This is a genomic window from Streptomyces sp. So13.3 (assembly GCF_005860785.2).
Classification (GTDB): domain Bacteria; phylum Actinomycetota; class Actinomycetes; order Streptomycetales; family Streptomycetaceae; genus Actinacidiphila; species Actinacidiphila fildesensis.
Window position 1 is genome coordinate 6,706,906 of the sequence record NZ_CP048835.1, and the last position, 56,164, is coordinate 6,763,069.

Consider the following 56,164-nt stretch of genomic DNA (forward strand, 5'->3'; position numbering starts at 1 on the left):
TACGTCTCCCACTACGAGGCCGCCTGGGCCCTGTTCCCGGACGCCTCGCCCGCCGTGGCGGCGCTGGCGCCCGGCTACCGGCAGGGAGTTCTGTCGAACTCCAGCACCGTCCACCAGGAGCGCAAGCTGCGCACGCTCGGGCTGCGGGACCGTTTCGAGGTGCTGCTGTGCGCGGCGGAGCTGGGGGTGAGCAAGCCCGCCGCCGGGGCGTTCCTGGCGGGGTGCGCGGCGCTGGGCCTGCCGCCCGCCGAGGTGGCGTACGTCGGCGACCAGCCCGAGATCGATGCCCGTGGTGCGGACGAGGCGGGTCTGTTCGGCATCTGGCTGGACCGCCGGGGCACCGCCGCGGGACCGGATATCCCGTCGGGCCTGCGAAGGATCATCGGACTGGCTGAGCTGCCCGCGCTGCTGGCTGCGAATACCGGTTTTGGAGCCCCGTCCCCCATCGGGTAATGTTCTTCCTGCGCCGCCCAACCGGGCCGAAAGGCCAGGCCGGAAGCGCAACATCAAACAAACCCCCGGCCAGGGGGTTGTGTTTTGGTGGGGTATGGTGTAATTGGCAACACGAGGGTTTCTGGTTCCCTTATTCTAGGTTCGAGTCCTGGTACCCCAGCGCAGTACAAAGCAAGTGCGAGCCCCCGTTGTGTAGCGGCCTAGCACGCTGCCCTCTCACGGCAGTAGCGCCGGTTCGAATCCGGTCGGGGGTACAGATCCTTCTCTCCGTCACCTTCGGGTCGCACCTGACCGTGACGATGCAGGATCGCTAGGGCCCCCGTTGTGTAGCGGCCTAGCACGCTGCCCTCTCACGGCAGTAGCGCCGGTTCGAATCCGGTCGGGGGTACTTGACACACCATGGGGTATGGTGTAATTGGCAGCACGAGGGTTTCTGGTTCCCTTAGTCTAGGTTCGAGTCCTGGTACCCCAGCGCAGTACCGCGTATGTTGAAGCAAGTGCGAGCCCCCGTTGTGTAGCGGCCTAGCACGCTGCCCTCTCACGGCAGTAGCGCCGGTTCGAATCCGGTCGGGGGTACGTATCGAAGAGGCCCTCCGCCACGGCGGAGGGCCTCTTTGCTGTGTCCCCGCACCCCGCCGGGCCGGCGCTCAATCTCCGGTGCCGAAACGGCGGTTGGACTCCTCGGCCTCCGCGAGTCGGCGCAGACTCAGCAGGACCGGCTCGTAGAGCACGGTGAGCGCGACCGCCGCCTCGACCTGTTCGAGGGGGGTGCTGAACCCCTCGACAAGGTCCAGGTCGGTAACGGCCAGTTGGGCCGCGGCCCGGGCGTACGGCGCCAAGTCGTCGGCGTCACAGGGATATCCGAGCCGGACCAGTGCCGACACCGCCACCACGAGCGTCGCCCAGGCCGGGGCCTCCTCGCCGGCGTCCAGGCATTCCTGCCAGGCGAGCCGCCGCATGAGCAGCTCCACCTCGCGCCGGGCGACCGCGGTCGCCGGATCGTCCTCGACCGGCTTCGGGCCCTGCGGCAGCGCCCAGACGGCGGCACCCAGCCGCGTGTTCTGGTCCAGCGACTCGTCCTCGACCGCCGCCAGCACCTGGCGCGCGGTGGCCACCGGCATCCTCCCGACCTGGATCAGGGCCCGGACGAGGCGCAGCCGGCGCAGATGGTCGTCGCCGTACTCCGCCTGGGTGGCGGTGATCCGGCGGCCGGGGGGCAGCAGTTGCTCCCGCAGGTAGTACTTGATCGTGGCGGCCGGGAGTCCGCTGCGTTCACTCAGTTCCGCGAGCTTCATCCTCTTGCGCCCTTCCTTGGATAGCTTCACTATCCAACCATGGATAGTGAAGCTATCCAATACATCGACACCGGGGAGCCACCATGAGCGCCGAACTGTTCGAGGGCCGGACCACCGCCGCCGTGGAGGGTGAGGTGATCGTCTTTCTCATCGGAATGCGGATCAACAACTTCTGGGCCCTGCGCAGCTGGTGGCCGGTGATGAGGGCGATGCCGCGCATGCTCAAGGAGCTGTCGCGGGAGAAGGAGAGAGGACTGCTGGGCTTCCGGCTCCACTTGGGCATGCCGCGGGTCTTCGAGGTGACCCAGTACTGGGAGTCGCGTGAGCAGCTGATCGCCTACGCCTCGGCGCAGGACGGCGAGCACCGCCCGGCGTGGGCGGCCTTCAGCCGGCGGGTGCGGGCGGGGAAGAACAAGGTCGGCTTCTTCCACGAGACCTACGCGGTGCCCGCGGGCAGCTACGAGCAGGTCTACATCAACATGCCGGCGTTCGGCCTGGGCGAGGCCACCGGGGTCATTCCGGTCGGCCGCCGCGGCGAGAGCGCCAAGGAGCGCCTGGCGTACCGGGCGGGCTGACGCACCGGGCGGGCTGCCGTCCGGGGACGGGAAACAGGTGCGCGCCGGTGCCGGGGGCTTGGACGGAGCCCCCGGCACCGGCGCGCTCGATACGGGTGGTGATGGGAAAGCGCGGTCTCAGCCGTTGCGGCGCAGGGCCTCGGAGAGCCGTCCCGCGGCGTCGATGACGGCCTGGGCGTGCATCCGGCCCGGGTGCCGGGTCAGCCGCTCGATCGGTCCGGAGACCGAGACGGCGGCGACCACCCGGTTCGAGGGCCCGCGCACCGGCGCGGAGACGGAGGCGACGCCCGGCTCCCGCTCGCCGATGGACTGGGCCCAGCCCCGGCGGCGTACGCCGGAGAGCGCGGTGGCCGTGAATCGGGCACCCTGGAGACCACGGTGCAGCCGCTCCGGCTCTTCCCATGCCATCAGGACCTGGGCGGCGGACCCGGCCTTCATCGGCAGCGTCGAGCCGACCGGCACGGTGTCCCGCAGCCCGGACAGCCGTTCCGCGGCGGCCACACAGATCCGCATGTCGCCCTGGCGCCGGTAGAGCTGGGCGCTCTCGCCGGTCACGTCCCGCAGGTGGGTGAGGACCGGTCCCGCCGTGGCCAGCAGCCGGTCCTCGCCCGCCGCGGCGGCGAGCTCGGAGAGCCGGGGGCCCAGGATGAAGCGGCCCTGCATGTCACGGGCGACCAGCCGGTGATGTTCGAGCGCGACCGCGAGGCGGTGCGCGGTGGGGCGGGCGAGGCCCGTGGCGCCGACAAGCCCGGCCAGGGTGGCCGGTCCGGACTCCAGCGCGCTGAGCACCAGAGCCGCCTTGTCGAGAACGCCGACGCCGCTAGAGTTGTCCATGCAACGATATTCGCGTCTCACACTGTGAAACGCAAGTTCAATTTTCCAGCGAAAGCGTCAGGCTGGGGAGCACGGCAGGGACGCCGACCGGAACCAGGGGACCGGACGGAGTCCACATCAGACGAGTTGGCCGGCAGCGACGCCGGTCGGAGGGACAGCGATGGGTAGGACACTCGCGGAAAAGGTCTGGGACGACCATGTCGTCCGGCGCGCCGAGGGCGAGCCCGACCTTCTCTACATCGATCTGCACCTGCTGCACGAGGTGACCAGCCCCCAGGCCTTCGACGGTCTGCGGTTGAACGGGCGCCAGGTGCGGCGGACCGATCTCACCATCGCCACGGAGGACCACAACACTCCGACCCTCGACATCGACAAGCCGATCGCCGACCCGGTCTCCCGTACCCAGCTGGAGACGCTGCGTAAGAACTGCGCGGAGTTCGGTGTCCGTCTGCACCCGCTGGGTGACGTCGAGCAGGGCGTCGTCCACGTGGTGGGACCGCAGCTGGGCCTGACCCAGCCCGGCACCACCGTGGTGTGCGGCGACAGCCACACCTCCACGCACGGCGCCTTCGGCGCGCTCGCGTTCGGCATCGGCACCAGCCAGGTCGAGCACGTTCTGGCCACCCAGACCCTGCCGCTGGCCCGCCCCAAGACCATGGCGATCACCGTCGGTGGCGAACTGCCCGCCGATGTCACCGCCAAGGACCTGATCCTCGCCATCATCGCGAAGATCGGCACCGGCGGCGGCCAGGGCTATGTCATCGAGTACCGCGGCCCGGCCATCGAGAAGCTGTCGATGGAAGCCCGGATGACCGTCTGCAACATGTCGATCGAGGCGGGCGCGCGGGCCGGCATGATCGCCCCCGACCGCACCACGTTCGACTATCTGCAGGGCCGTGACCACGCCCCCACGGGCGCGGACTGGGACGCCGCCGTCGAGTACTGGCAGACCCTGCGCACCGACGACGACGCGGTCTTCGACCACGAGGTCTACATCGACGGTGCCTCACTGGCCCCGTTCGTCACCTGGGGCACCAACCCCGCCCAGGGCGCCCCGCTGAGCGCCTCGGTGCCGGACCCGGCGTCGTTCGACGACCCCAGCGACCGCCAGGCCGCCGAGAAGGCCCTGGAGTACATGGGACTTCACGCGGGCCAGCCGTTGCGCGAGGTCAAGGTCGACACCGTCTTCGTCGGCTCCTGCACCAACGGCCGGATCGAGGATCTGCGGGCCGCGGCGTCCATCGTCGAGGGCCGACAGGTGGCCGACGGCGTCCGCATGCTGGTCGTCCCCGGCTCGGTCCGGGTCGCCCTGCAGGCCGTCGCCGAGGGCCTGGACAAGGTCTTCACCGCTTCCGGCGCCGAATGGCGGCACGCCGGTTGCTCGATGTGCCTGGGCATGAACCCCGACCAACTCGCCCCTGGTGAGCGCTCCGCGTCCACCTCCAACCGCAACTTCGAGGGACGGCAGGGCAAGGGCGGCCGTACGCACCTGGTATCGCCGCAGGTCGCCGCCGCCACGGCGGTACTCGGGCACCTCGCTTCGCCCGCGGACCTGACCGACTCCGACGCCCGTACCGCTGTGGAGGCCTGATACCGATGGAAGCGTTCACCACACACACCGGCCGGGCCGTCCCGCTGCGCCGCAGCAACGTCGACACCGACCAGATCATCCCGGCGCACTGGCTGAAGAAGGTCACCCGCAACGGCTTCGAGGACGGGCTCTTCGAGGCCTGGCGCAAGGACGAGAAATTCGTTCTCAACCTGCCCGAGCGCGCGGGGGCGACCGTGTTGGTCGCCGGCTTCGACTTCGGCACCGGCTCGTCCCGCGAGCACGCGGTGTGGGCGCTGCAGAACTACGGCTTCAAAGCCGTGATCTCGTCCCGCTTCGCGGACATCTTCCGGGGCAACTCGCTCAAGAACGGCCTGCTCACGGTCGTGCTGCCGCAGGAGACCGTCGAGCGGCTGTGGAAGCTGACCGAGGCCGACCCGACCGCCGAGGTCACGGTCGACCTGGTGGCAAGGGAAGTGCGCGCCGAGGGCATCACCGCGGCGTTCGAGCTGGACGACAACGCCCGCTGGCGCCTGCTGGAAGGGCTGGACGACATCAGCCTGACCCTCGCCAACGAGGCGGACATCACCACCTATGAGCGCTCCCGCCCGGCGCACAAGCCGAGCACCGTGCAGGTCTGACCGTCCCTGCGAGGGGATCCGGCCGGATTTCGAAGCGCCTTCCGCGGTCCGCGGGGGGCGCTTCGGCATGCCCGGACCACCGTATTGGCCCTGTCGCACGAGACATTGGTCCTGTCGTGCGCGACAACTCACCGCAGATGGCACAATCGGTACATGGAACGCGATGGCCAACTCGAGCTCTACGGGGTCCTCGCCGCCCGGCTGAAGGAGGCGCACGCGCGCGTCGCGAATCTCCAAGTACCCGATGACGTAAGGCTGGAGTTGAACCGGAAACTCCTCGTCGTGACTGCTGCGGCCAAGCATGATCTCGCCGGTGCGGCACGGCGTCTGGACGTCTTCCTGCGGGAGCTCGACCAGGGCAGATTTCTTGATCAAGGAACTGTCTGAGAGCCGAGTTCGTTGCGGCACAAGGGTGATTCGCCCGTTTCGTATTTGATTTGCGGTATATATCCGCCTAACGTGCGAAAAAGCCCGTACTCATTCGCCGGGCAAAGTTTCCGAAGGGGAAGACGTGAACAAGGCGCAGCTCGTAGAAGCGATTGCCGACAAGGTAGGTGGCCGCCAGGCCGCCGCGGACGCGGTTGACGCGGTTCTCGACGCGATCGTCCGCGCGGTCGTCTCCGGCGACCGGGTCTCGGTCACCGGATTCGGTTCGTTCGAGAAGGTCGACCGTCCCGCCCGCTATGCCCGCAACCCCCAGACCGGGGAGCGGGTCCGGGTCAAGAAGACCTCGGTGCCGCGCTTCCGCGCGGGTCAGGGCTTCAAGGACCTGGTCAGCGGGGCCAAGAAGCTCCCGAAGAACGATGTCGCGGTCAAGAAGGCGCCCAAGGGCAGCCTGAGTGGCGGGGCTTCCACCCGTACCACCGCCAAGGCCGCGGCCAAGAAGGCCACCGCCAAGAAGGCCACCGCGGCGAAGAAGGCCGTGACCGCCAAGAAGGCGGCTCCCGCGAAGAAGACGGTGACCGCCAAGAAGACCACGGCGAAGAAGACCACCGCCGCGGCGAAGAAGGCGACCCCGGCCAAGAAGGCCGCCACCGCCAAGAAGGCCGCCGCCAAGAAGTCCGCCCCGGCCAAGAAGGCCACGGCGAAGAAGGCCCCGGCCAAGAAGAGTGCCGCCCGCAAGACCGCTGTGAAGCGGACTGCGAAGAAGTAGTCACCACCTGCAGGCCGCGACGGGCCGGGCTCCCCACCAGGGAGCCCGGCCCGCGCCGTTCTCCGGCAGGTCCGGCGGCTCCCGGCCCGCCGCTACGCCTTGGGCGCCTGGGGATCCGCGAAGGTCTGCAGCGTCAGGAAGACCACCCGGCGGTCGTCGCCGTCCCCCTCGGTGCGGATCCGCACCCGCTGGCCCGGCCGCAGCAGCCGCAGGCCCCCCGCGTCGAAGGCCGCCGCGTCGAACGGCAGCGGAGTCCCGTCGTCGAGCAGCACGCTGCCGGCACGTGTCCCGGGGTCGTATGTGTACGCGGTCGCCTGCATGACCGGAAGCCTAGTGAATGCGCCCACCGCCGCGACACCGCGTGCGGCCTCCCGTGGGGACAGGTGCCGCGCCGGTCAGTCGGTGATGAGCAGCCCGGCGGCGACGTCCGCGGTCCGCGGGCCGACCCCCAGGGCCAGCGCCACCCGCAGGTCGGCGGGGGTGTCGACGTCCTGGCGCACGGAGTCCACACCGCGCAGCGTGATCTCCCGGGCGCCGGAGGCCCGGTGCCGGGCCCGGGAGGCACCGCCGAACGCCGGCGCCAGGTCATGACCCGGCGGCGCGGTGAGCAACGTGGTGCCGATCGCCGCCGCATCGGCCAGAAATGCCCTCCCTGAGGCTCTCGTGGCGCTGTTGAGCACTGCGGACAGCTCCAGCGGGCGCAGGGCCGGGAGATCGGCGTTCAGGGCCGCCACGGCCGCATCGGGAGTGGCGGACCGGATGAGGTGCCCGCCGTACGCGAGAGCCGCGTTGAGTCCGGCCGCCGGAGCGTCCGGCACGATCCGGGCCCCCAGGGCGGCCAGTTCCGCCGCCGCCAGCGGATCGTCGGTGACGACGGTGACGCTCCACACCTGTGCGCAGGCCAGCGCGGCGGCCACGGTGTCCTGGGCGAACGCCAGCGCCAGCCCCGGCCGCACCGTCCCCGCGGCCGGCGCCAGCCGGCTCTTGGCCACGGCGAGCGGCTTCAGCGGTACGACGAGGGACCACATCACGGATACGGGCACCGAACCATTGTGCGGTGACCCACCCGCCCGACGGCCACGGACCCACCCCTTGTTCCTTGGCCCGATTCCCCGCCAGGGGACTCCCGCAGGCACCGGCGACGCAGCTTCCCCGGGGGCGCGCCCCTCGCCCCGCCCGCCCTGGCGTTACGGTGTGCGTACCGGCGACACTTGTGCGGCTGCACTGGTGCAGCCTCGTGCAATGAGGAGGAAGTTCTGGTGTCCCGCCGCAGAATCGGCTTCTGGTACCGGCTCGCAGCCGCCATCGCGAAACCGCCGCTTCTTGTCCTCTTCAAGCGGGATTGGCGCGGAATGGAGCACATTCCGGCCGGCGGTGGATTCATCACGGCCGTCAACCACAACTCATTCCTCGACCCGCTGTCGTACGGCCATTTCCAGTACAACACCGGACGGGTTCCGCGCCTGCTCGCGAAGGCCGGGCTCTTCAAGATCTTCTTTGTCGGCATGATGCTGCGCGGAACAGGTCAGATTCCGGTCTACCGGGAGTCCACGGACGCCGCCAACGCGTTCCGCGCCGCCGTCGCCGCGATCAACTCCGGCGAATGCGTCGCGTTCTATCCGGAGGGCACGCTCACCCGTGATCCCGACCAGTGGCCGATGACCGGCAAGACCGGCGCCGCACGGGTCGCGCTGCTCACCAAGGCGCCGGTGATCCCGGTCGCGCAATGGGGCGCCAACGAGGCGATGCCGCCGTACGCCAAGGGAAAGAAGTTCTTCCTCTTTCCCCGGAAGACCCTGCGGGTGATCGCCGGCCCGCCCGTCGACCTGTCGCGGTTCTACGGCGAGGAGCCCACCGCGGAGGTGCTGCGCGAGGTCACCGAGGTGATCATGGTGGAGATCACCGAGCTGCTCGCCGTGCTGCGCGGGGAGCCCGCGCCCGCCGCGCTCTACGACCCGCGCCAGGCGGCTCGTGCCCGCCGGGCGGACAAGGCGGAACGGGCCGCGAAGACCGGCGGCACCACGCGGAAGCCCGCACCGGAGCCCGTGCCGCGGCCCGCACCGGAACCCGAGCCCGTACGGCAGCCCGTGAAGAACCCGACGGATCAGCAGGAGGAGTCGTAAGTGTCAACGCGCTGCGCGGTGTACGGAACCGGCTCCTGGGGCACCGCGTTCGCGATGGTGCTCGCCGACGCCGGATGTGACGTCTCGCTGTGGGGACGCCGGCCCGAGCTGGTCGAGGCGGTCAACGCCACCCACATGAACCCCGACTACCTGCCGGGAATCGCGCTCCCCGAGGCCGTACGGGCCACCACCGACCCGGCCGAGGCCGCCAGGGACGCCGAATTCGTCGTCCTGGCCGTCCCGTCGCAGACGCTGCGCGGCAACCTCGCCGAGTGGGCGCCCCTGCTGCGCCCCGACGCCGTCCTGGTCAGCCTGATGAAGGGTGTCGAACTCGGCACCGCCAAGCTGATGAGCGAGGTCATCGAAGAGGTGGCCAAGGCCGGCCCCGAGCGGGTCGCGGTGCTCTCCGGCCCCAACCTGGCCAAGGAGATCGCCGCCCGGCAGCCCGCCGCCTCCGTGGTCGCCTGCCGCGACGAGTCGGTGGCCCAGCGGTTCCAGGCCGCGTGCCACACCGCCTACTTCCGCCCGTACACCAACGCCGACGTGGTCGGCTGCGAACTCGGCGGAGCGGTCAAGAACGTCATCGCGCTCGCCGTCGGCATCGCCGACGGCATGGGGCTCGGCGACAACACCAAGGCCTCGCTGATCACCCGCGGGCTGGCCGAGACGACGCGGCTGGGCCTGGCGATGGGGGCCGACGCGCACACCTTCGCGGGGCTGGCCGGCATGGGCGACCTGGTCGCCACCTGCTCGTCGCCGCTGTCCCGCAACCACACCTTCGGCACCAACCTCGGCCGCGGCATGTCGCTCGCGGAGACCATCGCGGTCACCCGGCAGACTGCCGAGGGCGTGAAGTCCTGCGAGTCGGTGGCCGATCTGGCACGCCGGCACGGTGTCGACATGCCGATCACGGACACCGTCGTGGACATCGTGCACAACGGGAAGCCGCCGGTCGTGGCCGTCAAGGAGCTGATGTCCCGCTCCGCGAAATCCGAGCGGTAGGGTCAACGAACCATGAGCAATCTGCCTTCTTCCCAGACTCCCGACCAACCGCAGCGCAAGCCTCGGGTAGCGCTCGTCTTCGGCGGACGCAGCTCCGAGCACGGGGTGTCGGTGGTCACCGCGGCCAGCGTGCTGCGGGCCATCGACCGGTCGAAGTACGACGTCCTTCCCATCGGGATCACGACGGACGGCCGCTGGGCGCTGACCAGCGACGACCCGGACCGGATGGGGATCACCGACCGCCGGATGCCGACCGTGGAACAGGTCACCGACCACGAGGGCACCGTCGTGCTCCCGGTCGACCCGGCCAACCGCGAGGTCGTCTACAGCGAGCCCGGAGTGGTGCCCAAGGCCCTCGGCGACGTCGATGTCGTCTTCCCCGTGCTGCACGGCCCCTACGGCGAGGACGGCACCCTGCAGGGCCTGCTGGAGCTGTCCGGCGTGCCCTACGTGGGTGCGGGCGTCCTCGCCTCGGCCGTCGGCATGGACAAGGAGTACATGAAGCGGGTCTTCATCTCCTTCGGCCTGCCGGTCGGGCCGTATCTGGTGATCCGGCCGCGTGACTGGGAGAACGACCAGGAGACCGCCCGCCGGAGCATCGTGGAGTTCGCCGCGGACCACGGCTGGCCGCTCTTCGTGAAGCCCGCCCGCGCGGGCTCGTCCATGGGCATCAGCAAGGTCGAGGACGCGTCCGGTCTCGACGAGGCGATCGAGGAGGCCCGGCGGCACGACCCGAAGGTCATCGTCGAGTCGCTGCTGCGCGGCCGTGAGATCGAGTGCGGCGTCCTGGAGTTCGAGGACGGCCCGCGCGCCAGCCTTCCGGCGGAGATCCCGCCGGTCACCGCCCACGACTTCTACGACTTCGAGGCCAAGTACATCGACTCGGCCGAGGGCATCGTGCCGGCGCCGCTCACCCCCGAGCAGACCGCGGAGGTGCAGCGGCTCGCCGTCGCGGCCTTCGACTCGGTCTCCTGCGAGGGCCTGGTGCGCGCGGACTTCTTCCTGCTCGACAGCGGAGAGTTCGTCATCAACGAGATCAACACGATGCCCGGCTTCACGCCCATCTCCATGTACCCGCGGATGTGGCAGGAGAGCGGCGTGGAGTACCCGGAGCTGGTGGACCGGCTGATCCAGGCCGCACTGCGCCGCCGGACCGGGCTGCGCTAGAACACGGCTCGCTCCAGGCCGCCGCCCGCGCCAGGGCGCGGCCCAGGGCGTGTTGCGAAAGTCCCGCCTGGCCCACGACGCCTGGCACGCGCCCTCGCTGCGTTGTCGGGCTCGTCCACGTACGGTCCAGTACGAGGACGACCCTCCGCCTTGCGAGCGCACGCACCAGACGCCGTGGGCCACGCCCTCCGGGCGAACGGCGCTCCTTTCGAAACACGCCCTAGAGTTCGTTCGGGATCGTCTTCTTGACGGCGCCGGCGAGGTCGGTGAGGGGACCGACGTCGCCGGCGTACTTCTTGGGGAGGGTGACCTCGACGTACGCCTTGCGCAGCGTCGTGGTGAGCTTGAAGCTGCCGTCGCCCTGGGCCTGGATCAGCCAGCCGACGCCGTCCACCTCCACCGAGTCCGCGCTGGAATCGTTCATCGCCTGCGGCCTCGGCACCCCGCAGCGCAGCACGATCGCCGGATTTCCCCACCCGGCGGTGAAGTCGGACGCGGGCCTGAGATCATGCACGCCGAGTCCATTGACGGAGTGCGGCAGATCCCGGTGCAGCGCACGGCAGTAGACGGCGGCCCGCGCGTCCGGAGCCGGAACGGGCGTCTCATCGGCCGGACCGGCTGCGGAAACGAAGACCGCCGCCGCGGACAAGCACGCGACGGCGGCAACGGAAATCAGCGCGAACCGGCGAAAAGCTATCACCGGACGAGCATAGTCGGGGGCTACAGATGGACGACGGGACAGGTCAGAGTACGGGTGATCCCGTCCACCTGCTGTACCTTCGCGACCACCATGCGGCCCAGGTCGTCGACCGTGTCTGCCTGGGCCCGGACGATGACGTCGTAGGGACCGGTGACATCTTCGGCCTGAATGACGCCGGAGATCTTCGCAATCGTCTCCGCTACTGCCGAGGCCTTCCCAACCTCGGTCTGGATCAAGATGTACGCCTGTACCACGGAACCTCCAGGGCGGCTTCGAGGATCATGTGGGAGGGGGGACGCCACGTTATCGCGTCGCCGCACGGCGCGGGGAGACCCGCGCGGTACCGAGCACTCGCTTTGAGCGGAATCTCCAGGGGAATGACGACGTGAAAGGGACAAACAGATGAAGGGGACCGTGGGCGAGTTGGGGGAGTTCGGGTTGATCAGGGAGTTGACCTCCCGGCTCACGACCACTCCCAATGTACGCCTGGGGCCTGGGGACGACGCGGCGGTGGTGGCCGCGCCGGACCGCCGGGTGGTCGCCACCACCGATGTGCTGCTCGAAGGCCGGCACTTCCGGCGTGACTGGTCGACCGCCTACGACGTCGGCCGCAAGGCCGCGGCACAGAATCTCGCGGACATCGCCGCGATGGGCGCGGTGCCCACCGCGGTCCTGCTGGCGCTGGTCGTCCCGGCAGAGCTGCCGGCCACCTGGCCGATCGAGCTGATGGACGGCATCCGCGACGAGTGCCAGGTGGCGGGTGCCGCCGTGGTCGGCGGCGACGTGGTGCGCGGCGACACGATCACGGTCGCGATCACCGCCCTCGGCGACCTGCGCAACCGCGAGCCCGTCACCCGGTCCGGCGCCCGGCCCGGCGACGTCATCGCGGTGACCGGCTGGCTGGGCTGGTCGGCGGCCGGCCTCGCGGTGCTCTCCCGCGGCTTCCGCTCGCCGCGCGCCTTCGTCGAGGCGCACCGGCGGCCCGAGCCGCCGTACCACGCGGGCCCCGCGGCGGCCGAGCTCGGCGCCACCGCGATGACGGACGTCAGCGACGGACTGGTGGCCGACCTCGGGCACATCGCGACGGCCAGCGGGGTGCTGATCAACCTGAAGTCCGCGGACATCGACGTACCCGCGCAGATGTCCGACATCGGGCAGGCGGTCGGCGTGGACCCGCTGCACTGGGTGCTGACCGGGGGAGAGGACCACGCGATCGTCGCGGCCTTCCCGCCCGACGTGAAGCTCCCGGCCCGCTGGCGGGTGATCGGCGAGGTGCTCAAGGCCCCCGGCACCCCGCACGTCACCGTGGACGGCGCCGCCTGGGACAAGGCCGGCGGCTGGGACCACTTCGGCGACACCACGGCGCAGGGCGCCGGGGACTAGGTTCACGGGTATGCGACTGTCCCCGCCCAGGGTGCTCACCGTCGCCGGATCCGATTCCGGCGGCGGTGCGGGCATCCAGGCCGACCTGAAGACGATGCTGGCGCTCGGCGTGCACGGCATGAGCGTGCTGACCGCGGTCACCGCGCAGAACTCGCTGGGCGTCCAGGGGGCCTGGGAGCTGCCGGTGGCGGCCGTTCGCGCGCAGTTCCGCGCCGTGGTCGACGACATCGGCGTGCAGGCCGTCAAGACCGGCATGCTCTCCTCGGCCGCGATCGCCTCCGAGGTGGCCGCTCTGCTGGCGGACGTGGGCGCCCCCGTGGTCGTCGACCCGGTCGGCATCTCCAAGCACGGGGACTCCCTGCTGACGGCCGGGGCGCTGGAGGTCGTCCGCACCGAGCTGCTGCCCGTGGCCACCGTCGCCACCCCGAACCTCGACGAGGTCACCCAGCTGACGGGTGTCGTGGTGGACGGCGAGGCGGCGATGGGCGAGGCCGCGGAAGCGGTACTGGCGCTCGGGCCGCGCTGGGTCCTGATCAAGGGCGGCCATCTCGACGGCGACGCCGTGGACCTGCTCTCCGACGGTTCGCGGGAGCACTGGTTCCGCGCCGTCCGGTACGACAACCGGCACACCCACGGCACCGGCTGCACGCTGGCCAGCGCCATCGCCTCGTACCTGGCGCTGGGCCTGGAGGTGCCGGCGGCGGTCGGCGCCGCCAAGGACTACGTCACGGGCGCCATCGCGGCCGGCTTCCGGCTGGGCGGCGGCATCGGCCCGGTGGACCACGCCTGGCGGCAGCGCCGGGAGCTCTGAGCGCCGAGCTGCTGGTGACGTCAGCGCCCGGCGACCGGCCCTGAGCGCAGGAAAACCGGCCCCGAACGCAGGAAAGCCGGCCCTGAACGCAAGAAAACCGGCCCACCCTGAGGTGGACCGGCTTCGAGTAGCCGCAAGGCTGCGCTGCTACGACGTGTACGCGTCAGCGCGAGACCTTGCCGGCCTTGATGCACGAGGTGCAGACATTGAGGCGCTTCGGCGTCCGACCGACCACAGCACGCACCCGCTGAATGTTGGGATTCCAACGGCGGGGAGTACGGCGGTGCGAGTGGGAAATAGCGTTGCCGAAGCCCGGCCCCTTGCCGCAGACGTCGCAGTTGGCAGCCACGGGTCACTCCAAAGACTTCGAGATGCACTTACAGTGAAAAGCCCGGGAGATTCCCGGACAACCGGAGCAGCATACAACGGCCACTCCCGCACAACGAAATTACCACGGTCGCGGGGTCCGCCGCCCCGGCCGACTGCCGCCGTGACCGGTGTCACGGATACCCTCACCTGCAGCAGTCTCCGCTTCAGGTGTCCGCAGGAGGACTTGGTGCCGCACACGCTCGACGCTTCCGCGGTGCGCGCGTGGTGCCGACTGGCCCTCCAGGCGCTGGGCCGGGCCCGCGAGGAGATCGACGCGATCAACGTGTATCCGGTCGCCGACGGGGACACCGGCACCAATCTGTACCTGACGATGGAATCAGCCGCCCAGTCCGTCGACGCCGTCTTCGACGGTCATGCCGCCTCCGGACACACCCCCGACCTCGCCCAGGCCTTCCGCGCGATGTCCCACGGCGCCCTGATAGGCGCCCGCGGCAACTCCGGCACGATCCTCGCCCAGCTGCTGCGCGGCATGACGGAAGCGCTCACGGACGATCCTGCGACGGGAAACGTGGCGTCGAAGGCGGCGGGCAACGGAGCCGTTGGGGGTGCCGCCGCGGCCGGTGATCAGGACACCGCCGAACTGCTGCGCCGGGCGCTGCGCCGGGCCGCCGGGTCCGCGTACCTGGCGGTCGCCCACCCCGTCGAGGGGACCATGCTCACCGTCGCCACCGAGGCGGCCACCGCCGCGGAGCGGGACGGCGGCGGTCCGGTCTCCGTCGCGAGAGCCGCCCACCAGGGCGCGCGCACCGCACTCGCCGCCACCACCGGCCAGCTCGCCGTACTCGGCCGGGCAGGCGTCGTGGACGCGGGTGGACGCGGCCTGGTGGCCGTGCTGGGCGCCCTCGCCGACGCGCTGGCCGGTGAGGTGCCGATGGGACCGCTGGCCGATCACGCGCCGCCCGTCCCGTACGGCTGCCGCGACGAGGACGGCTCGGACCCGCACGTCGTGCCCGGCGGGCCCGCCTTCGAGGTCATCTACCTGCTGGAGGCGTCCGACACCGCCCTGCCCGCGCTGCGCGGGCGGCTGGACGCCCTCGGGGACTCCCTGGTGGTCGTCGGCGGCGACGGCCTGTGGAACGTCCATGTCCACGTGGACGATGCGGGAGCCGCCATCGAGGCCGGTATCGAGGCCGGTCGCCCCTACCGGATCCGCGTCACCCACTTCGGCGACCAGGTCCGTGAGCGGCCCGACACGGACACCGACACCCCCGTGGTGCCCGATGCGGTTTCCCGGCACCACGAGGGTGCCGGGGACAGCGGGCGGCCACCGGAGCGGGTGCGGCGCGCCGTCGTCGCCGTCGTACGGGGTGACGGGCTGGCCGACCTCTGCGCCCAGGCCGGTGCGACCGTCGTCGCCGTCCGCCCCGGCGACCCGCCCGCCAGCGGCGAGATCGCGGCCGCGATCCGCCGTGCCAACGCCCGCGAAGTGGTGCTCCTCCCGAACGACGTGGAACTGCGGCACGCCGCCGGCGCCGCCGCCGACCGGGCCCGCGCCGACGGCGTCCGGGTCGCCCTGATCCCCACCCGCTCCCCGGTGCAGGGCATCGCCGCGCTCGCCGTCCACGAGCCCGCACGGCGCTTCGACGAGGACGTCGTCGCCATGACCTCGGCGGCCGGCGCCACCCGCTACGCGGAACTGGCCGTCGCCGAGCACCAGTCCTGGACCATGGCCGGCATCTGCCAGGCCGGCGACGTCCTCGGGCTGATCGACGGCGATGTCGCGGTCATCGGCGGGAACCTGGTCGAGACCGGCACGATCGTCCTCGACCGCATGCTGGCCGCGGGCGGCGAGATGGTCACCCTCGTCCTCGGCGCCGGCGCCCCGCCCGACCTCGCGGACCGCATCGAGGCCCACGTCCAGGCCGGCCACATCGCGGTGGACACCGTCGTCTACCAGGGCGGCCAGCAGACCTGCCCGCTCCTCATCGGCGTCGAATAACCGCTCGCCGCAGGCCGCACCCGCTTTGTCACTGCCGTGCGCAAAGATGGACCCGATGTCTGCCCTGGACGAACCCCTGAAGAAGTCGGTCGGCGGCCGCACGGCAAAAGTGCTCGCCGACCACCTCGACCTGCACACCGTCGGCGACCTGCTGCACCACTACCCGCGCCGGTACGCCGAGCGCGGCGAGCTGACGCGGCTGGCCGACCTCCCGCTCGACGAGCACGTCACCGTCGTCGCGGAGATCGCCAAGGCCGACAAGAGGACGTACAACGGCGGCACGGGCGTCCGCCTGGAGGTCGTCGTCACCGACGGCAGCGGTTCGCTGACCCTGGTGTTCTTCAGCAAGGCGGCGCACGCGCACGCCCACCGGCTGATCCCCGGCCGCCGCGGGATGTTCTCCGGCAAGGTCTCGGTCTTCAACCGCACCCGCCAGCTCGCCCACCCCGACTACCAGTTGCTGGACGCGGAGGACGCCAAGGGCGGGGAGTCGGACGTGGCGGCCGCGTTCGCCAACCAGCAGATCCCGCTCTACCCCGCGTGCAAGCAGATCAGCTCCTGGCAGATCGCGCAGTCCGTGCAGACGGTCCTCGACTCGATGCGGGGCACCAGCTGGGCGGGCGTCGGCGAACCGCTGCCGGCCGCGCTGCGCGAGGCGCGCGGCCTGGCGCCGCTCTCCGAGGCGCTGGAGAAGATCCACCGGCCGCGTACCAAGGCCGACATCGCCGAGGCGCGGGACCGGCTGAAATGGGACGAGGCGTACGTCCTGCAGGTGGCCCTGGCGCGCCGCAGGGCCGCGGACTCCGCGCTGCCCGCCACCCCGCGCGTGCCGCACGCCGACGGGCTGATGACCACGTTCGACACCCGGCTGCCGTTCACCCTCACCGAAGGCCAGCAGAAGGTCTCCGCCGAGATCTTCGCCGACCTGGCGACCGAACACCCCATGCACCGGCTCCTCCAGGGCGAGGTCGGCTCCGGCAAGACGCTGGTCGCGCTGCGCGCCATGCTCGCCGTCGTCGACTCCGGCGGCCAGGCCGCGATGCTGGCGCCCACCGAGGTGCTCGCCCAGCAGCACCACCGGTCGATCACCGAGATGATGGGCGACCTCGCCGGCGGGGGCATGCTCGGTGGCGCGGAGAACGCCACCAAGATCGTGCTGCTCACCGGCTCCATGGGGGTGCCCGCCCGCCGTCAGGCCCTGCTGGACCTCATCAGCGGTGACGCCGGGATCGTGATCGGCACGCACGCCCTGATCGAGGACAAGGTCCAGTTCCACGATCTGGGCCTGGTCGTGGTCGACGAGCAGCACCGCTTCGGCGTCGAGCAGCGCGACGCGCTGCGCGCCAAGGCCGCCAAACCGCCGCACCTGCTGGTGATGACCGCGACCCCGATCCCGCGCACGGTCGCCATGACCGTCTTCGGCGACCTGGAGACGTCCGTCCTGGACCAGCTGCCGGCCGGCCGTTCGCCGATCGCCACCCATGTCGTCCCGGCCAAGGACAAGCCGCACTTCCTGTCCCGCGCCTGGGAGCGGGTGCGGGAGGAGGTGTCGAAGGGCCACCAGGCGTACGTGGTCTGCCCCCGCATCGGCGACGAGGAGGACGCGAAGAAGAAGCCGGACGACGCGGAGCGCCGCCCGCCGCTGGCCGTCCTGGACATCGCCGAGCAGCTCGCCGCGGGCCCGCTGGCCGGGCTGCGGGTCGAGGTGCTGCACGGCAGGATGCAGCCGGACGCCAAGGACGACGTGATGCGCCGGTTCGCCGCCGGCCAGGTGGACGTCCTGGTGGCGACCACCGTCATCGAGGTCGGGGTGAACGTCCCGAACTCCACCGTCATGGTGATCATGGACGCCGACCGCTTCGGCGTCTCCCAGCTCCACCAGCTGCGCGGCCGCGTCGGCCGGGGTTCCGCTCCAGGGCTCTGCCTGCTCGTCTCCGAGGCGCACGAGGCGAGCCCCGCCCGGCAGCGCCTCTCCGCCGTCGCGGCGACCCTGGACGGCTTCGAGCTGTCCCGTATCGACCTGGAGCAGCGCCGCGAGGGCGACGTCCTCGGCCAGGCCCAGTCCGGCACCCGTTCGTCGCTGCGCATGCTGACCGTGATCGACGACGAGGAGGTCATCGCCGCCGCCCGCGACGAGGCCACCGCACTGGTCGCCGCGGACCCCGAACTGGCCGACCACCCGGACCTGCGCAGCGCCCTGGAGAGCCTGGTCGACGCGGACCGCGAGGAGTACCTCGACAAGGGCTGAACCGGGCCGCTGAACAGGGCTGAACTGCCGTGCTGAGCAGGGCGATTGTCAGACCCCCCTGAGAGAATGGACGTAGTCCAAGTCGATGGACCTTTGGGGGCAAAAGCATGTCGTTCCGTCATCTCAACGAACTGCCGCTCGGCGACAAGGTCTTCCGGATCGAGCTCGCCAGCGACGACGACACCAACGTCACTCTCACCCTCTCCGGATGGAGTGAGGACGACCCCGACACCCTTCTCGCGTCCGGCGATCTGCGGCTGCCCATGGCGGACGTACCGTCCCTGCGGATCGCTCTCAACCGCGCGCTGCGCGCCCTCGCGCTCGTAGCCGACGTGTCCGAGCCCATCCCCGACCGTGACGTGCTCCGGGAGCTGTTCCCCGGCCACGGCGCCCCCTGGGTGCCGCAGCACGAGGAGGAGCTGCTGCGGCGGTTCCACGACAGCGAGACCATCGCCCGGATAGCCGCCCGCTTCGGGCGGACCCCGGACTCGGTCCGCACCAAGCTGCGTGAGCTGGGGCACGACCCGCGCCGCCCGGAGTTCTGCCCGCCCGACGGCTGCCTGTCCTGGTCCCGCTACGCGTCCACCGCGCTGGTGGGGGCGGTGGAGGAGCCCGGCAGGGAGTGACTCCGTATCGTGGGGGAGCGGCCGCGAACAGCGCCGTTCCCCCACGATGTCGAGGACGTGAAGGACGAGATGACCCGCGTGATCGCCGGAGCCGCCGGTGGCCGCCGCCTGGCCGTGCCCCCGGGCAATGGGACCCGCCCCACCTCGGACCGCGCCAAGGAGGGGATGTTCTCCACCTGGGAGTCGCTGCGCGGCACGCTGAACGGTGCCAGGGTGCTGGATCTGTACGGCGGCTCGGGGGCGATCGGGCTGGAGGCGCTCTCGCGCGGCGCCGAGCACGTCCTGCTGGTCGAGTCCGACCCGGCAGCGGCCCGCACCATCCGGGAGAACGTGCAGATGATCGGGCTGCCCGGCGCCGAGGTGCGGGCCGGCCGGGCCGAGCAGGTCATCGCCGGCCCGGCGCCCGCGACCCCGTTCGACATGGCGTTCCTGGACCCGCCCTACGACATGGGCGACGACGAACTGCGGGAGATCCTGCTCACACTCCGCATTCAGGGGTGGCTGGATGACGACGCGATCGTCACCGTGGAACGGCGCACCCGTGGCGGAGTCTCCCCCTGGCCCGACGGCTTCGAGGCAGTGAGGGCCCGCCGTTACGGCGAGGCGACACTTTGGTACGGTCGCGCCGCCGAAGTTACCGCCGGGTCATGAACGGCCCGGAGAGCGAGGAGTCTCAGTTGCGTCGCGCAGTCTGTCCGGGGTCTTTCGACCCGATCACCAATGGACATCTCGACATCATCGCCCGCGCTTCCCGGCTCTACGACACCGTGTACGTCGCGGTGATGATCAACCAGTCCAAGCAGGGTCTGTTCTCGGTCGAGGAGCGCATCGCCCTCATCCAGGAAGTCACCGCGGAATTCGGGAACGTGCAGGTCGAGTCGTTCCACGGGCTGCTCGTCGACTTCTGCAAGCAGCGCGACATCCCGGCCATCGTCAAGGGTCTGCGCGCGGTCAGCGACTTCGACTACGAGCTGCAGATGGCGCAGATGAACATCGGGCTGTCCGGGGTCGAGACGCTCTTCGTGCCGACCAACCCCACCTACAGCTTCCTCTCCTCCAGTCTCGTCAAGGAGGTGGCCCAATGGGGCGGTGACATCTCCCACTTGGTGCCGCCGACGATCCTGGCGGCTCTCAACGACCGGCTCGGGCAGCGCTAGAGTCTGCATGTCCCGTCCGGACCCGGCCGGGCCCCGCTGAGGAAAGACTGACGCCCGTGGACGTGCAGAAGAAGCTCGACGAGATCGTCGCGGCCATCGAAGGCGCGCGGTCCATGCCGATGTCCGCCTCGTGCGTGGTCAACCGTGCCGAGCTGCTGAGCAGGCTCGAAGAGGTGCGCTCCGCGCTCCCCGACTCGCTGTCGCAGGCCGAGGCGCTGCTGGGCGGCCGCGAGCAGATGGTCGAGGAGGCCCGCCTCGAGGCGAACCGGATCATCGAGTCGGCGCACGCCGAGCGCGACTCGATGATCTCGGACACCCAGGTCGCCCGCCAGTCCCAGGACGAGGCGGAGCGCATCGTGGCCGAGGCCCGCCGCGAGGCGGAGGAGATCCGCGCCGAGGCCGACGACTACGTGGACAGCAAGCTCGCCAACTTCGAGGTCGTGCTCACCAAGACCATCGGCTCCGTCGACCGCGGCCGCGAGAAGCTGCTCGGCCAGGGCCCCGGTCTGGACGAGCAGGGCTACGAGGACGCGGACGCCCCCGAGCGCAGCGCCGACCCGGAGACGCTGCGGCGCCGGGCCGACGACTACGTGGACGCCAAGCTGGGCGCCTTCGAGGCGGTGCTCTCCAAGACCCTGGAGGCCGTCGGCCGCGGCCGGCTCAAGCTGACCGGCCACAGCGTCGCCGACGAGCTGGGCGCCCACATGGCGGCCCAGGACGCCGCGGACGCGGCGGGCGGCCACCAGACCGACGCCGAGTTCATGGCGGGCCTGGCGGCCCCGGTCCCCGCACAGACCCAGCAGACGGACTACTCGTACGACGCGACGCCGGCCACGCCGGACTACGGGTACCAGCAGGACTACGGCCAGCAGGCCGCCTACTCCGACCCGTACGCGGCCCAGCAGCAGCAGGGATACCCGGAGCAGGCCGGCTACGGCGGCTACCAGCCGGACTACGGGCAGCAGACCTACGCCGACCCGCAGGGCCAGTACCAGCAGCAGCCGTACGACCAGCAGCCGCAGCACCAGCCCCAGCACCAGGCCGCGGCGCTGGACGAGACCAGCCTCTTCGACACCGGCATGATCGATCTGAACCGGCTGCGGGAGCTGGAACAGGGGCGCTGAACGCGCTGGTCACGTGGGGGGTCAGAGGGGGTCAGGGGAGAAAAAGCGGGGCGGCGCGAAGCGTCTCGTCGCAAGGGTGGTGGTGGGTGACGGGTGAAAAATCGGGGCGGCGCGAAGCGTCTCGTCGCAAGGGTGGTGGTTGGTGACGGGTGGGCGAGTTGGGTCCTGCCCGGACGTCCAGTATCCTGACCTTTCCAGCCGTGTGAATCGCCGGCTCTTTGGGCTGCCCACCCTCCGGGGTGAGGGCAAGCCGCACCGATGAAAGAGGAAGCCCTGAAAACCCCCCGTCTCGACCACCGCGAGCCTCTCGTGTTCGACACGCACGAGCTGGGTCGTCGTCCTGGTTCGATGCGGAAGGTCTCCCGTTCGGTGCCGGCACCCAAGGATCTCGGTATCGAGGTCATCGGGGTGCCCGAGGGCACGGCAGTACAGCTGGAGCTCCGACTGGAGTCGGTCATGGAGGGGGTACTTGTCACAGGTACCGTCCGTGCGCCGCTCTCGGGAGAGTGCGTAAGGTGTCTGGAGCCGTTCGAGCGCAAGCTCGATGCGGACTTCCAAGAGATGTACTCCTACCCCGACGCCGACACCCGGACCGCCCGCAAGGACGAAGCCGGTGACGACGCGGAGGAGGAGGACGTTCTCTTCCTCGAGGACGACCTGTTCGATCTCGAACCCGCGCTGCGGGACGCGGTGGTGCTCGCACTGCCGCTGCAGCCGGTGTGCCAGGAAGACTGCCCGGGACTGTGCTCCGATTGCGGAGAGCGGCTCGCGGACGACCCGGACCACCACCATGAGGTCGCCGACATTCGGTGGGCGGCCCTGCAGGAATTTAAGAAGAGCGGTGCCGACCAGGGCGCCGACGAGAACCAGGAGAAGTAGCCGTGGCTGTTCCGAAGCGGAAGATGTCGCGCAGCAACACGCGCCACCGCCGTGCGCAGTGGAAGGCTGTTGCCGTGAGCCTGGTGGCGTGCGAGAGCTGCCACCAGCCGAAGCAGAGCCACATCGCGTGCCCGAGCTGCGGCACGTACAACCGTCGTCAGGTCCTCGAGGTCTGATCGGCGGGTGACAGGCTTCATGTCAGACGCCAAATCGCCGAAGCAGGCGCCGGCGGACACAGCCTGGCCTCACACGCTTCTGGAAGGGCGGCTCGGGTACACACTCGAGCCCGCCCTTCTGGTGCGTGCGCTGACCCATCGTTCGTTCGCGTACGAGAACGGCGGTCTGCCCACCAACGAGCGGCTGGAGTTCCTCGGGGACTCCGTGCTCGGCCTGGTGGTCACGGACACGCTGTACCGCACCCACCCCGACCTGCCCGAAGGCCAGCTGGCCAAGTTGCGGGCCGCGGTGGTCAACTCTCGTGCGCTGGCGGAAGTGAGTCGCGAACTCGACCTGGGCGGATTCATCCGGCTGGGACGGGGCGAGGAAGGCACGGGCGGCCGGGACAAGGCATCGATCCTCGCGGACACCCTCGAGGCGGTCATCGGCGCGGTCTATCTGGACCAGGGTCTGGATGCCGCGTCCGAGTTCGTGCACCGCCTCTTCGATCCGCTGATCGAGAAGTCGTCCAACCTCGGGGCCGGCCTGGACTGGAAGACCAGTCTCCAGGAGCTGACCGCGAGCGAGGGCCTCGGTGTTCCCGAATACGTGGTCACCGAGTCGGGTCCCGACCATGAGAAGACCTTCACGGCTGCCGCCCGCGTCGGTGGTGTCGAGTACGGCGCCGGCACCGGCCGCAGCAAGAAGGAAGCAGAACAGCAGGCGGCCGAGGCCGCCTGGCGTGCGATCCGCGAATCCGCCTCAGCGGCGAGCTGATCGCACACCCGTCAGAACGAGCCCACCGACGATCAGTCGGTGGGCTCGACGCGTACCCGGAGGAGGGGCGTTGCCCGAGCTGCCTGAGGTCGAAGTGGTCCGCATCGGGCTGGAGCGCTGGGTCACCGGGCGCACCGTCGCGGACGCGGAGGTGCTGCACCCGCGCGCCGTCCGCCGCCACCTCGCGGGCGCCGGGGACTTCACGGACCGGCTCGCCGGCGCGCTGATCGGCCCGGCCCGCCGCCGGGGCAAATACCTGTGGCTGCCGCTGGACGGGACGACCGCGCTGCTCGGGCACCTCGGGATGAGCGGCCAGCTGCTGATCCAGCCGCACGCGGCCCCTGACGAGACCCATCTGCGGGTCCGGATCCGGTTCGACGACGAGCTCGGCACCGAGCTGCGCTTCGTCGACCAGCGCACCTTCGGCGGTCTGTCGCTCCATGACGTCGTGCCGGGCAGTCCGCTGGCGCTGCCCGTACCGCTCGCGCACATCGCGCCGGACCCGCTGGAGGACGCCTTCGACGAGGAGGCGTTCCACGCCGCGCTGCGCCGCCGCCGGACCACCATCAAGCGCGCCCTGCTCGACCAGTCGCTGATCAGCGGGGTCGGCAACATCTACGCCGACGAGGCGCTGTGGCGCTCCCGGCTGCACTACGAGCGGCCCACCGCGACGATGACCCGGCCCAGGACGGCCGAGCTGGTGACACACATCCGCGAGGTGATGAGCGACGCGCTGGCGGCCGGCGGCACGAGCTTCGACAGCCTGTACGTCAACGTGAACGGCGAATCCGGGTACTTCGACCGGTCGCTGGACGCGTACGGGCGCGAGGACGAGCCCTGCCGCCGCTGCGGTACCGCGATCCGCCGCCGTCCGTGGATGAACCGCTCCAGCTACTTCTGCCCGCGCTGCCAGCGCCCGCCGGTTGCCGGCCGCGATCCCCAGTAGCGGGCTCAGGGTTCAGGGCGCACGGCTCTGGGGCTGACGGCTCAGGACTTACGCGCTCGCCTTCGGGGCGTTCCGGGCGGCGTGCGCCGCGTCGTAGGTCTCCCGGGCGGCCAGCACCTCGGGCATCCGGCCCTCGACCAGCTGGATCAGGTCGAGCAGCCTGCGGGTGGTCTCCCGGCCCAGCTCGGTGAGCCGGTACTCGACGCGCGGCGGATTGGTCGTCTGCGCCTCGCGGTGCACCAGCCCGTCGCGCTCCAGGGCGTGCAGCGTCTGGGAGAGCATCTTCTCGCTCACGCCGTCGACCCGGCGGCGCAGCTCGTTGAAGCGCACGGTGTCCTCACCGAGCGCGCCGAGCGTCAGACTGCCCCAGCGGCCGGTGACGTGCTCCAGCGTGCCGCGGGAGGGGCAGTCGCGCTCGAAGACGCTGAACGGGAGCCCGTCGCGCCCGGAGTCGCTCCTGCAGGTGTCCATGGCATGAGCGTACTCCTGGGTTGCGCTGACCCCGGGCTTGCGCTTTCGAAAAGTTAGCCCTTGGTCTCCCTCTCCCGCTCTCCCGCGGGCTCTCCTAGAAGCCGAAGTCCTGCGTCCACCAGGGGCCGCCCGGCGCGTAGTGGACGCCGACGCCGAGGGTCTTGTAGTCGCAGTTCAGGATGTTGGCGCGGTGCCCCGCGCTGTTCATCCAGGCGGTCATCACGGCCTCCGCGTCGGCCTGGCCGCGGGCGATGTTCTCCCCGCCGAGGTTGGTGACGCCGACCGACTTGGCCCGGTCCCAGGGGGTGTCGCCGTCCGGGTCCGTGTGGTCGAAGAAGTCCCGGATCGCCATGTCCTCGCTGAAGGCCTGGGCGAGCTTGGCCAGCGACGGGTCCGCGGTCACGGGGGAGCAGCCGACCTTGACGCGTTCGGCGTTCACCAGCTTCAGCACCGCGGCCTGGGCGGTGACGGCGGTTCCGTCCTGGGTCGGCGTCGGTATCGGCGTCGCGGTGCGGGTCGGCGTCGGGGACGGGGTGGTGGGCCGCGGAGTGACCGGCTTCCGGGTGGGCGTGACCTTGGGGGCCGGGGTGGTGCTGGGCGCGGCGGCCGAGGTCGGCGGTGTCGTCGGCGCCGCCGTTGACGGATTGCCGCCGCGTGTCGTGGTCGGACTGCTCGGCACGTTCGTGCGGCCGGTGGTGCTCGGGGAGGGGGAGCCGGTCTCCGGCAGCGACGGGCCGGACGAGCCGTCCGGCTGGGTGCGCGTCCCGCCGGGGCTGCCCTGGGCGGTGATGCCCCCCGGTCCTCCGTTCAGCGACGACAACAGTCCTGACGACATCGCGACGGCGCCCACGGCCAGAGCGGCGGACGACGCCAGCAGCCCGGTGCGAACGGCGCTGTGCCGTCGCCGAGGGCCCCGGTGGCCCCGACGGCTCCGGGTCGGCGCGACGGCCTCGGTGGCATTGCGACTGTGGCGGCCCATTAATGCTGTCCTCACGGTCTCGGATTAACCCGAACGGGTGAGTCCTGTTGCGGGCCGACTGTAGCGAATGACGCACGGGACCGGAGTGAAGCCTGTGCAACTGACGGGATAGCGTGCACGCATGAACGAAAATGTCCGGCTTACGGCCTGGGTGCGCGGGCGCGTCCAGGGCGTCGGCTTCCGCTGGTGGACCCGGGCCAACGCGATGCGGATCGGCGGTCTGGACGGTTACGCCGGCAACCTCGCCGACGGCCGGGTGCAGGTGGTGGCCGAGGGGGACCGCACACGGTGCGAACAGCTGCTCGACTGGCTGGCCACCGGGGACACGCCCGGCCGTGTCGACGGCGTCACCGAGATCTGGGGCCGGCCGCGCGGCGGGTACGACGGGTTCGAGATCCGCTGAGTGTCACGCCCCGCGTACATGCGGTAGGCAATCGCCTACGGCAAGGCTGCCCGGGACAGTTGCCATATCCGGAGTGTCGTGCAAGGCTGCCGACATCGAGGATGATCTCGACGCCCCACGGGCAGCCGCCGGCGCTCTTTCGCCGTGTTTTCTGAGGCTGACCCGATCGCTGGGCTGTGATCGTGTTGACCGTCCAACTATTTGGTGAGACGCTGGAAGCCCCGCGCATCGTAGCCGTAATGCAATCAAAGCGGCGGCTTCGGCGCACCGCGCGGGTGCACATACCCCTCACCCACGACCCTACCGCTCCCGGTCGGTCACTCAGCGTGGAGGACCATCAATCATGGCAAAGGCGCTTCTCGGTTACGTCGGCGGCCCCGACCCGCGACTCCTCGCCGAGATGCGAAGGCTTCAGCAGCGCGTTCAGGATCTGGAGTCCGAGCTTGTTCGGATGCAGACCGAGAACGACGCACTGACTGTGGCGTCGCACGAAGAGTCGCTGCTCAGCAGCATCGATGTATCTCGCGCGGAGCCCGTACCCGCCTGATCCGGACGCATCACCGGACGGGTGCCACGGCACCGCTAGAGTTTTTTGCAAGGGACGCCTCGGCGTCCCTTCGTCGTTCCGTCTTCACCCGCAGGCCCCCCGACGATCACTGTTGTCATCGTCTGATGTGCCCTGCACCTTCCCTGGCGAAACCGAACACGGAAGGTAGAGTCCGACGGCGTGCATCTCAAGAGCCTCACGCTGCGCGGATTCAAATCCTTCGCCTCCGCCACGACGCTGCGCTTCGAGCCCGGCATCACGTGCGTCGTAGGCCCCAACGGGTCCGGTAAGTCCAATGTGGTGGACGCGCTCTCCTGGGTCATGGGGGAGCAGGGGGCCAAGTCGCTGCGCGGCGGCAAAATGGAGGACGTCATCTTCGCCGGCACCACGGGGCGCCCGCCGCTGGGCCGCGCCGAGGTGTCGCTGACGATCGACAACTCCGACGGTGTGCTGCCCATCGAGTACGCCGAGGTCACCATCACGCGGATCATGTTCCGCAACGGCGGCAGCGAGTACCAGATCAACGGCGACACCTGCCGGCTGCTCGACATCCAGGAGTTGCTCTCCGACTCCGGCATCGGCCGCGAGATGCACGTCATCGTCGGCCAGGGCCAGCTCGACTCCGTGCTCCACGCCGACCCGATGGGCCGCCGCGCCTTCATCGAGGAGGCGGCCGGTGTGCTCAAGCACCGCAAGCGCAAGGAGAAGGCGCTGCGGAAGCTCGACGCGATGCAGGCCAATCTCGCGCGCGTCCAGGACCTGACGAACGAACTGCGGCGGCAGCTCAAGCCGCTGGGACGGCAGGCACAGGTCGCCCGGCGGGCCGCCGTCATCCAGGCCGATCTGCGCGACGCCCGGCTGCGGCTGCTCGCCGACGATCTGGTCACCCTGCGCGAAGCGCTGAGCGCCGAGGTCGCCGACGAGGCGTCGCTCAAGGAGCGGCGGGACGCGGTGGAACGGGACCTGGCCGCCGCGCTGCGGCGCGAGACCGCTCTGGAGGAGCAGGTCAGGGCGCTCGCACCGCGGCTGGCCGACGCACAGGCCACCTGGTACGGCCTCTCCCAGCTCGCCGAACGGGTACGCGGCACCATCGGCCTCGCCGAACAGCGGGTGCGGCACGCCACCGGCCAGCCCGCCGAGGAGCGGCGCGGCCGGGAGCCGGAGGACATGGAACGTGAGGCGGCCCGGATCCGCGAGCAGGAGGCGGAACTGACGGAGGCTCTCGACGCGGCGCGGCGGGCACTGGACGACACCGTCGGCCACCGCGCCGCCCTGGAACAGGAGCTCGCGGCCGAGGAGCAGCGGCTGCGGTCCGTGGCGCGGGCGATCGCGGACCGCCGGGAGGGGCTGGCGCGGCTGCAGGGCCAGGTCAACGCGGCGCGCGGCCGGGCCGGTTCCGCGGAGGCGGAGATCGGCCGGCTCGCCACGGCCCGCGACGAGGCACGGGACCGCGCCGAATCCGCGCAGGAGGAGTACGAGGAGCTCAAGGAGCGGGTGGACGGCCTGGAGGCGGACGACTCCGAACTGGAGGAGCGCCTGGCGGCCGCGACGGAGGAGCAGGCGGCGGCCGAGGAGGCGTTCTCGGCCGTCCGCGACGCGGCCACCGCGGCCGAGCGCGAGCGGGCCGCCCTCACCGCCCGGCGCGACGCGCTGGCGCTGGGCCTGCGCCGCAAGGACGGCACCGGCGCGCTGCTCGCCGCGGGCGACCGGCTCACCGGCCTGCTCGGTCCCGCCGCCGAACTGCTCACCGTGGCGCCCGGCTTCGAGATCCCCGTCGCCGCCGCCCTCGGTGCGGCGGCCGACGCCATCGCCGTATCGGGCCCCGCGGCCGCCGCCGACGCGCTGCGGCTGCTGCGCAAGGACGACGCCGGCCGTGCGGCCCTGCTGCTGGCGGACGGCACGTCGTCCGAGGTGTGGCCCGGTGTTCCCGGCGCCGGCACTCCTCCCCACCACCCGGCCACCGGACCCCAGTCGGCGACGCTGCCGCAGGCCGCTGTGGCCGCCGCCTCCGTACCGCACGCGCGTGCGGAAACCGCCCCGCTGCCCGCGGGGGCGCGGCAGGCGGCCGGGCTGGTCGGCGGGCCTGACGATCTGCTCCCCGCCGTCCGCCGTCTCCTGCGTGACACGGTCGTCGTGGAGAGCCTCGACGACGCGGAGGCTCTCGTGGCCGCGCACCCGGAACTCACCGCCGTCACCGCCGAAGGCGATGTGCTCGCCGCGCACTTCGCGCACGGTGGGTCGGCGGGCGTGCCCAGCCTGCTGGAGGTGCGGGCCGCCGTCGACGAGGCGGCCCGTGAGCTGGAGCGGCTGGCGGCGCTGTGCGAGTCGCTCGCGGAGGAGCAGCGGGAGACGAAGGAGCGGCGCACGGCGTGCGCGCGGACCGTGGACTCGCTGGCGCAGGCGCGGCGGGCGGCGGAGAAGGAGAAGTCGTCGGTCGCCCAGCAGCTGGGGCGGCTCGCCGGCCAGGCACGCGCCGCGGGGGGAGAGGCCGAGCGCAGCGCCGCCGCCGTGGGGCGGGCGGAGGAGTCGCTGGCCGCGGCGATGGAGGAGTTCGAGGAACTGTCGGTGCGGCTGGGGGAGGCCGTGGAGGCACCCGGCGAGGAGGAGCCGGACACCTCCGTACGGGACCGGCTGTCCGCCGACGGGGCCAACGCGCGGCAGACCGAGATGGAGGCGCGGCTCCAGCTGCGCACCCACGAGGAGCGGGTGAAGGGCCTGGCCGGGCGGGCGGACGGGCTGGACCGCGCGGCCCGTATCGAGCGTGAGACCCGGGCCCGCGCCGAGCAGCGCCGGGCCCGGCTGGAGTACGAGGCCCGGGTGGCCGCCGCGGTGCTGGCCGGTGCGCGTGCCCTGCTGGAGTACGTGACGGTGTCGCTGGGCCGCGCCGACGAGGAGCGCGGGGCGGCCGAGCGGGCCCGCTCGGAGCGTGAGGCGCAGCTGGGGGAGGAGCGCCGGCAGGGCCGGGAGCTCAAGGCGGAACTGGACAAGCTGACCGACTTCGTCCACAAGGGCGAGGTGCTGGGCGCCGAGAAGCGGCTGCGCATCGAGCAGTTGGAGACCCGGTCGCTGGAGGAGCACGGCATCGAGCCGTCCGGGCTGGTCGACGAGTACGGCCCGCACCATCCGGTGCCGCCGTCGCTGCCCGCCGAGGGCGAGGAGCTGCCCGAGGATCCGGAGCACCCGCGCAACCGGCCGAAGCCGTTCGTGCGCGCGGAGCAGGAGAAGCGGCTGAAGTCCGCGGAGAAGGCGTACCAGCAGCTGGGGAAGGTCAACCCGCTGGCACTGGAGGAGTTCTCCGCGCTGGAGGAGCGCCACAAGTTCCTGACGGAGCAGCTGGAGGACCTGAAGAAGACCCGGCTGGATCTCCTGCAGGTCGTCAAGGAGGTCGACGAGCGCGTCGAGCAGGTCTTCTCCGCGGCCTACCACGACACGGCGCGGGAGTTCGAGGGGGTGTTCTCCCGGCTCTTCCCCGGTGGCGAGGGCCGGCTGATGCTGACAGATCCGGACAATATGCTCACCACAGGTGTGGAGGTTGAAGCGCGGCCGCCCGGGAAGAAGGTCAAGCGGTTGTCGCTGCTGTCGGGTGGTGAGCGCTCGCTGACCGCGGTGGCGCTACTGGTGTCGATCTTCAAGGCCCGGCCGAGTCCGTTCTATGTGATGGACGAGGTCGAGGCGGCGTTGGACGACACCAATCTGCAGCGGCTGATCGGGCTGATGGAGGAGCTTCAGGAGAGTTCACAGCTTGTCGTCATCACGCACCAGAAGCGGACGATGGAGGTCGCCGATGCCCTGTACGGCGTATCGATGCAGGGCGATGGGGTCTCCAAAGTGATCAGCCAGCGGCTGCGTGAGGGCAAGCGCAAGCTGGCCTAGGCCCATATGCATTCAAGTGCTGAACTCAAGCGGCTGAGCCATCTGCTCATCTGCGCCAGATGGGTCGATAGGCCCCCTGCTGACTTCGAAACTTGAAGGCATAGTCTCTGCAGCGTCACTTTTATCTTCGAGTGGTGGCCGTCCGGGGGGCGGCTGACACTGGAGGATCCAGCCCCTTATGTGAGGGCTCACCGCCGAGCCCCAGGAGTTCACGTTGACCAGTACCGAACCTGTGGCCGGTCGGGAAGGCCGTCTGGCCCATCCGGATCACCTCGGCCATGTCATCTTCATCACCGCGGCGGCCGCCATGGGCGGCTTCCTGTTCGGCTACGACAGTGCCGTGATCAACGGCGCTGTCGAGGGCATCCGCGGCAAGTACGACATCGGCTCCGGCACCCTCGCCCAGGTCATCGCGATCGCCCTGATCGGCTGCGCCATCGGCGCCGCCACGGCCGGCCGGATCGCCGACCGCATCGGCCGTATCCGCGTCATGCAGATCGCCGCCTCGCTCTTCACGGTCAGCGCCGTGGGCTCCGCGCTGCCGTTCGCCCTCTGGGACCTCGCCATGTGGCGGGTGCTCGGCGGTATCGCCATCGGTATGGCCTCGGTGATCGGCCCGGCGTACATCGCCGAGGTCTCCCCGCCCGCCTACCGCGGCCGGCTCGGTTCCTTCCAGCAGGCAGCCATCGTCATCGGCATCGCCGTCTCGCAGCTCGTCAACTGGGGCCTGCTGAACGCGGCCGGCGGCGACCAGCGCGGGCAGCTGATGGGCCTGGAGGTCTGGCAGGTCATGCTCGGCGTGATGGTCGTCCCGGCCGTCCTCTACGGGCTGCTCTCCTTCGCGATCCCCGAGTCGCCGCGCTTCCTGATCTCCGCGGGCAGGACCGCCCACGCCAAGAAGGTGCTCGAAGACGTCGAAGGCAAGCACATCGACCTCGACGCACGGGTGGCCGAGATCGAACACGCCATGCGCAGCGAGCACAAGTCGACCTTCCGTGACCTGCTCGGCAGCCGGATGGGCTTCCTGCCGATCGTCTGGATCGGTATCGGACTCTCGGTCTTCCAGCAGCTCGTCGGCATCAACGTGGCCTTCTACTACTCGTCCACGCTGTGGCAGTCGGTGGGCATCGACCCGAGCAGCTCCTTCCTGTACTCGTTCACCACCTCGATCGTGAACATCATCGGCACCGTGATCGCCATCCTCCTCGTCGACCGGATCGGCCGCAGGCCGCTCGCCCTGATCGGTTCTGCGGGTATGACCGTCTCCCTGGCACTGGAGGCATGGGCCTTCGCCGCCAAGACCGCCGACGGGACGCTCCCGAACACCCAGGGCACCGTGGCGCTCATCGCGGCCCACGTCTTCGTGCTCTTCTTCGCCCTCTCCTGGGGTGTCGTCGTCTGGGTCTTCCTCGGCGAGATGTTCCCGAACCGGATCCGCGCCGCGGCGCTCGGCGTGGCGGCCTCCGCCCAGTGGATCGCCAACTGGGCGATCACCGCGAGCTTCCCGAGCCTGGCGGACTGGAACCTGTCGGGGACGTACGTCATCTACGCCTGCTTCGCCCTGCTCTCGATCCCCTTTGTGCTCAAGTTCGTGAAGGAGACCAAGGGCAAGACCCTGGAGGAGATGGGTTAGTCCTTGAGACGCGGCAGCACCTGCTCCGCCAGCAGATGCAGACTGCGCCAGCCCTCGTCGACCGGCATGCCCCCGCACAGGGGGTGCAGGACCAGGCTCGCCTGGTCCCCGCCGGCCTCGGCGAGGGCGACGCATTCGTCGGGCGTGACGATCCGGTAGACCCCCTCGCGGCGCAGTTCCTCGACGCCGGTGGCGGCCGAGCGCACGGCGGAGCGGATGTCGGCCGACTGCCAGGAGGCGTACATCCGCGCCTCGTGCAGCAGATGCTCGCCGTACTGCGCCCAGGCGCGGTCGGGGTCCTCGGCGATGTGCAGCAGCGGGACCTTCGCCGGCGGCATCATGCACCAGCCCTCGGTGCCGTACTCGGCGAGCCGCTCCTGGTAGTACGCCTCCAGCTCCGGCAGGTACGCGCTGGGGAAGAGCGGCAGACCGAGCCGGGCGGCACGGCGGGCGGCCGCCTTCGAGCTGCCGCCGACCAGCAGCAGCGGATGCGGCTGGGTGAACGGTCGCGGCGTGACCTGCACCGTCCTGCCGCGGTATTCGAAGGGCTCCCCGGTCCACGCGGTGAGCAGTGTCTCCAGGACCTCGTCCTGGAGCTTGCCGCGGTGCGTCCAGTCCCGGCCGTGCGCGTCGTACTCCGCCTGCCGGTAGCCGATCCCCGCCACCGTGACGAGCCGGCCGCCGCTGAGCAGGTCCAGTACGGCGATGTCCTCGGCCAGCCGCAGCGGATCGTAGAGCGGGCCGATCAGGGCGGAGACGGTGACCGCGATCCGCCGGGTGGCACCGAAGACCGCTCCCGCGAACGTGAGGGGCGAGGGCAGCCACCCATTGGCGGCGCCGTGGTGCTCCTCGGTCTGGACGGTGCCGACGCCGCGGTCGTCCGCGTAGGCCGCCATCTCGAGGGCCGCCTTGTAGCGGGCACTGAGCGACGCGGGCTCGGCAGCGGGATCGACGAGGTTGAAACGGATGACCGTGACGGGCATGGCGGACGCTTCCCTTCGCCGGGATGGACCAGACGGACGCTAACTGACGCAGCGTCAGATTGATAGAGGAGTGGACCCGCGGGACCACGCACGGTTCGCCCGCCCCGGCCCGGCCCGGATCGGACGCATGGGGTCGGGATCGCAGTTGGGGGCACCCCCGGCCGAAGGTCGGGGGACCGTAAATAGTCGATTTCGGACCCCCACGCCGGAGAGCCCGGCCCCGACCCGGCAACGGCCCGCACCGGCCGGCACCCGGGACCGGCCCGGAGGGCCACGTTGTCGCGGCCACCCGCGCACGTGACCGATACTGGGAAAGATATGGAAACCGTCATCCTTGCTGTAGTCATCGCCCTGGTCGCGGTCGTCGCCGCCGGCGGACTGGTGGTCGGCAGCCGCCGCAAGAAGCAGCTGCCGCCCGCGCCGCCGAGCACGCCGACCATCACCGCGCCGCCCGCCGAGCCACGCGTCGGGGACGAAGCGGAGGTCCCTCGGGACGAGCCGCGCCGGACGATCGAAGAGGTCGTCCTCCCCGAGACGCCTGGCGCGCCGGTCGCCGTGGAGGAGCTGCCGGTACCCGCGGCTCCCGAACTCGAACAGCCGGAACCCAGCGCCGGCCGCCTGGTGCGGCTGCGCTCCCGGCTGTCCCGCTCGCAGAACACGCTCGGTAAGGGGCTGCTCGCGCTGCTCTCCCGCGAGCACCTCGACGAGGACACCTGGGAGGAGATCGAGGACATCCTCATCACCGCCGATGTGGGTGTCACTCCGACCCAGGAGCTGGTGGACCGGCTGCGTACCCGGGTGAAGGTGCTCGGCACCCGCACCCCCGCCGATCTGCGCGCCCTGCTCCGCGAGGAGCTGCTGACCCTGGTCGACCCCTCGCTGGACCGCGAGCTGAAGACCGAGAGCCACGAGACGACCCCGGCCGTCGTGCTGGTCGTCGGTGTCAACGGCACCGGCAAGACCACGACCACCGGCAAGCTCGCCCGCGTCCTGGTGGCCGACGGCCGCAGTGTGGTGCTCGGCGCGGCGGACACCTTCCGTGCCGCCGCCGCCGACCAGCTGCAGACCTGGGGCGAGCGGGTGGGCGCCCGGACCGTGCGCGGTCCCGAGGGCGGCGACCCGGCGTCGATCGCCTTCGACGCCGTGAAGGAAGGTATCGCCGAGGGCGCGGACACCGTCCTGATCGACACCGCGGGCCGGCTGCACACCAAGACCGGTCTGATGGACGAGCTGGGCAAGGTCAAGCGGGTCATCGAGAAGCACGGCCCGGTCGACGAGGTGCTGCTGGTGCTCGACGCGACCACCGGGCAGAACGGGCTGGTCCAGGCCCGGGTCTTCGCCGAGGTCGTCGACATCACCGGCATCGTGCTGACCAAGCTGGACGGCACCGCCAAGGGCGGCATCGTGATCGCGGTCCAGCGCGAGCTGGGCGTTCCGGTGAAGCTGATCGGGCTGGGCGAGGGCCCGGACGATCTGGCGCCCTTCGAGCCGGAGGCGTTCGTCGACGCCCTGATCGGCGACTGACCCGCACCGACGCGAGCGGTGTACGAGCGGTTGTATACGTAAGGGGCGCCCTTCCCTGGAGGGCGCCCCTTACGCACCTCCCCGGGTGATGGCTTCTCTCCGTGCCGGGTGCGGTGCGGGCTCAGGTCCGTACGAGCCAGGGGCCGGGCGTGCGGTCGCGGTGGCAGACGTACGCCAGGGTGCCGAGCAGTAACCGCGCCTCGGGCGGCTGGTGCACCGAGTCGAGCAGCGGTGACCGCAGCCAGCGCACCGGGCCGAGCCCGCCGAGGTCGGACGGCGGGGCCGTGACGTGGTCGCCGAGCCCCAGGCAGCGCAGGTCGAGGTCGGCGTCGTCCCAGCCCATCCGGTAGAGCAGGTGCGGGAGTTCGGCCGCGGCGCCCGGCGCCACGAAGAACTGCGCGCGGCCCGTGGGGGTGACCAGCACCGGACCGAGCCGCAGACCCATCCGCTCCAGCCGCACCAGGGCGCGCCGTCCGGACTGCTCCGCCACGTCGATGACGTCGAACGTCCGGCCCACCGGCAGCAGTACGGCCGCTCCCGGCACCTGGTCCCACGCCTCGGTGGCCTGCTCCAGGGTCGCGCCGGCCGGGATCTCGTCGGCGAACACCAGGGGATGCGCCCCCGGTTCCTTGCAGCCGGGGTCACCGCACGAGCAGGCCCCGCCGCCCCGGACGGCGCGCGCTCCCGGCGTGACCGCCCAACCGCACAACCCCGTGTACTCCGCCACCGTGGTGCACGCCGTGGCGCGTTCCCGGCGGCGCGAGCCGGCCCGGATATCCCGAATGCCGCCGATCGTGAAACCCATGACACCCCCAACGGATCGCAGTCGCCGATGGTTACGCCCCTGCCTGACCGGGGTGTGTCAAGTGAATCGTGTACAGCCGCAGACGAGTTCATTCGAAGGGGTGGCGAATGGTGGCGTTTCCGCTGTGGCACTCGCCGGATGGGTGATCGTAGGATTACTTTCGGTTCGTGAGCGCCAGACATGTGTCCCCTCCGGGTATGCCGGAGGCAAGGCAGCAGGGCCTGGACTCAGCGGGCCTTGGCCGTAAGGGCGTTGGGCGACTCGGATGGGGGCCTACCGGTGGGCGGCACACAGGACAAGCAGCCCAACGCGCAGTTGAACTCGTGGTTCGTGCGCAGTGGCTGGTCGAAGGGCGAGTTGGCCCGTCAGGTCAACCGCAGGGCGCGGCAGATGGGCGCCCACCACATCAGCACCGACACCTCCCGGGTGCGGCGCTGGCTCGACGGTGAGCAGCCGCGCGAGCCGATCCCGCGCATCATGTCCGAGCTGTTCTCCGAACGGTTCGGCTGCGTGGTCCCGGTCGAGGACCTGGGACTGCGGTCAGCGCACCAGTCACCGTCGGAATCGGGCGTGGACCTGCCCTGGGCGGGCCCCCAGACGGTCCAGCTGATCAACGAGTTCTCCCGCAGCGACCTGATGCTCGGCCGCCGCGGCTTCCTCGGGGCCTCGTTGGCCCTCTCGGCGGGACCTGCCCTCGTCGAGCCGATGCAGCGGTGGCTGGTGCCCCCCTCGCTCGGCGGCTTCCCGGCGCCGGCCGCCAGTGTGCCCCGGGACACCGGCAACCGGCCGAACCGGCTGTCCGAGCCGGAGCTGCAGCTGCTGGAGACCACCACCGTGATGTTCCGCACCTGGGACAGCCAGTGCGGTGGCGGACTGCGCCGCAAGGCGGTCGTCGGCCAGCTGCACGAGGTGACCGACCTGCTCCAGGAGTCGCACCCGGACGCGGTCGCCAAGCGGCTCTACCGGGTCACCGGCGACCTCGCGGCGCTGGCCGGCTGGATGAGCTACGACGTCGGTCTGCAGCCCACCGCGCAGAAGTACTTCGTGCTCGCGCTGCACGCCGCCAAGGAGGCCGCCGACCGGCCGCTGGGCGCGTTCATCCTCTCCAGCATGAGCCGCCAGATGATCCATCTGAACCGGCCGGACGACGCGCTGGAACTCATCCACCTCGCCCAGTACGGCAGCCGGGACTCGGCCACCGCCACCACCCAGGCGATGCTGCACGCCGTCGAGGCGCGCGCCTACGCCAACATGGGCCAGGTCAGCAAGTGCCACCGGGCCGTCCGGATGGCCGAGGACTCCTTCACCGAGGCCCGCAAGGGCGAGGACCCGGACTGGATCAGCTTCTTCAACGAGGCCGAGCTGAACGCGGAGAACGCCCACTCCTACCGTGACCTCGCCTACGTCGCCGGCCGCAGTTCCACCTACGCCTCGCTCGCCCACCCCGTGATGGAGCGGGCGGTCGAGCTGTTCGGCCAGGACTCCGTCCACCAGCGGGCGTACGCCCTCAACCTCATCGGTATGGCCACCGTCCACCTCCTGGAGCGGAACCCGGAACAGGCCGCCGACATGACGCACAAGGCCATCTCCGTGGCCAGAAAAGTGCGCTCCGAGCGGGTGAACACCCGGATCCGCAAGACCGCCGACACCGCGATGCGCGACTTCGGAGACATCGCGGAGGTCATCGATCTCTCCGAGCGGCTGGCGGTCGAGCTCCCGGAAGTGGCCGAAACCGCCTGACCGGCGGATCCCTCCAGAACCCCGGCCGCGGCAGGCCACCCGATCAGCCCGACTCGGCTCCCCCACGCCTGGTCAACCGGGTGCCTTCCGCGGCCGGTCCCGTATACGGCGCCCGCTCCTGCCGGGAGCGGTTCATCTTCACGTAACACATAGGACTTCTTCGTCACCGCGTCGAAACACCCTGCGGCATCGGGCGAAACCCGGCTGGGACAACCTCTGGGCGATAACCGGCCCACCCAGCACCGTCCCGCAGGGCCGCTCGGATGACGAGGAGACGCCGATGGCACCAGCCATCCTGACGCTTGCCGCTGATGCGCCCAAGCTCGATACCGGAAATACGGCGTTCATGCTGCTCAGCGCCGCCCTGGTCATGGTGATGACACCGGGCCTGGCCTTCTTCTACGGGGGCATGGTCCGCGTCAAGAGTGCGCTGAACATGTTGATGATGAGCTTCATCAGCCTCGGCATCATCACCATTCTGTGGACGCTCTACGGATTCAGTTTCGCCTTCGACTCCGGCAACGGATTCATGGGCGGCACCGACTGGCTCGGGATGCGCAACATCGGCATCGCCGAGCTGTGGCCCGGATACGGGATCCCGGTCTACGTCTTCGCCGTCTTCCAGCTGATGTTCGCGATCATCACCCCGGCGCTGATAAGCGGTGCGCTCGCGGACCGCGTGAAGTTCACCGCCTGGGCGCTCTTCATCACCCTGTGGGCGACGGTCGTGTACTTCCCGGTCGCGCACTGGGTCTGGGGCTCGGACGGCTGGCTCTTCAAGTACGGCGTGATCGACTTCGCCGGTGGTACCGCGGTCCACATCAACGCGGGCGCCGCCGCCCTCGGTGTGATCCTGGTCATCGGCAAGCGGGTCGGCTTCAAGCGGGACCCGATGCGGCCGCACAGCCTGCCGCTGGTCATGCTCGGCGCGGGCCTGCTGTGGTTCGGCTGGTTCGGCTTCAACGCCGGCTCCTGGCTCGGTGCCGACGGCGTCGCCGCCGTCGCGTTCACCAACACGCAGGTCGCCACCGCCGCCGCGATGCTCGGCTGGCTCGCCTACGAGAAGATCCGGCACGGCTCCTTCACCACCCTGGGCGCCGCCTCCGGCGCGGTCTCCGGGCTGGTCGCCATCACCCCCGCCTGCGGTTCCGTCTCCCCGCTCGGCGCGATCGCCGTCGGCCTGATCGCCGGTGTGCTGTGCGCCGCCGCGGTCGGCCTGAAGTACAAGTTCGGCTACGACGACTCGCTGGACGTCGTCGGTGTCCACATGGTCGGCGGCATCGTCGGCTCCCTGCTCATCGGCCTCTTCGCCACCGGCGGCGTCGGCCAGACCGCCAAGGGCCTGTTCTACGGCGGCGGCCTCGACCAGCTCGGCAAGCAGGCGGTCGGCGTCGGCGCGGTCCTGGGGTACTCCCTGGTCGCCTCCGCGATCCTCGCCAAGCTCATCGACCTGGTCATGGGCTTCCGGGTCACCGAGGACGACGAGATCACCGGCATCGACCAGATCGAACACGCCGAGACGGCGTACGACTTCGCGGGAGCGGGCGGCGGCACGGTCCGCACCACCGCGGTACCCGTCCCCGGCAGCACGAGCAGCGAGGCCGGCGCCTCGGACAAGAAGGTGGACGCGTGAAGCTCATCACGGCAGTTGTGAAGCCGCACCGGCTGGACGAGATCAAGGAAGCCCTGTCGGCCTTCGGGGTGCACGGCCTGACGGTCACCGAGGCCAGCGGCTACGGCCGGCAGCGCGGCCACACCGAGGTCTACCGTGGCGCCGAGTACACCGTCGACCTGGTGCCGAAGATCCGTATAGAGGTCCTGGTCGAGGACAGTGACGCCGATCAGCTGATCGAAGTCATCGTCAAGGCCGCCCGCACCGGCAAGATCGGTGATGGCAAGGTGTGGAGTATCCCGGTCGAGACAGCGGTCCGCGTACGCACCGGCGAACGCGGCCCGGACGCCCTCTAGAACTGGTCCGTGCTCATTCGGACCGGATCTGGCAACAAGCGCCCAGCGCTGGAGCACAAGTGACGGAAAGCGTCGAAGCGAAAGCGGACGACGAATCCGCCGCCGGAACCCCTGAGGGTCCCAGCGGCTACGCGGCGGCCCGGCTGCGTCTCCTCAACGAGGAGGCGCGGTCCGGGCCGCCGCGCCGTTCCGCCCTGTCGGGACTCACCGACAGATGGCTGGCGGGGCTGGCCGCGGGCGCGGCCGGGGAGACCGGCGTCGCCGGATACGCCCTGGTCGCCGTCGGCGGCTACGGGCGCGGCGAGCTCTCCCCGCGCAGCGACCTCGACCTCCTGCTGCTCTACGACTCCTCCGTCGCCAAGGACCGGATCTCCGCGCTCGCCGACCGGATTTGGTACCCGGTCTGGGACCTGGGCCTGGACCTGGACCACTCGGTCCGCACCGCCGCCGAGGCCCGCGGGACCGCCGCCGAGGACCTCAAGGTCCAGCTCGGGCTGCTCGACGCCCGGCACATCGCGGGCGATCCGTCCCTCACCGCGTCCCTGCGGACCGCGACGCTGGCCGACTGGCGCAACCAGGCCCCCAAGCGGCTGCCCGCCCTGCACGAGCTGTGCCAGGAACGGGCCGAACGCCAGGGCGAGCTCTCCTACCTGCTCGAACCCGACCTCAAGGAGGCCAGGGGCGGGCTGCGCGACGCCACCGCGCTGCGCGCCGTCGCCGCGTCCTGGCTCGCCGACGCCCCCCGCGAAGGGTTGGAGGAGGCCCGCACCCGGCTGCTCGACGCCCGTGACGCCCTGCACCTGGTCACCGGCCGGGCCACCGACCGGCTCGCCCTCCAGGAACAGGACCAGGTCGCCGAAGCCCTCGGCCTGCTCGACGCCGACGCGCTGCTGCGCCAGGTCTACGAGGCCGCCCGCACCATCAGTTACGCCGCCGACGTCACCTGGCGCGAGGTCGGCCGGGTGCTGCGGTCCCGCGAGGCGCGCCCGCGCCGCCGCGGTCTGCTCGGCATCGGCCGCTCCGGCCCGGCCGCCGCCCCCGCCGAGCGCACCCCGCTCGCCGAAGGCGTCGTCGAGCACGAGGGCGAAGCCGTTCTCGCGCTGGCCGCGAAGCCGGAACGTGACCCCGTACTGCCGCTGCGGGCCGCCGCCGCGGCCGCCCAGGCCGGGCTGCCGCTCAGCCTGCACGCGGTGCGCCGGCTGGCGGCGGCCGCCCGCCCGCTGCCGGTGCCCTGGCCGGCCGAGGCCCGTGAGCAGTTGCTCACGCTGCTCGGCGCGGGCGAGGCCACCGTCCAGGTCTGGGAGGCGCTGGAGGCCGAGGGGCTCATCACCCGGCTGCTGCCGGACTGGGAACGGGTCCGCTGCCGCCCGCAGCGCAACGCCGTCCACCGCTGGACCGTCGACCGGCACCTCGTCGAGACGGCGGTCCGCGCCTCCGGTCTCACCCGCCGCGTCGGGCGCCCCGACCTGCTGCTGATGGCGGCTCTGCTGCACGACATCGGCAAGGGCTGGCCCGGCGACCACAGCGAGGCCGGCGAGGTCATCGCCCGCGATGTCGCCACCCGCATCGGGTTCAACCCCGCCGACGTGGAGACGCTGGCGCTGCTCGTCCGCCACCATCTGCTGCTCATCGAGACCGCGACCCGCCGCGACCTCGATGACCCGGTGACCGTGAAGGGCGTCGCCGACGTGGTGCGCGACAACGGCACGCTGGAGCTGCTGCACGCGCTGACCGAGGCCGACGCGCTGGCCACCGGCCCCGCCGCGTGGAGCAACTGGCGTGCCTCGCTCCTGGCCGACCTGGTCAAACGGGTCGCGGAGCTGCTCGCGGGCGGCGAGGTGCCGGAGCCCGCCACCGCCGAGCCGACGGCCGAGGAGGAACGCCTCGCCGTCGAGGCCGCCCGCACCGGCGGCCCGGTGCTCGCGCTGCACGCCCATGCCGAACCCGACCCCGAGGGCGGCGACGAGAACACCCCCGAGGGGCTGGGCGTCGAGCTGCTGCTCGCCGTCCCGGACCGGCCGGGACTGCTCGCGCAGGCCGCCGGGGTGCTCGCCCTGCACCGGCTCACCGTGCGCGCAGCCGACCTGCGGTCCGTCGACCCGATCGGGGAGGGCCCGGTGACGCTGCTCAGCTGGCGGGTCGCCGCCGAGTACGGTGCGCTGCCGGAGGCCGCCCGGCTCCGTGCCGACCTGGGGCGGGCCTTCGACGGTTCGCTCGACATCGAGGCACGTCTCGCCGAACGCGAGGCGGCCTATCCGCGCCGTCGCACGCTCGCCGCGCCGCCGCCCCGGGTGACGGTCGCCGCCGGCAGCTCCCAGGTCGCCACGGTGATCGAGATCCGCGCCCAGGACGCACCGGGACTGCTGCACCGGATCGGGTACGCCCTGGCCGCGACCGGGGTGAACGTGCGCTCCGCCCGCATCAGCACGCTCGGCGCGAACGCGGTCGACGCGTTCTACGTCGTCGGCGCGGACGGCGCTCCGCTGGGCGAGGTGCGGGCGGCGGAGGTCGCCCGCGAGGTCGAGCGGGCGCTGCGCTGAGCCCCGCGGTCGTCCGTCGCCGGGCAGGCTCAATCCCGCCTGCCCGGCGATGGAGGGCACACCAGCGGATACCCTGGGGGACGACCACCGCCAACCCCTGACGCGAGGACCCGCAACCACCGTGTTCGATACCCTCTCCGATCGCCTTGCAGCGACGTTCAAGAACCTCCGGGGCAAGGGCCGCCTCTCCGAGGCGGACATCGACGCCACCGCGCGCGAGATCCGTATCGCCCTGCTGGAAGCGGATGTCGCGCTCCCGGTGGTCCGTGCGTTCATCAAGCAGGTCAAGGAGCGGGCCTCCGGGCTCGAGGTCTCGCAGGCGCTGAACCCGGCGCAGCAGGTCATCAAGATCGTCAACGAGGAGCTCGTCGGCATCCTCGGCGGTGAGACCCGCCGGCTGCGGTTCTCCAAGCAGCCGCCGACCGTGATCATGCTCGCGGGTCTGCAGGGTGCCGGTAAGACCACCCTGGCCGGAAAGCTCGGCCACTGGCTGAAGAGCCAGGGCCACGCCCCGCTGCTCGTCGCCTGTGACCTCCAGCGCCCGAACGCCGTGACCCAGCTCTCCGTCGTCGCGGAGCGCGCGGGTGTCGCGGTCTTCGCGCCCGAGGCGGGCAACGGCGTCGGTGACCCGGTCAAGGTCGCCAAGGACTCCATCGAGTTCGCGAAGTCCAAGCAGTACGACGTGGTCGTCGTCGACACCGCCGGCCGGCTGGGTGTCGACGAGGAGCTGATGCGGCAGGCCGCCGACATCCGTGACGCCGTCAGCCCGGACGAGATCCTCTTCGTCGTCGACGCGATGATCGGCCAGGACGCGGTCAACACCGCCGAGGCGTTCCGCGACGGCGTCGGCTTCGACGGTGTGGTGCTCTCCAAGCTCGACGGTGACGCCCGCGGTGGTGCCGCGCTCTCCATCGCGCATGTGACCGGCAAGCAGATCATGTTCGCCTCCAACGGCGAGAAGCTCGACGAGTTCGACACCTTCCACCCGGACCGGATGGCGTCCCGCATCCTCGGCATGGGCGACATGCTCAGCCTGATCGAGAAGGCCGAACAGACCTTCTCGCAGGCCGAGGCCCAGAAGATGGCCGAGAAGCTGGCCAAGGGTCCGAAGGAGTTCACGCTCGACGACTTCCTGTCCCAGATGGAGCAGGTCCGCAAGATGGGCTCCATCTCCAAGCTGCTCGGCATGCTGCCCGGCATGGGGCAGATCAAGGACCAGATCGCCAACCTGGACGAGCGCGACGTCGACCGCACCGCCGCGATCATCAAGTCGATGACCCCGGCCGAGCGCCAGGACCCGACGATCCTCAACGGATCGCGCCGGGTCCGCGTCGCCAAGGGCTCCGGCACCGAGGTCAGCGCGGTCAAGAGCCTCGTCGAGCGGTTCTTCGAGGCCCGCAAGATGATGTCGCGGATGGCCCAGGGCGGCGGCATGCCCGGGATGCCGGGGATGCCCGGCATGGGCGGCGGCAACAAGAAGAAGAAGCAGGTCAAGCAGGCCAAGGGCAAGCAGCGCAGCGGCAACCCCATGAAGCGCAAGGCGGACGAGGCGGCGGAGGCCGCCCGCCGTGCCGAGCAGGCCGACAACCCCTTCGGCGCGGCAGCCGCTCCGGAGGCGCAGAACTTCGAACTCCCCGACGAGTTCAAGAAGTTCATGGGCTGACGCCCTCCCGCACCGCAGCGGAAGAGCGCCCCCAGCAGGGGGCGCTCTTCGCGTCCGGGGCATGATGGCGCCATGCGCGTATCCATCCGAGAACCACGACCGGGCGACGCCGACGCGTACGCCACGGCCGTCCTGCGGTCCGCCGATCATCTGAGCCCGTGGAACCCTGTGGATCCGGACGGTTTCCACGAGCTGCTGCGCCGCCAGGGTCCGTCGTTGCGCACGTTTCTGATCATCAACGACGAGGACGGCGGCATCGTCGGCAAGGTCAATGTCGCGAACATCGTCCGGGCCCGGTTCCGCAATGGCGTTCTCGGTTACGACAGCTACCTCCCGTACGCGGGCACCGGCCGGATGACCGAGGGTCTGCGGCAGGTCGTCGACCGCTGCTTCACCAGCTATCCCGACGGTCTCGGGCTGCACCGGCTGGAGATCAACGTGCAGCCGGACAACGGCCGCTCCCTCGCCATGGCCAAGCGGCTCGGCTTCCGCCATGAGGGCTTCTCACCGCGCATGCTCTATCTGAACGACGACTGGCGTGACCACGAGCGCTTCGCGCTCACCGCCGAGGAGTGGCCCGGCGCCTGACCCGTCCCGCCGCCCGTCCGGGCACGGCGCGGCCGCGGACGGCGTCAGCGGAAGTCGGCGGCGTGGTCGGCGGCCCATTCGCGGAACGTGCGCGGGGCGGTGCCGGTGAGCTCCTCGACGGTGGAGGTGACCGGCTCGGGGGACCCTGCCATACCGGCCCAGGCCGTCAGGACCGCGTCCACCCCCGACGGCGGCAGCCAGGCCAGCATCTGCTGCCGCTTCTCCGCGACCGTCATCTCCTCGAACCGCACCGGGCGGCCGATCGCCTCGCCGATGGCGTGCGCCTGCTCGGCCTGGGTCACCAGGGCGGGGCCGGTGAGCACGTACGCGGCGCCCGCGTGCCCGGCGTCCGGGCCGTCCGTCAGTACGCGGACGGCGGCCGCCGCGATGTCCCGCTCGTGGATCAGCGGCCGGGCCAGTGCCCCGTTCAGATCACGGACGACGCTGTCGGCACGGACCTGCTCCGCCCAGCCGAGGGTGTTGGACGCGAAGCCGACCGGGTGCAGGAAGGTCCATTCGAGGCCGGACCGTTCGATCAGCCGTTCCATCCCGCCGTGGAACGCGGTGATCGGATCCGTCGGCCCGTCCGTCCGCTCCTGCGCTCCCGGCATCGAGAGGTAGACGATGCGGCGCGCGTGCTTCCCGACCCGCTCCAGGACGCCGGGCGCCGCCTCGGTGGTGAGGAACGGCCAGACCAGGAAGACGGCGTCGACGCCGTCGAGCGCCGCGTCCAGGCTCCCCGGATCCGACAGGTCCCCGGCCACGGCCTCGACGCCGGCGGGCAGCCGGGCCGCGCCGGGGTCGCGGGTCAGGGCGCGGAAGGCCGCGCCCCGGCCCAGCAGTTGGGACACGACCTGCCCGCCGACTTTGCCGGTTGCTCCGGTGACCAGGATCATGACGCTCTCCTTGATGATCTCTCGCGTGCTGCTCGGTATGTGGTGTTCAGCCTGCGAGTTGAACCAAGGTTGAAGTCAAGCGCCGGGCAGCCGGGACTTTGACGACACGGCCTAGGCGTCGTGGTACGCCTCGACCTCCCACAGTGAGTAGCCGTAGACGGTGCCGCGCCTGGTCAGATAGATCCGCAGGTACCGCCCGGAACCGCTGAGGCCGGTCAGGTTCTGGGTGCCGCCGGAGGCGCTGGTGGTGGAGTAGACCGTGCTCCAGGACGTGCCGTCGTCGGACAGCTGGATCTGGAACGCCGTGGCGTGGGCCGTCTCCCAGGTGAGCTTGACGCGGTTGACGGCCCGGCTGCTGCCCAGGTCGATCCGCAGCCACTGCGGATCGGAATAGGCGCTGGACCAGCGACTGGCGTAGCTGCCGTCCACCGCGCCCTCCGCGGGGAAGGCGGGCGTCTCGGTGCTGGAGACGGTCACCGGGCGGCCCAGGGCCAGGTCGCCGGCGGCGGTGTCGGTGGGCCAGCCGGGCGGGCGGCCGACGGTGGTGACGATCGGCTGGAACTCCGCCAGCGTCGGGACGAGTCCTGGGGAGCCCCAGGTCTGCTGCGCGAGGGCACGCATCGGGGTCATGATGCCGGCCGCCGTCTGCTGCTCGGTCTCGGCGTTGGGGTTGTCGCACCAGACGTGCAGCACCGAACCCCGGTTGCGGGACGGGTCGGTGAGGGTGGTGCCGCCCTGGAAGATCTCGGGGTTCCAGGTCTCGTACATGTACGGGGTGTTGGGCTTGTCGCCGCCGTACACGTAGTAGGTCGGCGTCCAGCTGGAGTTCATGACGGTGTGGCCCGCCGCGACGAGCTGCTGCGGGGTGAGCCCGTAGTTGAACCAGTAGTCGACGGTGATGTCGGCGTTCGGGGTGATCGTGCCGTCGCCCTGCTTGATGCCGTCGTTCCACATCCGCATCGTCTTGCCGCCGGCCCGGACGATGCCGTCGGCCCAGTTGACGAAGCCGTAGTAGACGTCCTTGGCGGTGGCGGCGGGCCCGTAGTGGGCGCGGGCGTAGCTGAGCAGCTGCGGGTAACTGGCGTAGTTGGTGACGTACTCGTCCGCGCCCAGGTGCCAGTACTTGGCGGGGAACAGCGGCAGGTACTCGGTGATCAGATCCTGGATGAGGGTGTAGGCCGCCGGGTTGGACAGGTCGATGTACTGGTTGCTCGGTGTGCCCGCGCTGTTGACGAGCCGCAGTTCGGGATGGGCGGTCAGCGTCGTGTTCATATGGCCCGGCACGTCGATCTCGGGCACGACGGTGACGTGGTACCGGGCGCCGAGCGCGATGAGATCGGTGATCTCCCGCTTCGTGTAGTGCGCGGCGGAGGTGATCTCGGGGTGGCTGGTGCTCTCCAGCCGGAAGCCGTAGGTGTCGGACAGGTGCAGGTGGAAGTAGTTCATCTTCAGATAGGCGAGGTCCCTGATCTGGCCCTGGAGCCAGGGCACGGTGAAGTACTTGCGCCCGACGTCGACCATCAGCCCGCGCTCGGCCTTGGCGGGCCAGTCGCGTGCCGTCCCGGCCGCGATGGTGGGGGACTGCTTGAGGAGCTGGAGCACCGAGCGGGTGCCGTAGAAGGCCCCGGCGTCGGCCCGGGCCCGGACGGTGACGGACGAGCCGACGGTGAGGGCGTAGCCCTCGGTGCCGAGCGTGGTGTCCGTGGAGCCGAGGGTGAGGAACAGGTCACCGGGCCGCACGGCGGAGGCCGGGCCGCTGACCAGGGTGACGGTCCGCCCGGTGAGCTGTGTCAGATCGTCGGCGAAGACCCGCCCGGTGGTGCCGAGCGCGGACGAGTAGGCGCTGTCGGCCACGACCCGGCTGGCGGGGCCGAAGGTGTACGCACCGCTGCCGGCGGTCCACTGCTGGAGGGCGGGGATGGTGCGTGGCACGGCGCCGGCGGCGTGCGCCGGCCCCTGTGCGAGCGGTACGGCGAGGGCGAGCAGCAGGCCGAACAGCACGCCGAGAACGGCGGCCGGCCCGCGGGAGAAGCGGGCGTGGGGGGAGAACCGCATGGTCGAGGACTCCTGCCTGAGAGGGATGACGCGGGAGTGGTCTGGACAACTCGGTGCCTCACCAAGTGCAGCGATACCTCCTGTACATGTCAAGAGTCCCGGATATGCGGGCGTCGGTGGTCAGACCGGCGGACTGCCGGGGATCTTCGGCGCCAGATAGCGGGCGGTGATGCTCCGCGGCGACCGGGCGACGAGCGCGGGAACCCCTTCCGCGACGATCCGCCCGCCCCGGTCGCCGCCCCCCGGACCCATGTCGATGATCCAGTCGGCACCGGCCGCCACATCCATGTCGTGCTCGACCACGACGACGGAGTTCCCCGCGTCGACGAGCCCGTGCAGCCGGCGCATGAGCAGTTCGGTGTCGGCCGGGTGCAGCCCGGTGGTCGGCTCGTCCAGCAGATAGAGGGTGTGCGAGCGCGCCCCGCGGCCCGCGCGCTGCAGTTCGGCCGCCAGCTTGATCCGCTGGGCCTCCCCGCCGGACAGCTCGGTGGCCGGCTGGCCGAGCCGCAGATAGCCGAGCCCGACCTGTTGCAGGGTCCTCAGCGGCCGGGCCGCGGCGGGAACGTCGGCCAGGAAGTCGTACGCCGCGTCGACCGTCATCGCCAGGACGTCGGCGACACTCGCGCCGCGGTAGGTGATCTCCAGGGTCTCCGGCCGGTAGCGGGCACCGTGGCAGGTCGGGCAGGGGGCGTAACTGCCGGGCAGGAAGAGGAGTTCGACGGCGATGAACCCCTCGCCCTGGCAGGTCTCGCAGCGGCCGGTGGCGACGTTGAACGAGAAGCGCCCGGCGTTGTAGCCGCGCTTGCGTGCCTCGTCGGTGGCCGCGAAGAGCTTGCGTACGGCGTCGAACAGACCCGTGTACGTCGCCAGGTTGGACCGTGGCGTGCGGCCGATGGGCCGCTGGTCGACCCGTACCAGCCGGCCGACGGCCTCGAGGCCCGTCACCGAGGTGGCGTACGAGGCAGCGCTTCCCCCGCCGGCCGGGACCTCGTCCGCTCCGGCCTCCTCCGGATCCTCCTCGGCGGACGTTCCCAGGTGTTCCGTCAGGACATCGGCCAGCACCTGGCTGACCAGCGTCGACTTCCCGGACCCCGAAACACCGGTCACCACCGTGAAGACCCCGAGCGGCACCACCGCGTCGAGGCCGCGCAGATTGTGCCGGGTGACACCGTGCAGCCGCAGCAGGCCGGACGGTTCGCGCGGTACGCGCGCGGCGGCCGGCGGCCCCTCGGGGAACAGGAACCGGCGGGTCTCCGATTCGGCGACCGACGCCAGCCCGGCCACCGGACCGCTGTGCAGCACCCGGCCGCCGTGCTCGCCCGCCAGCGGCCCGACATCGACGACCCAGTCGGCGCGCGCCACCACCGCCATGTCGTGCTCGACCACGAAGAGCGAGTTCCCGGCCGCCCTGAGCCGGTCGAGCACCGTCAGCAGCGCCTCGGTGTCGGCCGGGTGCAGCCCGGCTGACGGCTCGTCGAGGACGTAGACGACGCCGAACAGCCCCGAGCGCAGCTGGGTGGCGAGCCGCAGCCGCTGCAGTTCGCCCGCCGAGAGCGTCGGCGTCGGCCGGTCCATGCTCAGATAGCCCAGCCCCAGCTCGCCGAGCGCCTCGATCCGGGACACGAGGTCCCCGGCGATCGTGCCGGCCACGGAGCCGGTCCCATGCGGGGTCTCCCGCAGCAGCCGGGCCAGTTCGGTGAGGGGCAGGGCGGCCAGGGCGGCGATGTCCCGGCCGGCGAAGGTGACCGCCAGCGACTCCGGGCGCAGCCGCCGCCCGCCGCACACCGGGCAGGGCGAGCTCGTCATGAACCGCCGGACCCGTTTGCGCAGCGCCTCGCTCCGGGAGTCGGCGAAGGTGTGCAGCACATAGCGCTCGGCGCTCATGTACGTGCCCTGGTAGGGGCGTTGGATGCGGTCGGCGTCCCGCACCGGGTGGACGGTGACGACCGGCTGCTCCGGTGTGAACAGGATCCAGTCGCGCGCCTCCTGCGGCAGCTTGTGCCAGGGCGCGTCGATGTCATGGCCGAGCGCGTCGAGGATGTCGCGCAGGTTCTTGCCCTGCCAGGCCCCCGGCCAGGCGGCCACCGCACCCTCACGGATGGTCAGCGACGGATCGGGGACGAGCGAGTCCTCGCTGACCCGGTGCACCGTGCCCAGCCCGTGGCACTCCGGACAGGCGCCCGCCGGGGTGTTGGGGGAGAACGCGTCGGAGTCCAGCCGCTCGGTGACGCCCGGCGGATAGCTGCCGGCGCGTGAGTACAGCATGCGCAGCGAGTTCGACAACGTGGTGACCGTGCCCACCGAGGAGCGCGAACCCGGCGCGGACCGCCGTTGCTCCAGGGCGATGGCGGGCGGCAGACCGGTGATCTCGTCGACCTTGGGTGCGCCGATCTGGTGAATCAGCCGCCGCGCGTACGGGGCCACGGACTCGAAGTAGCGGCGCTGCGCCTCGGCGTAGATCGTGCCGAAGGCGAGCGAGGACTTGCCGGAGCCGGAGACCCCGGTGAAGGCGACCAGCGCGTCCCGCGGCAGGTCCACATCGACCCCGCGCAGATTGTGCTCCCGCGCGCCGCGCACCCGGAGGTACGGATCGGTCATCGGGCTCCTCTCCGTCCCATCGGGGGGTGCGGCGGCAGGAAGCTACCGGTTGTGACCTGATCGTACGATTTACTCCGGAATTGGCGCGAGCGGCGCTGGCATCGGAGTGCCATGGGTGCTGCCACGGAGGCGTGGAACCGGGTGCCGCCCCGTCAGAAGCCCCGGTGTCCGGGGCGGTCGGCGTGGTCCGCGGATGTGCCGTACGCCCGCGGGGTCGCCTCCCCGCGGGCGTACGGCACGGAGTTCAGACGCGGGCGACCACGTACCGGAAGACGTTCTCCATCCGGACCGTCCCGTCGGCCCGCCGGTACGGGTGCAGCGCCTCCGCCAGCTCCTTCTCCACCTGCGGCTGGTCGGTGGCCTCCGCGGCCGGGTCGAACAGGCCGGTGGAGAGCAGTCCGCGGACCGCGCTGTCCATGTCCGGATAGCCGAAGGGGCAGGCCACCCGGCCGGAGCCGTCCGGCCGCAGCCCGGCGTCCCGGGCCAGCTCCTCCAGGTCGTCGCGACCGCTGAGCCGGCTCCTGACCGTGTGGCCGCGCGGCTCCGCCAGCCGCGCCGCGACACACAGCACCCGGAAGGTGGCACATCGCTCGGAGGGACCCCAGCCGGCCAGCACCACGGGACTGCCGCGCTCCGTGAGCCGGGCCGCCGCCGTCAGGTCGGGCCGCAGTTCGTCGCAGGGCGACGCCGGATCCAGCGCCGTCACCATCGTGAACGGCGCGGCCGCCCGGTCCGCCGGGCGGACGGGACCGCCGAAACGTAACTCCGCGCGGGCCCTGCGCCGGGCCGGAGCGCCCCACCGCGGTTCGGGGAGCAGCCGCTCACGGGCGAGCGCGAGCCGGCGTTCGTCGGGATCGCAGCCGGTGACGGCCGCGCCGCGGGCCGAGGCCATCAGCAGCGCGAGGCCGGATCCGCAGCCGAGCCCGAGCAGCCGGGTGCTGGGGCCGACGTCGAGCCGGTCGTACACGGCCTCGTAGAGCGGTACCAGCATCCGCTCCTGGATCTCGGCCCAGTCCCGCGCCCTGGTATCGGCGCGTGTTCTGGATCCGCGAACGAGCGTGGGTGTCATCGGAGCCGCCCCAATCAGCCGAGTCGCCGTCCTCGTGTGCCCCCCGGTGCTTTGTGCATGTCCCCGAAAGCCAGACAACTCCGGTTTTGGGCTCCCGTCCAGAGGGCGGCCCGATTCACGTCCGGCGGTCATCGCCCCGTAACATCTGCGGCATGGCAAAGCCCCCCGTTCTCACGCCTCAGGCGGTCGACTTCCCCCGCTGGTACCAGGACCTGGTCAACAAGGCCGAACTGGCCGACAACGGCCCGGTGCGCGGCACGATGGTGATCCGGCCCTACGGATACGCCCTCTGGGAGCGGATGCAGCAGGAGATGGACGCGCGCATCAAGGACGCGGGCGCCCAGAACGCCTACTTCCCGCTCTTCATCCCGCAGTCGTACCTGACGCGCGAAGCCGAGCACGTGGAGGGCTTCGCCCCCGAGCTGGCGGTCGTCACGCACGGCGGTGGCAAGGAGCTGGACGAGCCGATCGTCGTCCGCCCCACCTCCGAGACGATCATCAACGAGTACTTCTCCAAGTGGGTGCAGAGCTACCGCGACCTGCCCCTGCTGATCAACCAGTGGGCGAACGTCGTCCGCTGGGAGATGCGTCCGCGGATCTTCCTGCGCACCACCGAGTTCCTCTGGCAGGAGGGCCACACCGCCCACGCCACCTACGAGGACGCGCGTGCCTACGCCGCGCGGATCCATCAGGACGTGTACGCCGATTTCATGGTGAACGTCCTCGGCATCGATGTGGTGCTCGGCCGGAAGACCGCCAAGGAGCGCTTCGCCGGCGCGATCAACACCCTCACCCTCGAGGGCATGATGGGCGACGGCAAGGCCCTGCAGCTGGGCACCAGCCATGAGCTGGGCCAGAACTTCGCGAAGGCGTTCAACACCTCGTACCTGTCGGGCGAGGGCAAGCAGGAGCACGTCTGGCAGACCTCGTGGGGCGTCTCGACCCGGATGGTCGGCGGCCTGATCATGTCGCACGGCGACGACAACGGCCTGCGCGTCCCGCCGCGGCTCGCCGCGGTCCAGGTGGTCGTGCTGGCCATCAAGGGCGACGACACGGTCATCGCCAAGGTGCACGAGATCGGCGCCCGCCTCAAGGCGGCCGGGATCCGCGTCCAGGTGGACGCCCGTACCGACACGCCGTTCGGCCGCCGGGCCGTGGACTGGGAGCTCAAGGGCGTTCCGGTGCGTGTCGAGGTCGGTCCGCGCGACCTGGAGAACGGCACCGCGATGCTGGCCCGCCGGATCCCCGGCGGCAAGGAGCCGGTGGCGCTCGACGCGCTGGAGGCCCTGATCCCCGGGATCCTTGAGGAGGACCAGGCACAGCTGCTGCGGGAGAGCCTGGAGCGCCGCGAGTCGCGCACCGTGGACGTGGCGACCATCGGGGAGGCGGCCGAGGCCGCCGCCACCGGCTGGGCCCGCATCCCGTGGGCCGATCTCGGTCCGGAGGGCGAGGCCAAGCTGGCCGAGCAGAGCGTCTCCGTGCGCTGCCTGATCGCCGAGGACGGCACCGTGCCGGACTCCGACGACGCCCCGGGCACGCTCGCGGTCGTAGCCCGCGCGTACTGAGTCCTGCGCACCGATCCCACGTACTGAACTCTGTACGGATCGGTACGGAGTTCCGTGCGGAGCTCGCGGGCTGGGCCATTACCGCTGGTCGCTGACGGTCCTCCGTCGGTAGCCGAAGGTAGCTGGCCGGAAACGGTCGTAATTTTTCGGTGATACGTCCCGACTTCGGGGCGGGTGTTCGGATTCTCCACTATCCTCCGCTCCCGCCCCGCGCCGGACGCATCCTCCGGAACTGACCGATGAGTGCAAATTATTTGGGGTGGCCCGGAATCGGAACACTGGGCCACCCCGGCTCGTTGTCACGGCGTGAGCACGACACCACCAGTTCTCGCCGCCGAGCTGGCAGTCGCGTGGGCCGACATTCAACGGCACCACCCCGAACTGCCGGATCTGGCCGCGCCAGAGTCCCTTATCGGAGAGTCCTCGTCCGCCTGCGGGACCGAGCTCTCCTTCGAAAGGCTGCTCCACGAGGCCGTGCACGGAGTCGCCGCAGCACGCGGCGTCCGTGACACGTCGCGAGCCGGCCGCTACCACAACCGCCGTTTTCTGGCGATCGCCGATGAATTGGGCCTCGACCATGCCGAGGAGCCGCATCCCAGCAGCGGCTTCTCCCTGGTCGGTCTGCGCCCCGACACCAAGAAGCGCTATCGAGCCACCATGGACCGGCTGCACCGGGCCCTGAAGGCACACACCGTCGCGACCACCGCGGACACGGGACGCAGTTTCCGCGGTCCGGCGGCGCGGCACGGTTCGTCCGGTGGGGGAGTGCGGGTCAAGGCCGTCTGCGACTGCGGGCGCAACGTCCGCGTCGTACCGTCCGTCCTCGCCCAGGCGCCGATCATGTGCGGGGCCTGCGGACAGGCGTTCCGGATCCCGGAGGTCGTCGGCGCCGGCGTCGGGTGAGGTGAGCCGAAGCCGCTGGTCCGCTCGGATTAGCCGGGCGTGTCACCGTGTGGCAGAATAGCCAGCTGAGAACTCGACAGCCGTGCAGGAACCCTCTCTCCTTCGGCTGACGCGTCCGCTGGGCGCACGAATCCCACAACCCCACGTGGGTGTCCGCTGTGCCCAACCTCGTCAATTCCAGGAGAACCCACTCCCGTGGCAGTCAAGATCAAGCTGAAGCGTCTGGGCAAGATCCGTTCGCCTCACTACCGCATCGTCATCGCCGACTCCCGTACCCGCCGTGACGGCCGGGCCATCGAGGAGATCGGCCTGTACCACCCGGTGCAGAACCCGTCGCGCATCGAGGTCGACACCGAGCGTGTCCAGTACTGGCTGGGTGTCGGCGCACAGCCGACCGAGCCCGTGATGGCCATCCTCAAGGTCACCGGCGACTGGCAGAAGTTCAAGGGCCTGCCGGCCCCGGCTCCGATGCTCGTCGCCGAGCCGAAGGCCGACAAGCGGATCCTCTTCGAGGCCGCTGCCAAGGACGCCGGCAACGAGCCCAAGGGTGAGGCAATCACCCCGAAGGCCAAGAAGGCGGAGAAGGCCGAGAAGAAGGCCGATGACGCTGTCGAGGCCGCTGTTGAGGCCCCGGCCGAGACCACCGAGGCCTGAGCATGCTCGAGGAGGCTCTCGAGCACCTCGTGAGAGGCATCGTCGACAATCCCGATGATGTGCAGGTGTCTGCGAAGACCCTGCGCCGCGGGAGCGTCCTCGAGGTCCGGGTCCACCCGGACGACCTCGGCAAGGTGATCGGCCGCAACGGCCGCACCGCACGCGCTTTGCGTACTGTCGTGGGCGCCCTCGGCGGCCGTGGCATCCGCGTCGACCTCGTCGACGTGGATCAGGTCCGCTGAGACCAATGCAGTACCGGCACGGGCCGGGGGCGGCGATTGCCGGCCCCGGCCCGTTGTCGTGTTCCGGGACGGATCGTCGTGAACGGATCCGTCCTGCGGGAACAGGTTCTTCCGTGCGTGAACAGATTCTTAGTGAAGGGCAAGCAGAGTGCAGCTGGTAGTCGGCCGGATCGGGCGCGCCCACGGCATCAAGGGTGAGGTCACCGTCGAGGTGCGCACCGACGAGCCGGAGGTACGGCTCGGACCGGGCGCGGTACTGGCCACGGACCCGGCCACCGCCGGCCCGCTGACCATCGAGTCCGGCAAGGTGCACAGCGGCCGTCTGCTGCTGCGCTTCGAGGGCGTACGGGACCGCAACGGCGCCGAGGCGCTGCGTAACGTCCTGCTGATCGCCGAGGTGGACCCGGCGGAGCTGCCCGAGGACCCCGAGGAGTTCTACGACCACCAGCTCGTCGACCTCGACGTGGTGACCGTGGACGGTACGGAGGTCGGCCGCATCCTGGAGATCTCGCACCTGCCGGGACAGGACCTGCTGATCGTCGAGCGCCCGGACGGTACCGAGGTGATGATCCCGTTCGTCAGCGAGATCGTCCCGGAGATCGACCTGGAGAACCAGCGGGCCGTGATCGACCCGCCGCCCGGCCTGCTCAACGAGGCCGAGGCCGAGATCGCCAGCACCCGCGACACCGAGGGCGGCACCCGCGACTCCGACGGTGCTGACGGCACTGCCTGATGCGTATCGACGTCATCACGATCTTCCCTGAGTACCTGGAACCGCTGAACGTGTCGCTGGTCGGCAAGGCGCGGGCCCGCGGGCAGCTCGATGTGCGGATCCACAACCTGCGCGACTGGACCCACGACCGGCACAACACCGTGGACGACAGCCCGTTCGGCGGCGGCCCCGGCATGGTGATGAAGCCGGAACCGTGGGGCGAGGCGCTGGACGCGGTGACCTCGGAAGCGGGGGAGGAGCGGCCGGTGCTGGTCGTCCCGACGCCCAGTGGTCTGCCGTTCACCCAGGAACTCGCGGTCGAACTGTCCGAGCGGCCCTGGCTGGTCTTCACGCCGGCCCGCTACGAGGGCATCGACCGCCGGGTCATCGAGGAGTACGGCGACCGTTTCGACGTGCGCGAGGTCTCCATCGGCGACTACGTCCTGGCCGGTGGCGAGGCCCCGGTCCTGGTGATCGTCGAGGCGGTGGCCCGGTTGCTGCCCGGCGTGCTCGGCAACGCCGAGTCGCACCGCGACGACTCCTTCGCGCCCGGCGCGATGGCCGACCTCCTCGAGGGGCCGGTCTACACGAAGCCGCCCGTCTGGCGGGAGCGCGAGGTGCCGGAGGTGCTGCTGAGCGGCCACCACGGCAAGGTCGCCCGCTTCCGCCGTGACGAGGCGTTCCGCCGCACCACCGCCAACCGGCCGGACCTGATCGAGCGCTGCGACCCGGCCGCGCTCGACAAGCTGGACCGCAGACTCCTGGTGGAGCTGGGCTGGGAAGAGCTGCCGGACGGCCGATTTGGGCGCTCGGCCTCCGCCGTGGAAGAATAGGCGCCTGCTGTACGTCCGGCGGCGCCCCTGCCACAGGGGGACCGACGTTCGCCCGACGGAGCGGCATTCCGAATCATCATCACGACAGTTCCGCCGATGACCTGTGGCATGGGCGAAGGAAGCAGAAGATCTTCATGCATATTCTCGACTCCGTCGACAACGCCTCGAAGCGTGACGACGTCCCGGCGTTCCGCCCCGGTGACACCATCAACGTCCACGTGCGTGTCATCGAAGGCACCCGCTCGCGTGTGCAGCAGTTCAAGGGCGTAGTCGTCCGCCGCCAGGGCGCCGGCGTCCGCGAGACCTTCACGGTCCGCAAGGTCAGCTTCAGCGTCGGCGTCGAGCGTACCTTCCCGGTGCACAGCCCGATCTTCGAGAAGATCGAGATCGTGACCCGCGGTGACGTCCGTCGCGCCAAGCTGTACTACCTCCGTGAGCTGCGCGGCAAGGCCGCGAAGATCAAGGAGAAGCGCGACAACTGAGCCCATCGCGGGGCCGTATAGGCTCTCCGCTCGATGGACACGGACGCAGAACTCCCGGAGCGCGATCGCTCTTCCCCCGCTGAACAGCAGGGGAAGCGGCGGTCGCGCTTCGCTGTGTCCCCGTCGTCCCTGCCTCCGTGGTGGTCCGTGGCCCGCTGGTGGCGTACGGCGCTGCCCGCCGTCGCCTGTGTGGCCGCCCTCTTCCTGGCGAACGCCTTCCTGGTGCAGCCGTTCCTCGTTCCGAGCGGATCGATGGAGGGGACGCTGCAGATCGGGGACCGGGTGCTGGTGAACAAGCTGGCGTACCGTTTCGGCCGGGAGCCGGAGCGGGGCGACATCGTCGTCTTCGACGGTGACGGATCGTTCCTCCGGACCGGCGGGACCGACTATGTGAAGCGGGTGATCGGTATCGGCGGGGACCGGGTCACCTGTTGCGACGCGCTGGGCCGGCTCATGGTGAACGGTCATCCGCTGGACGAGGGCTATCTGTATCCGGGCGATACACCCTCC

General features: G+C 70.9%; 54 protein-coding genes, 5 tRNA genes and 1 pseudogene (2 of these 60 running past the window's edge). 45 read left to right on the forward strand and 15 right to left on the reverse strand.

Features of this window, described 5'->3' with window-relative positions:
• The 6 genes and pseudogenes from C8250_RS30040 to C8250_RS30065 form a co-directional block, all read left to right on the forward strand.
• Positions 1-453 (forward strand): annotated as a pseudogene (locus C8250_RS30040) (HAD family hydrolase) (it extends 280 nt beyond the left edge of the window).
• Positions 454-541: 88 nt separating this feature from the next.
• Positions 542-613: transfer RNA gene (locus tag C8250_RS30045), tRNA-Gln, on the forward strand.
• 21 nt (positions 614-634) lie between these two features.
• Positions 635-707: transfer RNA gene (locus C8250_RS30050), tRNA-Glu, on the forward strand.
• A 61-nt stretch (positions 708-768) separates the two neighbouring features.
• Positions 769-841, forward strand: a tRNA-Glu gene (locus C8250_RS30055).
• A 12-nt stretch (positions 842-853) separates the two neighbouring features.
• A tRNA-Gln gene (locus C8250_RS30060) sits at positions 854-925 on the forward strand.
• A gap of 31 nt (positions 926-956) precedes the next feature.
• Positions 957-1,029 (forward strand) — tRNA-Glu (locus C8250_RS30065).
• 71 nt (positions 1,030-1,100) lie between these two features.
• Here the strand turns inward: C8250_RS30065 and C8250_RS30070 are convergent.
• Positions 1,101-1,748: a MerR family transcriptional regulator gene (locus C8250_RS30070; protein WP_187145332.1), complete on the reverse strand. Its 648-nt coding sequence runs from the start codon at positions 1,746-1,748 to the stop codon at positions 1,101-1,103.
• Positions 1,749-1,831: 83 nt separating this feature from the next.
• Here C8250_RS30070 and C8250_RS30075 point away from each other — a divergent pair, with 83 nt between their 5' ends.
• Positions 1,832-2,323: a DUF4188 domain-containing protein gene (locus C8250_RS30075; RefSeq protein ID WP_138356490.1), complete on the forward strand. Its 492-nt coding sequence runs from the start codon at positions 1,832-1,834 to the stop codon at positions 2,321-2,323.
• 117 nt (positions 2,324-2,440) lie between these two features.
• Here the strand turns inward: C8250_RS30075 and ndgR are convergent, their stop codons facing one another.
• The gene (gene ndgR / locus C8250_RS30080) at positions 2,441-3,157 is read right to left on the reverse strand and encodes an IclR family transcriptional regulator NdgR (RefSeq protein WP_138356489.1); all 717 of its coding nucleotides are present in this window, start codon (positions 3,155-3,157) and stop codon (positions 2,441-2,443) included.
• A gap of 160 nt (positions 3,158-3,317) precedes the next feature.
• Here ndgR and leuC point away from each other — a divergent pair, with 160 nt between their 5' ends.
• From leuC to C8250_RS30100, 4 genes are all read left to right on the forward strand, one after another.
• The gene (leuC, locus tag C8250_RS30085) at positions 3,318-4,748 is read left to right on the forward strand and encodes a 3-isopropylmalate dehydratase large subunit (protein WP_138356488.1); all 1,431 of its coding nucleotides are present in this window, start codon (positions 3,318-3,320) and stop codon (positions 4,746-4,748) included.
• A 5-nt stretch (positions 4,749-4,753) separates the two neighbouring features.
• Entirely contained in the window at positions 4,754-5,347 is a 594-nt protein-coding gene (gene leuD, locus C8250_RS30090) for a 3-isopropylmalate dehydratase small subunit (RefSeq protein WP_138356487.1), read from the forward strand.
• Between the two features lie 153 nt (positions 5,348-5,500).
• Positions 5,501-5,734 (forward strand): hypothetical protein, encoded by a 234-nt coding sequence (locus C8250_RS30095; protein WP_138356486.1) that lies wholly within the window; start codon positions 5,501-5,503, stop codon positions 5,732-5,734.
• A 124-nt stretch (positions 5,735-5,858) separates the two neighbouring features.
• Entirely contained in the window at positions 5,859-6,500 is a 642-nt protein-coding gene (locus tag C8250_RS30100; RefSeq protein WP_138356485.1) for an HU family DNA-binding protein, read from the forward strand.
• Between the two features lie 92 nt (positions 6,501-6,592).
• On the opposite strand, the gene C8250_RS30105 is transcribed toward C8250_RS30100, so the two are convergent.
• Positions 6,593-6,820, reverse strand: a complete 228-nt coding sequence (locus C8250_RS30105) for a hypothetical protein (RefSeq protein ID WP_138356484.1) — start codon at positions 6,818-6,820, stop codon at positions 6,593-6,595.
• A 75-nt stretch (positions 6,821-6,895) separates the two neighbouring features.
• A complete protein-coding gene (gene cofC / locus C8250_RS30110; RefSeq protein ID WP_138356500.1) occupies positions 6,896-7,531 on the reverse strand; it encodes a 2-phospho-L-lactate guanylyltransferase in 636 nt (211 codons plus the stop codon).
• A 228-nt stretch (positions 7,532-7,759) separates the two neighbouring features.
• Here cofC and C8250_RS30115 point away from each other — a divergent pair, with 228 nt between their 5' ends.
• The 3 genes from C8250_RS30115 to C8250_RS30125 are packed head-to-tail and all read left to right on the forward strand — an operon-like array spanning position 7,760 to position 10,792.
• Positions 7,760-8,623 carry a lysophospholipid acyltransferase family protein gene (locus tag C8250_RS30115; RefSeq protein WP_138356483.1) on the forward strand — a complete coding sequence of 288 codons (864 nt, stop codon included), beginning with the start codon at positions 7,760-7,762 and terminating at the stop codon, positions 8,621-8,623.
• A complete protein-coding gene (locus tag C8250_RS30120) occupies positions 8,624-9,625 on the forward strand; it encodes an NAD(P)H-dependent glycerol-3-phosphate dehydrogenase (RefSeq protein ID WP_138356482.1) in 1,002 nt (333 codons plus the stop codon).
• 12 nt (positions 9,626-9,637) lie between these two features.
• Positions 9,638-10,792, forward strand: coding sequence for a D-alanine--D-alanine ligase family protein (locus C8250_RS30125; protein ID WP_138356481.1), 1,155 nt, complete (start codon positions 9,638-9,640; stop codon positions 10,790-10,792).
• A 220-nt stretch (positions 10,793-11,012) separates the two neighbouring features.
• Here C8250_RS30125 and C8250_RS30130 read toward each other — a convergent pair whose 3' ends face one another.
• Both C8250_RS30130 and C8250_RS30135 read right to left on the reverse strand, forming a co-directional pair.
• Positions 11,013-11,492, reverse strand: coding sequence for a DUF3515 domain-containing protein (locus C8250_RS30130; protein WP_138356480.1), 480 nt, complete (start codon positions 11,490-11,492; stop codon positions 11,013-11,015).
• Between the two features lie 20 nt (positions 11,493-11,512).
• Complete coding sequence (locus C8250_RS30135) at positions 11,513-11,746, reverse strand: Lrp/AsnC ligand binding domain-containing protein (protein ID WP_138356479.1); 234 nt, start codon at positions 11,744-11,746, stop codon at positions 11,513-11,515.
• A 148-nt stretch (positions 11,747-11,894) separates the two neighbouring features.
• Here C8250_RS30135 and C8250_RS30140 point away from each other — a divergent pair, with 148 nt between their 5' ends.
• Together C8250_RS30140 and thiD are read left to right on the forward strand one after the other, a co-directional pair.
• Entirely contained in the window at positions 11,895-12,875 is a 981-nt protein-coding gene (locus C8250_RS30140) for a thiamine-phosphate kinase (RefSeq protein WP_138356478.1), read from the forward strand.
• 10 nt (positions 12,876-12,885) lie between these two features.
• On the forward strand, positions 12,886-13,686 hold the full coding sequence (gene thiD / locus C8250_RS30145) for a bifunctional hydroxymethylpyrimidine kinase/phosphomethylpyrimidine kinase (protein ID WP_138356477.1): 801 nt from the start codon (positions 12,886-12,888) through the stop codon (positions 13,684-13,686).
• 163 nt (positions 13,687-13,849) lie between these two features.
• On the opposite strand, the gene rpmB is transcribed toward thiD, so the two are convergent.
• A complete protein-coding gene (rpmB, locus tag C8250_RS30150; RefSeq protein ID WP_138356476.1) occupies positions 13,850-14,035 on the reverse strand; it encodes a 50S ribosomal protein L28 in 186 nt (61 codons plus the stop codon).
• A 207-nt stretch (positions 14,036-14,242) separates the two neighbouring features.
• Here rpmB and C8250_RS30155 point away from each other — a divergent pair, with 207 nt between their 5' ends.
• The 10 genes from C8250_RS30155 (at position 14,243) to mutM (ending at position 23,928) form a co-directional block, all read left to right on the forward strand.
• Positions 14,243-16,015 (forward strand): DAK2 domain-containing protein, encoded by a 1,773-nt coding sequence (locus tag C8250_RS30155; RefSeq protein WP_138356475.1) that lies wholly within the window; start codon positions 14,243-14,245, stop codon positions 16,013-16,015.
• Between the two features lie 46 nt (positions 16,016-16,061).
• A complete protein-coding gene (gene recG, locus C8250_RS30160) occupies positions 16,062-18,263 on the forward strand; it encodes an ATP-dependent DNA helicase RecG (RefSeq protein ID WP_187145034.1) in 2,202 nt (733 codons plus the stop codon).
• 107 nt (positions 18,264-18,370) lie between these two features.
• Positions 18,371-18,889 (forward strand): hypothetical protein, encoded by a 519-nt coding sequence (locus C8250_RS30165; protein ID WP_138356473.1) that lies wholly within the window; start codon positions 18,371-18,373, stop codon positions 18,887-18,889.
• A 69-nt stretch (positions 18,890-18,958) separates the two neighbouring features.
• Entirely contained in the window at positions 18,959-19,540 is a 582-nt protein-coding gene (rsmD, locus tag C8250_RS30170) for a 16S rRNA (guanine(966)-N(2))-methyltransferase RsmD (RefSeq protein ID WP_138356499.1), read from the forward strand.
• Positions 19,541-19,566: 26 nt separating this feature from the next.
• A complete protein-coding gene (gene coaD, locus C8250_RS30175) occupies positions 19,567-20,046 on the forward strand; it encodes a pantetheine-phosphate adenylyltransferase (RefSeq protein ID WP_187145035.1) in 480 nt (159 codons plus the stop codon).
• A 56-nt stretch (positions 20,047-20,102) separates the two neighbouring features.
• On the forward strand, positions 20,103-21,170 hold the full coding sequence (locus tag C8250_RS30180) for a cell division initiation protein (RefSeq protein WP_138356471.1): 1,068 nt from the start codon (positions 20,103-20,105) through the stop codon (positions 21,168-21,170).
• Positions 21,171-21,428: 258 nt separating this feature from the next.
• Positions 21,429-22,049 carry a YceD family protein gene (locus tag C8250_RS30185; RefSeq protein ID WP_138356470.1) on the forward strand — a complete coding sequence of 207 codons (621 nt, stop codon included), beginning with the start codon at positions 21,429-21,431 and terminating at the stop codon, positions 22,047-22,049.
• A gap of 2 nt (positions 22,050-22,051) precedes the next feature.
• The gene (gene rpmF / locus C8250_RS30190; RefSeq protein ID WP_138356469.1) at positions 22,052-22,225 is read left to right on the forward strand and encodes a 50S ribosomal protein L32; all 174 of its coding nucleotides are present in this window, start codon (positions 22,052-22,054) and stop codon (positions 22,223-22,225) included.
• Between the two features lie 19 nt (positions 22,226-22,244).
• Positions 22,245-22,982, forward strand: a complete 738-nt coding sequence (rnc, locus tag C8250_RS30195) for a ribonuclease III (RefSeq protein WP_138356468.1) — start codon at positions 22,245-22,247, stop codon at positions 22,980-22,982.
• 70 nt (positions 22,983-23,052) lie between these two features.
• Positions 23,053-23,928, forward strand: a complete 876-nt coding sequence (gene mutM, locus C8250_RS30200; protein ID WP_138356467.1) for a bifunctional DNA-formamidopyrimidine glycosylase/DNA-(apurinic or apyrimidinic site) lyase — start codon at positions 23,053-23,055, stop codon at positions 23,926-23,928.
• 48 nt (positions 23,929-23,976) lie between these two features.
• Here the strand turns inward: mutM and C8250_RS30205 are convergent, their stop codons facing one another.
• Together C8250_RS30205 and C8250_RS30210 are read right to left on the reverse strand one after the other, a co-directional pair.
• Positions 23,977-24,399, reverse strand: coding sequence for a helix-turn-helix domain-containing protein (locus C8250_RS30205; RefSeq protein ID WP_138356466.1), 423 nt, complete (start codon positions 24,397-24,399; stop codon positions 23,977-23,979).
• A 94-nt stretch (positions 24,400-24,493) separates the two neighbouring features.
• Positions 24,494-25,378, reverse strand: a complete 885-nt coding sequence (locus tag C8250_RS30210; RefSeq protein WP_138356465.1) for a CAP domain-containing protein — start codon at positions 25,376-25,378, stop codon at positions 24,494-24,496.
• Positions 25,379-25,499: 121 nt separating this feature from the next.
• Here C8250_RS30210 and C8250_RS30215 point away from each other — a divergent pair, with 121 nt between their 5' ends.
• The 4 genes from C8250_RS30215 to C8250_RS30230 all read left to right on the forward strand — a co-directional run bounded on the left by C8250_RS30215 (position 25,500) and on the right by C8250_RS30230 (position 31,834).
• Positions 25,500-25,781 (forward strand): acylphosphatase, encoded by a 282-nt coding sequence (locus C8250_RS30215; protein ID WP_138356464.1) that lies wholly within the window; start codon positions 25,500-25,502, stop codon positions 25,779-25,781.
• Positions 25,782-26,124: 343 nt separating this feature from the next.
• Positions 26,125-26,328, forward strand: a complete 204-nt coding sequence (locus C8250_RS30220; RefSeq protein ID WP_138356463.1) for a hypothetical protein — start codon at positions 26,125-26,127, stop codon at positions 26,326-26,328.
• 180 nt (positions 26,329-26,508) lie between these two features.
• Positions 26,509-30,201, forward strand: coding sequence for an AAA family ATPase (locus tag C8250_RS30225; protein ID WP_138356462.1), 3,693 nt, complete (start codon positions 26,509-26,511; stop codon positions 30,199-30,201).
• A 214-nt stretch (positions 30,202-30,415) separates the two neighbouring features.
• Entirely contained in the window at positions 30,416-31,834 is a 1,419-nt protein-coding gene (locus tag C8250_RS30230) for a sugar porter family MFS transporter (RefSeq protein ID WP_138356461.1), read from the forward strand.
• Here C8250_RS30230 and C8250_RS30235 read toward each other — a convergent pair.
• A complete protein-coding gene (locus C8250_RS30235; protein ID WP_138356460.1) occupies positions 31,831-32,817 on the reverse strand; it encodes an LLM class flavin-dependent oxidoreductase in 987 nt (328 codons plus the stop codon). The two genes, C8250_RS30230 and C8250_RS30235, sit on opposite strands and share 4 nt — an antisense overlap.
• A 318-nt stretch (positions 32,818-33,135) precedes the next feature.
• Between C8250_RS30235 and ftsY the strand changes: the two genes are divergently transcribed.
• Positions 33,136-34,341, forward strand: a complete 1,206-nt coding sequence (gene ftsY, locus C8250_RS30240; protein WP_138356459.1) for a signal recognition particle-docking protein FtsY — start codon at positions 33,136-33,138, stop codon at positions 34,339-34,341.
• Positions 34,342-34,462: 121 nt separating this feature from the next.
• On the opposite strand, the gene C8250_RS30245 is transcribed toward ftsY, so the two are convergent.
• Positions 34,463-35,146: a bifunctional DNA primase/polymerase gene (locus C8250_RS30245; protein WP_138356458.1), complete on the reverse strand. Its 684-nt coding sequence runs from the start codon at positions 35,144-35,146 to the stop codon at positions 34,463-34,465.
• A 279-nt stretch (positions 35,147-35,425) separates the two neighbouring features.
• On the opposite strand from C8250_RS30245, the gene C8250_RS30250 reads away from it, so the two are divergent.
• From C8250_RS30250 to C8250_RS30275, 6 genes are all read left to right on the forward strand, one after another.
• Positions 35,426-36,886: a hypothetical protein gene (locus tag C8250_RS30250; RefSeq protein ID WP_138356457.1), complete on the forward strand. Its 1,461-nt coding sequence runs from the start codon at positions 35,426-35,428 to the stop codon at positions 36,884-36,886.
• 280 nt (positions 36,887-37,166) lie between these two features.
• Positions 37,167-38,519, forward strand: coding sequence for an ammonium transporter (locus tag C8250_RS30255; protein WP_138356456.1), 1,353 nt, complete (start codon positions 37,167-37,169; stop codon positions 38,517-38,519).
• Positions 38,516-38,854, forward strand: coding sequence for a P-II family nitrogen regulator (locus C8250_RS30260; protein ID WP_138356455.1), 339 nt, complete (start codon positions 38,516-38,518; stop codon positions 38,852-38,854). Before C8250_RS30255 ends, C8250_RS30260 begins: the two co-directional genes overlap by 4 nt.
• Positions 38,855-38,913: 59 nt before the next feature.
• Complete coding sequence (locus C8250_RS30265; protein ID WP_138356454.1) at positions 38,914-41,394, forward strand: [protein-PII] uridylyltransferase; 2,481 nt, start codon at positions 38,914-38,916, stop codon at positions 41,392-41,394.
• 121 nt (positions 41,395-41,515) lie between these two features.
• On the forward strand, positions 41,516-43,057 hold the full coding sequence (ffh, locus tag C8250_RS30270; protein ID WP_138356453.1) for a signal recognition particle protein: 1,542 nt from the start codon (positions 41,516-41,518) through the stop codon (positions 43,055-43,057).
• 72 nt (positions 43,058-43,129) lie between these two features.
• Positions 43,130-43,645: a GNAT family protein gene (locus tag C8250_RS30275; protein ID WP_138356452.1), complete on the forward strand. Its 516-nt coding sequence runs from the start codon at positions 43,130-43,132 to the stop codon at positions 43,643-43,645.
• A 44-nt stretch (positions 43,646-43,689) separates the two neighbouring features.
• Here C8250_RS30275 and C8250_RS30280 read toward each other — a convergent pair whose 3' ends face one another.
• From C8250_RS30280 to C8250_RS30295, 4 genes are all read right to left on the reverse strand, one after another.
• Positions 43,690-44,541 carry an NAD(P)H-binding protein gene (locus C8250_RS30280; RefSeq protein ID WP_138356451.1) on the reverse strand — a complete coding sequence of 284 codons (852 nt, stop codon included), beginning with the start codon at positions 44,539-44,541 and terminating at the stop codon, positions 43,690-43,692.
• 111 nt (positions 44,542-44,652) lie between these two features.
• Positions 44,653-46,596 carry a family 20 glycosylhydrolase gene (locus tag C8250_RS30285; RefSeq protein WP_138356450.1) on the reverse strand — a complete coding sequence of 648 codons (1,944 nt, stop codon included), beginning with the start codon at positions 46,594-46,596 and terminating at the stop codon, positions 44,653-44,655.
• 120 nt (positions 46,597-46,716) lie between these two features.
• Positions 46,717-49,194, reverse strand: a complete 2,478-nt coding sequence (locus C8250_RS30290; RefSeq protein ID WP_138356449.1) for an excinuclease ABC subunit UvrA — start codon at positions 49,192-49,194, stop codon at positions 46,717-46,719.
• A gap of 244 nt (positions 49,195-49,438) precedes the next feature.
• Positions 49,439-50,263 carry an SAM-dependent methyltransferase gene (locus C8250_RS30295; RefSeq protein ID WP_138356448.1) on the reverse strand — a complete coding sequence of 275 codons (825 nt, stop codon included), beginning with the start codon at positions 50,261-50,263 and terminating at the stop codon, positions 49,439-49,441.
• Positions 50,264-50,415: 152 nt separating this feature from the next.
• Here C8250_RS30295 and proS point away from each other — a divergent pair, with 152 nt between their 5' ends.
• From proS to lepB, 8 genes are all read left to right on the forward strand, one after another.
• Positions 50,416-51,828 (forward strand): proline--tRNA ligase, encoded by a 1,413-nt coding sequence (gene proS, locus C8250_RS30300; protein WP_138356447.1) that lies wholly within the window; start codon positions 50,416-50,418, stop codon positions 51,826-51,828.
• A 306-nt stretch (positions 51,829-52,134) separates the two neighbouring features.
• Positions 52,135-52,731: a hypothetical protein gene (locus tag C8250_RS30305; protein ID WP_138356446.1), complete on the forward strand. Its 597-nt coding sequence runs from the start codon at positions 52,135-52,137 to the stop codon at positions 52,729-52,731.
• Between the two features lie 195 nt (positions 52,732-52,926).
• Entirely contained in the window at positions 52,927-53,385 is a 459-nt protein-coding gene (gene rpsP, locus C8250_RS30310; RefSeq protein WP_138356445.1) for a 30S ribosomal protein S16, read from the forward strand.
• Positions 53,386-53,387: 2 nt separating this feature from the next.
• Positions 53,388-53,627, forward strand: coding sequence for an RNA-binding protein (locus tag C8250_RS30315; RefSeq protein ID WP_138356444.1), 240 nt, complete (start codon positions 53,388-53,390; stop codon positions 53,625-53,627).
• Between the two features lie 148 nt (positions 53,628-53,775).
• Positions 53,776-54,360 (forward strand): ribosome maturation factor RimM, encoded by a 585-nt coding sequence (gene rimM, locus C8250_RS30320; protein WP_138356443.1) that lies wholly within the window; start codon positions 53,776-53,778, stop codon positions 54,358-54,360.
• Positions 54,360-55,172, forward strand: coding sequence for a tRNA (guanosine(37)-N1)-methyltransferase TrmD (gene trmD, locus C8250_RS30325; protein ID WP_138356442.1), 813 nt, complete (start codon positions 54,360-54,362; stop codon positions 55,170-55,172). The genes rimM and trmD overlap by 1 nt, the downstream gene beginning before the upstream one ends.
• A 134-nt stretch (positions 55,173-55,306) precedes the next feature.
• Positions 55,307-55,654 (forward strand): 50S ribosomal protein L19, encoded by a 348-nt coding sequence (gene rplS / locus C8250_RS30330; protein WP_138356441.1) that lies wholly within the window; start codon positions 55,307-55,309, stop codon positions 55,652-55,654.
• 33 nt (positions 55,655-55,687) lie between these two features.
• Positions 55,688-56,164 carry the 5' portion of a signal peptidase I gene (lepB, locus tag C8250_RS30335; protein ID WP_138356440.1) on the forward strand. It continues 234 nt past the right edge of the window, so the window shows 477 of its 711 coding nt (coding positions 1-477); its start codon is at positions 55,688-55,690; its stop codon lies off the right edge, out of view.

What these genes read in the sequence shown, in the direction of transcription:
- C8250_RS30070 (WP_187145332.1), bottom strand. Translation starts at nt 1,748, where the DNA reads ATGAAGCTCGCGGAACTGAGTGAACGCAGCGGACTCCCGGCCGCCACG.
- C8250_RS30075 (WP_138356490.1), top strand. Translation starts at nt 1,832, where the DNA reads ATGAGCGCCGAACTGTTCGAGGGCCGGACCACCGCCGCCGTGGAGGGT.
- ndgR (WP_138356489.1), bottom strand. Translation starts at nt 3,157, where the DNA reads ATGGACAACTCTAGCGGCGTCGGCGTTCTCGACAAGGCGGCTCTGGTG.
- leuC (WP_138356488.1), top strand. Translation starts at nt 3,318, where the DNA reads ATGGGTAGGACACTCGCGGAAAAGGTCTGGGACGACCATGTCGTCCGG.
- leuD (WP_138356487.1), top strand. Translation starts at nt 4,754, where the DNA reads ATGGAAGCGTTCACCACACACACCGGCCGGGCCGTCCCGCTGCGCCGC.
- C8250_RS30095 (WP_138356486.1), top strand. Translation starts at nt 5,501, where the DNA reads ATGGAACGCGATGGCCAACTCGAGCTCTACGGGGTCCTCGCCGCCCGG.
- C8250_RS30105 (WP_138356484.1), bottom strand. Translation starts at nt 6,820, where the DNA reads ATGCAGGCGACCGCGTACACATACGACCCCGGGACACGTGCCGGCAGC.
- C8250_RS30125 (WP_138356481.1), top strand. Translation starts at nt 9,638, where the DNA reads ATGAGCAATCTGCCTTCTTCCCAGACTCCCGACCAACCGCAGCGCAAG.
- C8250_RS30140 (WP_138356478.1), top strand. Translation starts at nt 11,895, where the DNA reads ATGAAGGGGACCGTGGGCGAGTTGGGGGAGTTCGGGTTGATCAGGGAG.
- thiD (WP_138356477.1), top strand. Translation starts at nt 12,886, where the DNA reads ATGCGACTGTCCCCGCCCAGGGTGCTCACCGTCGCCGGATCCGATTCC.
- recG (WP_187145034.1), top strand. Translation starts at nt 16,062, where the DNA reads ATGGACCCGATGTCTGCCCTGGACGAACCCCTGAAGAAGTCGGTCGGC.
- C8250_RS30165 (WP_138356473.1), top strand. Translation starts at nt 18,371, where the DNA reads ATGTCGTTCCGTCATCTCAACGAACTGCCGCTCGGCGACAAGGTCTTC.
- rsmD (WP_138356499.1), top strand. Translation starts at nt 18,959, where the DNA reads ATGACCCGCGTGATCGCCGGAGCCGCCGGTGGCCGCCGCCTGGCCGTG.
- C8250_RS30185 (WP_138356470.1), top strand. Translation starts at nt 21,429, where the DNA reads ATGAAAGAGGAAGCCCTGAAAACCCCCCGTCTCGACCACCGCGAGCCT.
- rnc (WP_138356468.1), top strand. Translation starts at nt 22,245, where the DNA reads ATGTCAGACGCCAAATCGCCGAAGCAGGCGCCGGCGGACACAGCCTGG.
- C8250_RS30205 (WP_138356466.1), bottom strand. Translation starts at nt 24,399, where the DNA reads ATGGACACCTGCAGGAGCGACTCCGGGCGCGACGGGCTCCCGTTCAGC.
- C8250_RS30210 (WP_138356465.1), bottom strand. Translation starts at nt 25,378, where the DNA reads ATGGGCCGCCACAGTCGCAATGCCACCGAGGCCGTCGCGCCGACCCGG.
- C8250_RS30215 (WP_138356464.1), top strand. Translation starts at nt 25,500, where the DNA reads ATGAACGAAAATGTCCGGCTTACGGCCTGGGTGCGCGGGCGCGTCCAG.
- C8250_RS30220 (WP_138356463.1), top strand. Translation starts at nt 26,125, where the DNA reads ATGGCAAAGGCGCTTCTCGGTTACGTCGGCGGCCCCGACCCGCGACTC.
- C8250_RS30235 (WP_138356460.1), bottom strand. Translation starts at nt 32,817, where the DNA reads ATGCCCGTCACGGTCATCCGTTTCAACCTCGTCGATCCCGCTGCCGAG.
- ftsY (WP_138356459.1), top strand. Translation starts at nt 33,136, where the DNA reads ATGGAAACCGTCATCCTTGCTGTAGTCATCGCCCTGGTCGCGGTCGTC.
- C8250_RS30245 (WP_138356458.1), bottom strand. Translation starts at nt 35,146, where the DNA reads ATGGGTTTCACGATCGGCGGCATTCGGGATATCCGGGCCGGCTCGCGC.
- C8250_RS30255 (WP_138356456.1), top strand. Translation starts at nt 37,167, where the DNA reads ATGGCACCAGCCATCCTGACGCTTGCCGCTGATGCGCCCAAGCTCGAT.
- C8250_RS30275 (WP_138356452.1), top strand. Translation starts at nt 43,130, where the DNA reads ATGCGCGTATCCATCCGAGAACCACGACCGGGCGACGCCGACGCGTAC.
- C8250_RS30280 (WP_138356451.1), bottom strand. Translation starts at nt 44,541, where the DNA reads ATGATCCTGGTCACCGGAGCAACCGGCAAAGTCGGCGGGCAGGTCGTG.
- C8250_RS30285 (WP_138356450.1), bottom strand. Translation starts at nt 46,596, where the DNA reads ATGCGGTTCTCCCCCCACGCCCGCTTCTCCCGCGGGCCGGCCGCCGTT.
- C8250_RS30290 (WP_138356449.1), bottom strand. Translation starts at nt 49,194, where the DNA reads ATGACCGATCCGTACCTCCGGGTGCGCGGCGCGCGGGAGCACAATCTG.
- C8250_RS30295 (WP_138356448.1), bottom strand. Translation starts at nt 50,263, where the DNA reads ATGACACCCACGCTCGTTCGCGGATCCAGAACACGCGCCGATACCAGG.
- proS (WP_138356447.1), top strand. Translation starts at nt 50,416, where the DNA reads ATGGCAAAGCCCCCCGTTCTCACGCCTCAGGCGGTCGACTTCCCCCGC.
- C8250_RS30315 (WP_138356444.1), top strand. Translation starts at nt 53,388, where the DNA reads ATGCTCGAGGAGGCTCTCGAGCACCTCGTGAGAGGCATCGTCGACAAT.
- trmD (WP_138356442.1), top strand. Translation starts at nt 54,360, where the DNA reads ATGCGTATCGACGTCATCACGATCTTCCCTGAGTACCTGGAACCGCTG.
- rplS (WP_138356441.1), top strand. Translation starts at nt 55,307, where the DNA reads ATGCATATTCTCGACTCCGTCGACAACGCCTCGAAGCGTGACGACGTC.